This is a genomic window from Aquirufa regiilacus, from assembly GCF_032470275.1.
Taxonomy (GTDB): Bacteria; Bacteroidota; Bacteroidia; order Cytophagales; family Spirosomataceae; genus Aquirufa; species Aquirufa regiilacus.
The window spans coordinates 1-57,671 of record NZ_JAVNWW010000002.1 but is presented as its reverse complement, the minus strand read 5'-3'; the positions used below and the strand labels follow the sequence as shown (position 1 = coordinate 57,671).

Here is a 57,671-nt window from a genome sequence, read left to right as displayed (position 1 = left end):
CTGCTATTCGAATTACGGATGGTCATTTGTCGGCCGAAGGAACCCAACAAATCTTGGAAATCGGGAAAGAATTACTCGATAGACCGATTGAAATTCTACCACATGTCGAGGCGGTCTTAGAAGCACTTTCCACAAAATACCGCCTGGTAGTAGCTACCAAGGGAGATTTGCTCGATCAAGAGCGAAAGTTAAAGAAATCAGGTTTAGCTAAATATTTCCATCACATTGAAATCATGTCGGACAAAAAGCCCGAAGATTATCAAAAATTAATCCGTCATTTAGACATTGCTCCCGCGCAATTTATGATGATCGGCAACTCGTTAAAATCAGACATTTTGCCGGTGTTAGAGCTTGGCGGACATGGGGTACATATTCCATTTCATACGACCTGGGCGCACGAGATGGTGAGCCATCCGGTAGAACATGACAACTTTCGTGAGATCGAAAACTTGGACGAAGTTCTCTCGTTTTTATAATTAGAAAAATTTATGGGATTGGGGTAGGCAGTTTATCAACAACTTGATAACAATGAGAATCATTATGCCCTTTACGCCGCCAGGAGGCGGGAAATAATCAGTTTGTTAGGCAGAAAGGTTTTTCCGGGAAGTGGAAGTGAAAAGGTGACGCTGCCGGGGTCTGCGACCCCGGCAGCGTCTACGCCAAGCTCCAACGATTAAGCCAGGGCTATATTGTCCAATAAACTTATTTAAACGCCTTCTGCGACAACCTCTTTCACTGCAGGCACCATTCGTGTCATCAAGGTCTCAATCCCCGCTTTAAGCGTCATTTGAGACGAAGGGCAACCCGAACAAGATCCTTGCAACAAAACCTTCATTTGACCCGTCGATTCATCGAATGAATGAAAAGTAATCGCTCCACCATCTGATTCTACAGCAGGTTTCACATATTCCTCCAAAACTTGCTTGATTTGGGTGATAATTTCTGAATCTGAAGATTCCCCTTCTTCGGCAAATTCCGAGGCAGGTAAAGAGAAAACAGGTTGTTTCTCGGCGAAATATTTCTTTAAGTATTGCTTAATCCCGAACAATTCATCCTCCCAAGCAGCATTTTCCGTTTTGGTCAATGTGATGAAGTTGTTGGTAATGAAGACCCGACGAACAAATTCAAAGCCAAATAATGCGACTGCTAATGGAGAATTTTTTTCTTTGGTCAAGCCATCTGCGGGTTGGGTATAGTCGAAAGACATGCCCTCCGGCAATAATTCCACATTAAAAACGAATTTCATCGAATGCGGATTGGGCGTAGATTCTGTATAAATGGTAACTGTCGAGGTAAGCATAAAGTGGAGTTATAGTCGCTAAACAGCCGAACAGCCATTAAGGTTTCGAAAAATAAAAAAAACCTGACACTTTCGTATCAGGTCTTCTCAAAATTCTACAGATGATTACTCAGCTGCAGCTTCTTTTTTCTTTGCTGGAGCTTTTTTCGCTTTAGGAGCTGCTTCTACCGCAACCTCTGCTACTGGAGCCGCTTCCACTGCTGGAGCTGCTTTTTTCGCCGGAGCTTTCTTCGCTACAGGAGCCGCTGGTGCTGCTGCTGCCACTGCTGGCAATACGTGCACAAATGAACGACCTTTAAATCCTTTTTTGAATGCTACGACACCATCCGCTAAAGCAAATAATGTATGATCTTTTCCTAGACCAACATTTTCACCTGGGTTGTGCGCTGTTCCACGTTGACGAACAATGATGTTCCCCGCGATAACTGCTTGGCCTCCAAATAACTTAACGCCTAAGCGTTTACTATGTGACTCGCGCCCGTTTTTCGACGATCCGGCGCCTTTCTTATGTGCCATGTTTTTTTATTTTATGCGTATAAAACGCTAATGTTCAATTATTTAACTGAGATACCTTCGATTAACACTTGCGTCAAATCTTGACGGTGTCCATTCATTTTTTGGTAAGACTTTCTACGTTTCTTTTTGAATACTAAAACCTTTTCGCCACGAACGTGTGCTACGATTTTAGCTTGAACAGTCGCACCAGCTACTGTGGGTGCTCCTACGGAAATCTTTCCGTCATTGTCAACAAGTAATACCTTGTCGATAACCAGTGCAGCGCCTACCGAACCCGCCAAACGGTGAGTGTATACGGTACGGTCTTTTTCTACTTTAAATTGCTGCCCGGCAATTTCTACGATTGCGTACATTTTATATGTATTTAAGTGAAACAATCCCACGAGGCCAGGTCGTTACCTTTACAAAGCCTTTTAAATGGGGTCGCAAATATAAAAAGTATTTACTATAAAGCAAAGCCTTATTCGTAAATAAATTCTCCATAAGTACTTTTTATGGTCAATTTCTTCGCAGGAGCGGCCTCCACACGTCCCACAATCTGTGCCGGAATACCAAATGATTGCGAAATTTGGATAATCTCCTCGGCAAACTCAGGTGCCACATAAAGCTCCATCCGGTGACCCATGTTGAACACTTTATACATCTCCTGGAAACTTGTTCCACTCTCCTTTTGAATCAAATCAAACAGCGGAGGAATCGGAAATAAATTGTCCTTAATCACATGAACCCCCTCCACAAAATGCATCACTTTCGTCTGAGCTCCACCAGAACAATGAACCATCCCATGTATCTGTGCGCGCATGGCACCCAAAATCGCCTTAATCACGGGCGCATAGGTACGCGTTGGCGATAAAATTAATTGGCCCACATTCAACGGTGTGCCCGGAACCGCTTCCGTCAAGGCGCGTGATCCCGAATAAACCAAATCCGAAGGAACGGATGGATCAAAACTCTCTGGATATTTTCCAGCTAGGTAATTGCCCAACACATCATGGCGTGCGGAAGTCAATCCATTGCTACCCATCCCACCATTATACGTTCTTTCATAGGTCGCTTGGCCATCTGAAGCTAGGCCAACAATCACATCACCCGCCTGAATATTGCCATTCGAAATAACATCGCAACGCTTCATTCGACCTATTACCGTGCTATCCACAATAATCGTCCGCACCAAATCACCCACATCTGCCGTCTCTCCTCCTGTGCTGTAAATTCCCAAACCATTCTCCCGCAACATCTCCAACACCTCTTCGGTACCATTAATAATCTCCGCGATCACTTCGCCCGGAATCAAGTTCTTGTTCCGACCAATCGTACTCGAAAGCAACATTTGATCCGTCGCACCGACACAAATCAAATCATCGGTGTTCATCACAACCGCATCTTGCGCAATACCTCTCCAAACCGAAATATCCCCCGTTTCCTTCCAATACAAATAAGCCAAAGACGACTTCGTCCCTGCCCCATCGGCATGCATGATGTTGCAATAATCCGCATCTCCACCCAAAATATCCGGGGAAATCTTGCAAAATGCCTGTGGAAACAAACCTTTATCTAAGTTGGCAATGGCCTTGTGAACATCTTCTTTAGAAGCCGAAACTCCCCGTTGCATGTAGCGATCGGTTGACATATTACGCTTGATTTAATTGAGCAAATTCTTTGGCAAAATACGTCAGAATCACCTGCGCACCCGCCCGTTTAATCGATAATAAACTTTCCAACATCGCCTTCTCGCCGTCCAACCAGCCATTTTGAGCGGCCGCCTTAATCATGGCATATTCGCCAGACACGTTGTAAGCTGCGATAGGTAAATGACTATTTTCACGCAACAAAGCAATGATATCCAAATAGGCCAAAGCGGGTTTGACCATCAAGAAATCAGCTCCTTCCGCCTCATCTAATTCCAATTCAATCAAGGCTTCCCGACGATTCGCAGGATTCATTTGATATGTTTTCTTATCGCCAAATTTAGGTGCCGACTCCAGCGCATCGCGGAACGGACCATAAAATGCAGAGGCATATTTAGCCGTGTACGCCATGATGCCCACATTTGAGAATCCCGCGCCATCCAATGCCTCACGCAAATACCCGACACGACCATCCATCATGTCCGACGGACCGATCAAACGAGAGCCAGCTTGCGCTTGTGCAATCGCCATTTTGGCAAGCACCGGCAAGGTTTCATCATTTAAAATTTGACCGTCTTTCACAATCCCGTCGTGACCATCGGAACTGTAAGGGTCCATGGCAACGTCGGTCAACAATGAAATCTCTGGAAAACGGCTCGAAACCGCATGAATAGCATCTAAATACAAAGAGCCTTTTCGGTGACTTTCAGATGCAATTGAGTCCTTGAAAGACTCCTCCACCTGAGGAAATAAAGCAAACGAACGAATGCCTAAATTGGCACATGCATCAATTTCCTTCAACAACAAATCAACAGAATAGCGATTAATTCCCGGCATGGATGCAATTGCCGTTTGCTTACCCGTTCCCGACTGAACAAACAAGGGAAATAACATGTCCTTCACCGACAGGCGAGTCTCCTCCACCATATCACGAATGACTGCACTCTGACGATTTCTACGCGGCCTTTGTAACATATCGAATGATTTAAGGCACAAAGGTAGGAATTATTGCGGCAGTTGGGAAAGGATCTTGCTTAATTGTCGCTCCAATAAATGTAATTTATCAACATGCTGGATAAATTCCCCGCGTGTCACAAAACCATAGCCCGCGTAGACCGACTCCGCAACTTCCATTTCGGGCTCCTCATCAAAAAATTGAGACAAATTGAATTGCAAAATTTCAGACATCTGTACCAAACGCGTTAAGGTCATTTCCGTCCTGCCTTGCTCTAATTTGGAATACGCCGAATTTGACATACCCAATTTCAATGCCACATACTCCTGGCTATACTCGTGAGAAATTCGAATCTTCCGGAGTCTTGCTGCATATTTTTTCATAAGGCAAGATAATGAATCGTATATACTCTCACGTTATGACCAAAACAACAAAAAGTGTCACAAATCGAAATAAACTTTCTTATTGTGACCTTCCAAAACCTTCAAGCCGACTAAAATCTACAATTGTTAAAATGCCTTCAGACTCAAACCTTAATCCCACCCCTTCCAATAATTCCGCAATGGCTGATTGTAAAGGCTCGGCTGATTCCACCCAAATAGACCAGAAATCGGCCAGCGATCCTTCATATACTTCCTCGACCAACGAATAAAAATCCTGTCGGGAATAGCCCTGTTTCAATCGGCCATAGCGTTTTTGCATCAACAACATGACGTCGCGAAGCGATTTGGCATGCTGAAACTTCCGACGAATCAAAAGATCCAAACCCAAAGCAACCAAAGCCCCCTTAAAATAAATCGAAACGCGCTTTCCGGGCAAAGCAGCGCCATAGCCGTCCAACCATAAATCGATTGAACTTTCAATCAAAGTCTGCTTGGAAGCACCATCCCGCTCAAAATGTAATTTCAAATTGCCGGCCAACAAATTCACATACTCCTCCGCATTCACAACGCCCGATGCCCACAAAAACCAATCCCCCAAATAGGTCGTAATACCCTCAATAATCCAGCCCGTATCGAAAACAACCGCCTTCGTATAATCATAAGGCAACAAAGCTTTCGGCCGGATGGTCGCCACATTCCACACATGGTACAATTCATGCGAACCCAACCCGATCAAATCTTCATACGAATCGCGATCCTCTGGACCTAACACCATCATCGTGGATTTCGTATGCTCTACCCCGTGATAAAAGGGCTTCGGACAAATCCACAACATAAAACGATAATCACGAACAGGGAATTCGCCCATGTAATCAAGCTGATATCCAACAAATTTTTGGTAAGCCTTCAACAATCGATCTGAGAAATGTGTCTTCGGGCCGACACCCTGTAAATAGAATTTCACCCCTTTGGCTTTCCAAGTATGTGTATGGAGTTGAGGCGCAGCCAAAAAGGGAGAATCGACCAGTTCGCGATACGTTTTCGCCCGAAATTTATTTCCGTAAGTCCTTAAGGAACAGGAAGTTTCGCACCCCCCTGCCGGCGTGATTTTCGCCGAAGAATCCCCCTCGAAAGGCACGAGCATGTCCGGCGAAAAACCCGCCGGCGGCAACACAACCTCCACCTCACATGCGCGGTTCTCCCCCCGATGTGGAAACAATAAACAATTCACAAAATTGATGTAAACCATCGATTCATCCACCCAAGATCCTCCCGCATCCGGCTGTTCCGCATGATATCGATACTTCAACGTAATCGGCCGTAAATCCGTCACCTCAATCGTCCACGAGGACAAATCCGACTTCACTACCGGTCCATGTGTACTCGTAACGGTCGCGATGTTTTTCGCAAAATGCTGCACCTGATATCGCCCCGGTCGCCAAATAGGCAAATGCAAGCGCAAAGGCCCCAGCCGCGAAGGCATCCATGTTAACTCAATATCCAACGCATGAAACGCTGGAGTAATTCGATAGGTTAATGTCCTCATGACAATACTTCTTGTAAAACCTGCAAAGACCTCAACTCCCCAAACGACTCCATATGCAAACCATAATAATAAATCAAGGCCCGTAAAATCGCCGCACGCTGCACCCGATTAACTCCAACGCCATCTCCATAATCTGCATTAAACAGGGCCTGAACCGTTTTGGCATCTAAATCGCCCATGCCTGGAACGCCGGCCTCACGCAACTGTTCCAAAAACTCACCCACCTGACCCGCATGAAATCCCAAAAACTCACTCAAACGCCACAAAAACTGCAAATGAAAATTCTCCAAATGCCCCTGACCCTGATCCAAAATCTGAAACGATTCCTCTAAAAACGAAAACAACACCGGATTCGCCTCCTCTTCCCGCAACACCTTACTCAATACTTCCGTTAAAAATAGAGCGATGCTCGACGAAGCAATATCAAACGGAATCTTCCGATACGGATAATAACATTTGGCCTCCGAGATCCGATGCAAGCCTTTTCCGGGCTTGTGATACACTTCTAAATCCAACAACGTTAGCGGTTGGAACAGCGCTATTTTATGTTTCGCCTTCGCAGAACGAACCCCATTTTCTACATAGGAACTGATACCAAATTCGGCGGTGTAAATGGTCACCAACAGGGACGATTCCCTGTATTTCATGTATTGAATGACAATACCTTTCGTTTTATTCAGCATGATCCAGGCCGATTTCGTGCTGCAAACGAGTCAAAATCTCTTCTGTTGTCGCATCCGCCGCAAAGCGAATCGGCTCCCGAAACTCGACCGTTAAAGTCGTATTTCGCTTACGCCACAATAATCCTTTCTTATCAAATGCCCTTCGGAATCCATTAATTCGCACCGGCACCACAATCGGATTTTCTCCTTTGATCAAATGCGCCGTTCCTTTTCGCAATGGGGCAAAAGCACGGGTCGTTCCTTGTGGAAAACTAATCACCCAGCCAAATTTCAAGCCTTTTCCTATCTTCTCCACAGCCCCTAAATCGACCTCGCGTTTCACATCTACTCCCTCCGCACGCCAAGAACGATTCACTAATATCGCACCGGCTTGCGCAAAAACACGCGGCAATAATCCATCATTTTTCATGGTTTCAGACGCAGCAACATAAAAGAGGTTAGAGCGCGGGGCCAATAAATAAAAAGGGTAATTCAGCGTATTGCGAAACCCCCATTTGACCGAAAAAAAGATGTGATATAAACAAACCACATCCATGAAATAAGTCTGGTGATTGGGTAAAAAAAGCACGCCTTCATTGGGTAAATTTTCCAGATGTTCCGTCCCAGTAATCTTTGTTTTATTGTAGACAGTCAGCCGATTATACGATATAAATCCCAAAACCATCATCACAATCCGCTTGAATAAAATCGGATTGCCAAAGGGGTCCCGCTCACCCAATCCGAGCGTATCCATGAAATGAAATACTTTGGCCAACTTTGACTGACTCATATTAAAATCCTCCTTTTTTCGATTTCGTTGCGGGCGCCGTTGATTTAACCGGCGCTGCCACTTTTTTCACTTTTTTCGTAGGCGTAGTGCCCCGATAATAGGCTAAGAAGCGCTTCAGAAATGCATCTTTTTCATCTCCTGCCGCTTCTACGACCGCCAATTTACCCTTTTTATCTGATTTAACCGCTTCTCGAATACTCGCAAGGAAGGCCGGATCCGATGAATAAACACCCAGTTCGCCATTGAAATAGGCGAAATAATACCACAAATCTTCCGACAATTCCCAATACCCATAAAACTCTTCTTTGCTCGGTTTTTTGATCACCTCCATGTATCCTTTCACCGTTGCATTGATATCCACCGGCCCCACATTCACCCATGGAATTCCCCCCGTAGAATAGAAAGCAGAGGTATTCGGAGACCAAACCCACGCAACATTCGAAAAGTTAATCGAATTCGCAAATTCTGGGGCCACCTTATCCAAAGCCATATGCACCTGATCCATTTTTGTCAGCATCGCTTCTTGAATCGGCTTACCTAGTACTTGAACGGCTCGTTTTAAATACGCATCTCGACGTTCTGGATCATCCGCCGGCTCACTTTGGATGCCTTCGTCCAACAAATATTTAACGATACGATCGCCCATGACCTTCAGCAATTTGACAGGATACGGAAATTGTAAATTCACCCAGGTGTCTAGTCGCGGCAATAAACTATCCGTTGACATGGTCAAATGACCAAAAGCCCGAATGGCCTGATTCCCTGTAAACAATTGAATGGGGCCTTCCGCCTCCACGCGGTGTTTATCGATAAACAATTGCATCTGCGTCTGCTTTCCTTTGACCTCATAGCGATCATTCGCCTCAATCACATCCCCTTCCGCCTGAAATAACACAGGATCTAAATCATCCGATTGAGGACTTAAAAAAGTTGGATACAGTCGATTTTGCGCATTGATAAAAATCCCCGCGGTAATCGGCCGACCGGCCTCATCGTGTACATCTTTGTTCAGCAATAAATGAGGCTCCTCGCCCTTACTATTCTCAAACGGAATCCAAGCCGCACGGAAATTTGGCAAACCAATCACCGGCCGAATAAATCCCTTAAAATTCAAATTGGGCAGGCGTGTATCCAAGAATACCTCCCCTTTAAATTGCTGATGCTTGCTGAAACGAAGGGGCACTTTCTCAGACAAAAGACCATCCGCCGTGATGTAATTCTTGCCCTCAAAATGAAAATTTCGAAGTGCTACAGAAACGGTGTCCCCATCACTTCGCGGAAATTGATAGTTGGCCTCCCCTTTCCAGCCGGCGGAATTTCCCTCTGTTATTTTTAAATCTTTCAACAGGTGCTTCCCACTCAGCACCGCTTTGGCGCCAGAAAAAGGCTTAAACGCGCCATCTTTTTGGATACCCAAAACGCCTTTTTCGGGATACAAAAGCGCGGAGCCCACTTCAACTTCCTTCACGCCACTCAACGCCAAATATTGTGCTTTTAAGTCATACGCTGCGGTTGTCGCCTTAATCGTAGAACCCGCAATGCCTGTGCTATCCAAACTTTTTAGCTCAAAGCCTTGTTGGCCGCCCAACAAAAACCGTTGATTCGTCAAATCCCAGGTCGCCTCAGAAAGACTACTTTGGTAGGCCACATAAGGAAAGGTAATCGCCGAACCCATGTCGCCTTTCATCGGCCGAATAACAATTTTATGCGTCGACATATTTGCTTCCAGCGCCACGCGATCCATGAAAACAGCCGGCGGGAAAAGCGCCATTTGCTTGCCAATCTTCAGGTTCGCTTCTGAAGCAGTCCAGGTTACTGCATCAAAACGGAAATTAGACGACTCCATGACCCCGTCTTGTAACGTTAAATTTCCCCGACCGAAAACTTGTTTTTGGTGCATACCCAGCGAGCCGATCAACTGCACTTCTTTGTTGTAAAGGGATATAGCCTGTTTAAATGGACGCATCCAAAGGCTATCCTGCTGCTGCATCCAAGAGAAACGGTGCTCGCCCATTTGCATATTCGGAAATCCTTTGCCTTGCATGGAAGCTTCCAAGCCTGTTGCAATCAAGGAATCAGGATAAAAATGGGACTCTTTTTGGGTGGCCTGCAATGCCAAATAATTTAAGGTCCCCGAAGCGCTTAACCCTCCCTTGTTCATCAATAATGGGGATTTTAATAGATAGCTTCCCTTTGATTTATAGATAGCAAGCGCCTGTTTTTGATTAAACGAGAAGCCAAAGCTTTGATCGGGCATTAATACCAAAGAAGACTTGAATGTGGGAAACAAACCATCCGAATAAAAACTTCCCTCAAAGGTGATTTCCTTTTGAGTCAAACTGTCTAGCTCAATGCGTGGAACTTGAAAATAATGCTTCTTACCATATACGCCCGAGGCACGCCAAGGTTCATCAAAATAGGAAACAACGCCTTTCGGAATAATCAATTTAGGAAAGGCGGCCAGTCCCAGTCGGCCGGATTTATTATTCGGTGGAGCTAATAAAATGTGCCCCGCTTCATAACGAAACTGCCCACCCAGTTCTCGATTTGTCCCTTTTCGCACGAAGGTAATTGAATCAATTTGGGGCAGATTAATCGAATACTCCGTGAAATTAAAGCGGAATCCCTGGCCACGGAAGCGGTAATTCCCAATCTTAATTTCTCCCATGAAATCAAAATCGCGCCCTTGACCAAACACAATCTGATTATCCGAAGGAATAAAATTCGCCTTCAAAGAATCCGACACCATCACTTCCTTTATGCCTCGAATGACGAGTTTTTGTTGGCCTAAATCCAAGGAAATATTCGCCGTATCCTTGGCCAACATTCCCCCAAAGGAAGGCACATAAAAACGATCAAAATCCTTTTGCGCATATTTCACCTGCGCATAATGGCGCCCCAAACGCGTAAAGGAAACCTCGCCAGTCGACTCGTCAAAATTCAAATAACCCGCATGCTTGAATTGCTGAAATCCTCCCTTTAATAGTTGGGGATCCTTCTTATTCGCCGCCGCGATATCAAACAAATTCGCTTGGCTTCGTTTGATGATTGCTAAATGATTATACAAAATCCGAATCGGGTCATAGGTTAATATGCCCTGCTGGCTATCCAATCTGCCCGCATCAAAAAAGTCAAAAGACTCCACCCAGGCGGGGTTTTGGCTTTTCCCCGACAAGCGGAAAAAATCCATCTTTTGAGTATCACCGTGTAAAACACCTAGATCCGCCGAAATCGAAACTTGGTGAAAGCTATCCTCGAAACGTATTTCTTCCTGGGTAGGTTTGAAATGCCAAGCGGCTTCGGAAGGAATCCAATTGGCAGTAACAAAGCCATGGTACAAAGAATCCTTTTTGCCTACATAACCAACGAAAGCCCCTTCCTTAATCTGAATAGATTCGTTGGGCTGCATCAAGGCTTGCGTCGTCCATATTTCCCCCAACTTCCTTAGAGGCCCCCAAATCTCTACCCGTGCGGGTTTATCCTTTGATCCAATCAGCCCTCGCTGATCCCCTCGTACGAGCAGTCGACCAAATCCTTTGAAGTAATTTCCTTGGATAGCTTGAGAAACAATTTGCTTGGATCGAAATTCGATGTCAAACGCAGGAGAACCCGCCTTCTTTTTCAATTGCATCCGTAGCGCCCCCAAAATGGCTTGCTTACCTTCTTGCCAAGTCATTTCCTCGCTTAGCAAATAGCCTTTACGCGGATTAATTTGGAATTGATTTAAGTTCAAATTTCCCTGATCAAGCCTTGCATGATCGCCAAAAAACAAGCGGTCTTTAACCGAAAAAAGAATTTGTTTCGCGGATAGTCGTAAACTATCCTTGTTTAGGATCGATTCAAAAAATGCCTCATCCCACACCAAAACCGGCCCAGGGCTTTTCGCTTGATATTGAATCCACGTTTCCGCGGGACTATCCGATGATGGCGTATCCCAGTTGTCGGCGGGAACAGCCGTGCTATCGACATCCTGCCAACGAACCGACAGGTTTCCTTGCACACGGATGGCGTAATTTCCTGTTTGTAATAGTTGTTGGTTATACTGCCAACTATCCACTTGTTCGTAAAAATCAATCGCGAGTTTGCCTACTTTCCGGTTGGCAAGCTCTTTCGCGACACCTAGTAATTCCTTCTGTAAATTTGGCTTTGCCTGCAAAAAAGTACGAGCAAACAAATACGAAAACTGAGGTGTTTTATACCCCACCGTGCGCATGTGTTGGGCCCGCTCAAAGAATCCCGACTGGCTGTCTTGCGCCAAGAGGCTTTGCAATTGTTTCACGACAAGGGGTGCATCAGAATACTTGCTTTGGCTGATGCTTGAGCATAATTCAGACACGAGCGTCGCTTGAGTATTTTGTTGGGCATGCGCCAATACTGGCCCAAAAGCCAGTAAGCCAACCCAGAAAAATAAACGCAAACGCCTCATAGGGGGTAAAAATACAAAAAAGCCACCACGAATCGCATCAAGTCTTTCCGCAGATTTATGTAAATTACCATTCTAATCCATTGATATGTCCAACGTACTCACACAATTTGCCCAAATTAAAGCCTTTGTATTCGATATAGACGGCGTCATGACAGATGGCAGCGTCCATGTATTAGAAACGGGGGAACATTACCGAACCTTTCACATTCGAGACGGATATGCCATCGAAAAGGCGCGTGAGGCGGAATACAATTTGTGCGTGATTACGGGCGGAGGCCATAAAGGGGTCAAAAAAAGACTCGAAAATCTCAAGTTTCAGGATATTTATTTTGGCTTGGGCGGAAAAGATAAACTAGAAACTTACCTGGGCTGGTTGGATAAAATGGGCCTGGACGAATCGGAAATTTTATACATGGGCGATGACGTTCCCGACTTAAAAATTCTTTCCCGGCCGGCATTATTAAGCACATGTCCGGCAGATGCTATTCCGGAAATTCAGCAAGCCTGCAAATATGTTTCTCCGTTTGGTGGAGGCAAAGGTGCGGTGCGGGATGTGATTGAAAAAGTAATGAAATTACAAGGCAACTGGCCTGCTTAACGATACTAAAATGGCATTAATTGTTCCGATAAAGGGTGTTTCCCCGCAATTTGGTGAAGAGAATTGGCAGGCTGCAAATGCGACCATCGTAGGAGATGTGACTTTTGGGTCGCATTGTACGGTTTGGTATAACGCGGTTGTTCGAGGCGATGTGAACCGCATCCGCATCGGCAATTACAGCAACATTCAAGACGGTGCGGTGATTCACTGTACCTACCAAAAGACGGAAACACACATCGGAAATTATGTGTCCATCGCGCACAATGCGATCGTTCATGGTTGCACGATTGAGGATTATGTACTCGTGGGTATGGGTGCAATCATCATGGATGGCGCCGTGATTGAAACTGGATCGATCATCGCAGCAGGTGCCGTGGTTACCCAAAATACCCGTGTTCCCGCCGGCAGCATTTATGCGGGAAATCCAGCGAAATTACTCAAGCCTGTTAGCCCAGAAGCCGCCGAAGTATTCATGCGCACGGCGATGAATTATTTGGAATATGCGGGGTGGCAAAAATAGACGTTAGACGTTGGACGTTAGACATTGGACGGAAGACTAATATTTTAACCCTAGGTTTTTACCTAGAGATTCCGAAGTCTGACTTTATAACCCTAGGCTTTAGCCTAGGGATCCCCAGACTAAAGTCTGGGGCTATGAATAAGACCTTAACATTTCCCTTCTGTATTCTCTTAAGACTATTTCCCTCCGGACTAATGACAAGCGACTGAAGACCGAGGTTTATAACCCTAGGCTTTAGCCTAGGGATCCCCAGACTAAAGTCTGGGGCTATGAATAAGACCTTAACATTTCCCTTCTGTATTCTCTTAAGACTATTTCCCTCCGGACTAATGACAAGCGACTGAAGACCGAGGTTTATAACCCTAGGCTTTAGCCTAGGGATCCCCAGACTAAAGTCTGGGGCTATGAATAAGATATTTACATTTATCTTCTCTCTTTGCTCCGGACTATTTCACTCCGGACTTCATGCTGACCACTCCTAGCTCCCTAACCCATCCGCAATCACCCGATCATTCGCCAAGCGTGGAACCTTATTTTGACCCCCTAATTTTCCTTGTGATTTCATGTAATCAATAAAGGCATTGGGTTGCAAAATCGTCAACTTTAAAGGCTGCAAAACCTTTCCGGTAATCAAATCCTTGTAATAGATGTTTTGGGCGTTCATAGAGGCCTCTAAAACGGCCTGGAACTTCGTGGGATCCTGTGGAGCTTGGGCAAATTCAACTAACCATTCATGGTAGGGTAATTCTCCTGCCGAAGGGTTTACTTGCGGCGCTAAGGTAAATTCAACAAGCGAAGCCTCCGGACAAGCCTTTAGGGCCTCGGCCATGGCGCGTTCCGCCTCTTCTGCAATCACATGCTCCCCAAATGCCGAAATAAAATGCTTAATCCGACCTGTCACCACAATCCTAAATGGATTTAATGATACAAACTTCACTGTATCGCCAATCGAATATGACCAAAGTCCTGCATTAGTCGACATGAGTAAGGCGTAATTAACGCCCAACTGCACCTCTGAAAGCATCAGACGCTTTGGCGTCGCTGTGAAATAGGTGTCTGTGGGAACAAATTCAAAAAAGATTCCGCCATCCACATTCAACAACAATCCCTCCTCTCCCGTCGAATCCTGAAAAGCAATGAAACCCTCGGATGCGGGATAGGTTTCTACGACATCAATGTCACGGCCTATCGAATCCATCAACTTCTGGCGATAAGGCTCAAAATTCACGCCTCCCGTGACGAACAATTGAAAATCGGGAAATAGATCACCAATTTTTTGGCCCGACAAAGTCTCTAGCCGATCAAAATACATCTGAACCCAGGGTGGAATTCCGGAGATCAAGCCCATGCGCTCTTGCATGGTTTCTTGCACGATAGCCTCCAATTTCTCCTCCCAATCCTCAATGCAATTCGTTTCATACGTTGGCAATTGATTGCTGCGCAAATAGCCCGGAACGTGGTGATTGACAATCCCCGACAAGCGTCCCGTAGGAATTCCGTGTTTCGTCTCAAGCGCAGGAGAGCCCGACAAAAAAATCAATTTTTGGTCTAAAAATGCAGAATTACCAGAATAGTTCACATAATGCAACAAGGCATCACGCGCACCCGAAATATGGAAAGGCATCGATTCCTTCGAAATAGGAATGTATTTGGCACCGGAGGTTGTACCCGACGTTTTGGCAAAATACGCGGGCTTTCCAGGCCATAAAATATTGGGAGAACCCAATACCATTTCATCGATGTAAGTCTTTAAATCTTCGTATTCAGCGATGGGAACACGGATTTTGTATTCTAAATAATTACGAATTTTGTCGAATTCATAGGCCTGACCAAAGATGGTTTGCTCCGCCTTTTTAAGGTTATTCTTGAGCCAATTTTCCTGAATTTGAATCGCCTGCGCGTGACTCTTTTGGTGTTTTTTTACCACCTTACGCGCAAATGGTTTCGCAAAAAAGGATTTAATTCCCATGATTACCTACTTAAACACGCCTTGCGGATCAGGCAATTTTTCCGCCAAACTATGTCCTAAATTCAAATCCAGTTGGGTGATGTCCAACTTGCGGCACTCGTGCAAATAGGCCCAAGCGTTTTCGTATTTTTCTTGTAAAAACGCCACTTGCGCACGCTTCATCCAAGCCGTCGCATAATTCGGTGTTTGAACCAAGGCTTGCTGCAAAAGCGCATCTGTTTCATCCAAAGTCCCACAATCCATCGTTTTCAAGTAACAACTCAATTTCACAATCGCCAAATCCACACGAAGTATACTTTGTGTACTATCTAAGGCCAAACCTTTGGATAGAAACTCGATTGCTTTTGGAAAATCTTGTCGCTGAAAGGTGATGACACCCAAGCCCCAATAAGAATCAACGGCCTCATTATCAAGTGCTTGCACGAGATTAAATCGATACGTTGCGGTATCCAAATAACCCGAAGAGACAAACTCCCATGCCCGCTCAGAAAAGAATTCGACCGCCTCTTTGCGTGAACCAAAACTAGCATCACACGACTCCACAAACTCCGATAATTCTTTTTGGTCTTTAGCTGATAATGCCTTTTGTCCATAAAGTGGCAAATATTTGGCCTCTTTTGGCGCTGCAGCTTGTTGGGCCATCGCGAGGCTGCCAACAAACATGAACAAACTGATTAGTAGTACTTTCATCGCTGCAAATCTACCTTTTCTTTTTAGATGATGGTGCTCCTGGACGAAATTTTGCGTTTTTTCCGGGTCGATTATTCCGTTGAGGGGGTTTTGGCGTTGAAACGGCACCGCCTTTGGGGCCTGTTTTTGTGACCGCTTTACGCGTAGGTACTTTTTTGCCACTTGCTCGCGCTTTGATCACCCATTTTTTCTCGTGGAACGCACCTTGAAAATCGGGATCCTCGCGTTTGCGTTGATCATCCACGGCACGTAACATATCTTGTTGTTCAACAAATGGCGTCTCTTCACGGTTAATTTCTGCCGGAAGGTCCTGAATTTCAATTGTTTGCTGAATTATTTCTTCAATTTTGGTCCAGTGATATTGTTCTGCCAAGGTAATAAATGTAATCGACTCACCTACCTGATCCGCGCGACCCGTCCGACCGATCCGGTGGACATAATCCTCGTAAATCAAGGGCACATCAAAGTTGATTACATGGGAAACCTTGGGAATATCGATTCCGCGTGCAGCCACATCGGTCGTCACGAGGATACGAACCAAGCCTTCGCGAAATTGTTGCATGGCATTAATACGCGTATTTTGGCCCTTATTCGAATGAATTGCACGTACTTGGTCTTCGGGTAATACCTTACGAATTAAATATTTTTCGACCTGATTGGCAACGTCCTTGCTCCGACAAAAAACCATGACGCGTTCAAATCGATCTTGTTTCAGAAAATAGGCCAAGGCGTTAATTTTTGTACTCAAATTCGGTGCTTCGTAAACAAATTGAGTCACCTGACTGGCCGGAGTGGCTTGTCGGGTAATTTCAACCTTTTGAGGAAACTCCAAAAACTCATGCGATAAGTTTTCTACTTTTTCTGGAAAAGTCGCCGAAAACAACCCATTTTGGCGCTTTTTATAAGGGATTTTTTCGAGTATTTCACGAATCTGCGGCATGAAACCCATGTCCATCATTTTATCCGCCTCATCTAAAATCAAAATCTTCAATTCCTTTACAACGATTACGTCCTTGCGATACAATTCCAAGAAACGACCCGGCGTAGACACCAAAATATCGATACCCGCTTCCAATGCTTGAATTTGGGTTTTAGGCCCAAGACCTCCATATAAAGCCAATATTCGCAAATCGGTCTCCACCGCCAAACCCACCATCACTTCATGAATCTGCATGACCAATTCCCGCGTAGGTGCCAAAATCAAGGTACGTGGATTTTTCCCTTGCGCATATTTACAACGCATTAAAATCGGCAAAGCATAAGCAGCCGTTTTACCCGTTCCGGTTTGTGCAATACCAAGAACATCGTGGCCTTGCAACATGAGGGGAATCGCTTTCTCTTGAATCGGACTCGGTTTAACATATCCCAACGCGTCGCATGCACGACATAATTGAGGATTTAATCCAAGTGAAGAAAAATCAGTCATATGATAAATATTGATGAAGGGACAATTTCCTCCGTGGAATTCCGTTCACGAGCGCTGCCGGCGCCCGATTGCAATTCCTCGACAAAGGTAGGCAAAATAAAATTCCCTACCTTTGAAACAAAAATTCTTCTGAATATGCGAATTTGGGGCATTCGAATCCTCTTATGGGCCATCATCTCCTTCGCCAGCGGCAGTGTTGCGTCACTTTTCCTCTGGGGCTTGCAACTCATCGCAGAAAATCGACAAACTTATTTTTTACTAGGACTTCCTTTGGTTGGTCTATTACTCGTATGGATTCGCAAATGGTCGTTCACCATATTGGGAACAAACGACCTCATCAAGCAACTTCATGGGGAAGCATCATTAACCTCGATTTTCCAGACACCCTTTACATTAGCCAGCACCTGGTTAAGTCATCTGGTCGGAGCATCTGTAGGTAGGGAAGGGGCAGCAGTATTCATGGGCGGCTCAATCGCAAACGCGAGCACCGAGCAATTCAATATATCGAAGGAGGAAAAATCCATATGGCTGCGCGCCGGAATGAGCGCTGGCTTTGCGGCAATTTTCGGAACACCTTGGGCCGGCTGTTTTTTCGGACTCGAAATGAAAGAAGTGGGCAAAATTCATTTTCGCTCTTTTTTCGCATGCCTCTCCTCCGCTTTTGCAGCAAATCTAGTAAGTCTCCACGTGTACGGCACAAAACACGTTTTGTATCCACATATTTTACTACCCGAAATAACACCCGTATTTTGGGCCAAATTAGCGCTTATTGGCCTATTTTTAGCCCTCATTGCTCGCATCTATTCGCGCTTAGAATCGATTATTTCTTTTGCGTCTGATAAATTACCTATACAAGCTTACCAAAAAGCGATTCTCGCGGGTTTGATTTTACTAGCACTCTTTCAATTTCCTGAATTTCAAGAAAGCATCGGATTGGGTTCCGAATATTTACGTAGACCCTTTGAAGAAAATTTTAATGCCAGATATTTTGCCGTCGAAAAGCTGATCGCAACTTGCTTAAGTGTTGGACTCGGATTTAAAGGGGGAGAGGCGACACCCTTATTTTTGATTGGCGCTTATGCAACAGCAGGACTAACGCAAATACTTGAATTACCGGGTCCCTTCTTAGCTGCCATCGGTTTTACCTGTTTATACATGGGCCTAACCAAAACACCTATCGCTGCCATGTGCATGGGTGTCGAACTCTTTGGGTATGATGCCTGGTTTTGCTACCTAATCGTAACAATCATGGTTATCTACTTAGCAGGTCACAAAGGTATTTTCAATTCACAAACATGGGCAAACTATCTGCCCAAACTCCCTTTTTAATATGTTCCATTTCTTCTTCGACAACTACCTCACTTACAAAGAAGCGCGAATTCAAAAGCGCCGTTTTGATGAAAATACTTGGCAAGAACTTGTACAAGCGTGGTCAAATTCGCCCTTATTACACGTAGAACAAATTGGAGAAACCTTTGAAAAAAGAGCGATTCATGAAATAACATTTGGCCAAGGACCCATTCAAGTAATTGCTTGGTCACAAATGCATGGAGATGAAGCAACCGCAACCATGGCTTTGTGTGATATCTTCAACTTTATCAACTCAAATAACCCATCTTTTTCTGAAATAAGGGAAATATTGCATCAAAATCTGACCATACACTTCATTCCTTATTTAAACGGTGATGGAGCCGCACGATGGACACGCGAAACAGCTTTGGGCATCGACATGAACCGGGATGCACAAAACCGATATAGCCCAGAGGCCCAACTACTTTCTGATTGGGCAGACCGAATCAAACCCACTTTTGCCTTTAATTTACACGATCAAAATCGATTGTATTCTGTTGGAAATTCTGCTCATCAAACACATATCGCCTTCCTCGCAACAGCTGCAGATGAAGCAGGAACTTGGACCGAATCTCGACTACGCGCGGGTAAATTAGCCAATCGATTAACGCGCTTCACGCAGGAAATCATTCCAAATAAAGTGGCTAAATGGACAGATGAATTTAACGCGAGGGCGTTTGGAGACACCTTCCAACAAAGAGGATATGGTTTGCTATTACTCGAATCAGGCGGGGCTGGATGGGACCTGGAAAAACAATCCTTGCGCCAACTAAACGCAGCCATATTACTCGATGCATTTTACAGCGTAGCAACCGGAAATTATCAGCAAGAAAATACCGACATCTATGAGGCATTGGAAACGAACGAACGACAGATATTTGATATAAAACTAACAAAAGCACCCTTGGAACCAACAGGTAAAATCCGTGCAGATATAGGAATAAACCTAAAAGAAACCGCATCCGACAAAACCAATATTCAGTATTCTTGGAGCATAGAAGAAATAGGTAACTTAGCCTATATGCATGCGCTGCATACCATAGATGCAAGCCAATTTGATTACAACCAAACCATAAACTTAGGCGAAGAAATAAGTGATTTGATCTTCAAAAAAGGAGGGGAAACAACTTTTGATTTACGTACTTTTACAGCCAAAATAAAATAAACATATGACATCATTACCCGTAATCATCATTGGAGTAAATCCATTTGCACTAGAAGTGGCGCATATATTCCAACAAAACAATGTAGTAATCTATGGTTTTTTAGATGACGATGTTAAGAAAAAAGACACCATGATTGGTGAGATTCCCGTATTAGGAACAACAGAAGATGAGAGCTATTGGGGCTTAATCGGTAAGTCTTGTGCTGTATTCGTGGCGCTTGAAAACCCAACCGAGCGCAAGAAAATGATCGAATTAATCGAAGAAGATCGAAAGACAAAACCAGTTCACGCCATTCATCCAAGTGCACAAATTGCCAATGTGAAAAGCTTAGCCTATGGCATATTCATTGGGGCCAATGTAGTCGTTGGTGCAGAAACAAAAATCGCAGATCACGTCATCGTGGGTCCTGGATCAATCATTGAAACGGGCGCAAGCGTTGAAGAATTTAGCCAAATTGGCGCCGGATCTGTCATCGGAAAAGAAGCCCAAATCGACAAAAATGCATTCATTGGAATTCATTCTACCATTGTGGGTAGCATCAAAATAGGGAAGGGTGCAACTATTGGCGCAGGCTCTGTTGTAATAGAAAATATCCCTGCAAGCAAGCGTGCTTTCGGAAATCCAGCCAAAATACTATAGTTTTTGTATGTTGTGTGGCTCAACGAGGTTCATAAAGTGAAACCGTAAATAAAGTTGGGCCACCACAATAACATCCTCCATGCAATAGGCTTCAATGCGGCCTAAATTACCCTCCTTGTAATACACATCGTGTACCTGATCCCCAGAAAGATCTGATTTAGCTCCATCGATTCCCATCATTTCAGCAAGTAACTCCAGCGAAGTATAGTTTTTTCGGTCGCCAAAACGCCACATTTCCATCGTATCCTGGTGAATGATTTCCCATGGTTTTTTACCCTGAACTTGAAGCGCCTTGGGAATTTCGAGATTATTTGCCAACATTCTTCTACACAAATACGGAAAATCAAACTCCTTTCCATTGTGTGCGACCAATGTCAATTCTTTCGACTTATATGTCTTATTGATAAACGCAGAAAACTCCTTGAGAAGCTCTTTTTCGTCATGATGCGCAATTGTTTTGACCTTTAAGCTAAGCTGCTGGTCTTTGTTGACATACAAAAAACCCATACCTATCACGATCACCCGACCAAATTCTGCAAACAATGCAGCACGGTCGGCATATAGATCCTCCAAACTCAGCGCATCAACATTATATAAATTCTTCGCTTTTTTTAGCCAGAATTCTTGCATCCGCTCCGAAATTCGGGAAAAATCGGATTCTCCTGAAACGGTTTCAATATCAAGAAATAGCGTGTTTTTAAAGTTCATTTATTTCGGGCTTAGGCAATGTTTCACGTGAAACATCTTCGGGATTGAATTGGAAAAGTTCTTGAAGGTTGGCTAGTACGCGTTGCTTAACTTCAGCTAAATCAACCTCGCGACCAAGTTCCTGTTGCAAGGAGGTTACGCCCTTTGTGGCAATTCCACAAGGTACAATGTGGCCAAAGTAGGAGAGGTCTGTATTCACATTTAAAGCGAAACCGTGCATGCTAATCCAACGAGACGCTTTCACGCCAAAAGCGCAAATCTTCCGCGGATTATCCGATTCGGGATCTATCCAAACTCCTGTTAGGCCTTCGATGCGCCCCGCCACTAAACCATAATGTGCACAGGTGCGCATAATCGCTTCCTCCAACATGCGGAGATACAAATGGATATCAGTAAAGAAGTTTTCTAAATCAAAAATGGGGTAGCCAACCAGTTGGCCCGGTCCATGATACGTAATATCGCCGCCCCGATTAATCTTGAAAAAACTTGCGCCAATCGTATGTAAAAACGATTCTTGCATCAACAAATGAGATTCGTCGCCACTCTTTCCCAAGGTGTAAACATGTGGGTGTTCGCAGAACAAAAGAAAGTTGGGGGTAGTGCTCACATTCGCCTCGGCGAGATTTCGATTCCCTAATTTAATCGCCGCCGTGTGTGCCATCAAGGACTCTTGTAGATCCCAGGTCTCCTTGTATGGCACAAGCCCTAAATCAAGAAACTGGACATTTTTATTTGGCATGCAGATTATCAAGTTACTGTTATGTGAGTACCCAAGAAACGCGTTCTTTTGGGAAAGCAAATATACAAGAATGGCGAAACATTTAAGACTTGGAAAAAAGGCGGAATATCTGGCAACTGATTATTTGCGCAAAAAAGGCTATTACATACGTGATAAAAACTACCGCAGCGGGCAGGCGGAAGTAGATATTGTGGCGCAGAAAAGCCACCGATTATATTTCATTGAAATCAAATCAAAACAATCGATGCGCTACGGAGAGCCCGAAGAACAAATCGGAAAGGGCAAGATACGGCGCTATCACCGGGCCGCGGAAAGCTTTCAGTTGGAAGAAAAATGGCACGGAGAAATACAGTTTGACTCAATTTCCATTACTTTTTTTCCACAAGCTGTCAAAATCGAGCATTTCGAGGATGCTTTTTCGTAAATTCGCGGTTTAATAAACGAATATGATCAGTTTCCACACAGAAGATGTTTCTTTCAAGCTGCAAGACAAAATCAAGCACAAGCAATGGCTACAAGCGGTTGCGAAAGAAGAGCAAAAAAAGATTGGCGAGTTGAATTATGTTTTTTGTTCCGACAGCTATCTATTGGAGATCAACCAGAGTTATTTACAACACGACACCTATACGGACATCGTGACATTTGACAATTCGGATGATGCCAAAATCATCGAAGGGGATATCTTTATTTCTTATGATCGAATCCTAGAAAACGCAGCAAAATTCGGAACCGAGAGCAGCGAATTACAGCGCGTCATGGTGCACGGATTGTTGCACTTATGTGGATATAAGGATAAGGCGAAGGCCGACAAAGAATTGATGACGAGTAAGGAAAATTATTATTTGGCAAAAAGATAAAACGTGTTCCACGTGAAACATAAAATAAGATGATGCAGAATTCATATGATGTAATCGTAGTAGGAGCGGGGCATGCGGGCTGTGAAGCGGCACACGCGGCAGCGCAAATGGGCTCGAAGGTTTTGCTGATTACAATGAACATGCAAACGATTGCTCAGATGTCATGCAACCCGGCGATGGGAGGAGTGGCGAAGGGCCAAATCGTTCGCGAGGTTGATGCGCTAGGCGGGATGTCTGGAATTATTTCAGACAAAACGATGATTCAATTTCGCATGTTGAATCGTTCGAAGGGCCCGGCCATGTGGTCTCCAAGATGTCAGTCGGACAGAGCCCGCTTTGCCGAAGAGTGGCGCTGGGCGCTGGAACAAAATGCCAATGTCGATTTTTGGCAAGACTCCGTGGAAGGATTGATTGTTGAAAACGACGAAGTAAAGGGTGTGAATACCCGCTTAGGTATGCAGTATTTTGCACCGACCGTCGTGTTAACGAATGGCACGTTTTTAAATGGATTGATTCACATTGGAGAAAAGCAATTTGGAGGTGGGCGCATGGCCGAACCCATGGCAGGAGGTATCACGGAACAGCTGATCCAATTGGGATTTGAGGCGGGTCGGATGAAGACCGGAACACCACCACGTGTGGACGGTCGGAGTCTGGATTATTCCAAAATGGAAGAACAAAAAGGCGATGAAAATCCAAGTTCATTTTCATACTTATCGAAGTCTCCCATTCAAGAGCAGCGCTCTTGTTGGATTACACATACAAACGAAAAAGTACACGAGGTCTTACGCAAAGGCTTTGATCGCAGCCCCATGTTCGCGGGACGCATCAAAGGATTGGGTCCGCGTTATTGCCCATCGGTAGAAGATAAAATCAATCGTTTTGCCGACAAAGATTCGCACCAAATTTTCGTTGAACCCGAAGGTTGGAATACCGTTGAAATTTATGTGAATGGATTCTCGACTTCCCTGCCAGAAGACATACAGTTTGAGGCGATCCGGTTGATCCCGGGTTTTGAAAATGCGAAAATGTTCCGACCAGGCTATGCCATTGAATACGATTATTTCCCGCCGACGCAATTGAACGCGACCTTGGAAACCAAACGTGTTTCGGGTTTATATTTTGCGGGACAAATTAACGGAACGACAGGCTATGAGGAGGCGGCTTGCCAAGGTTTAATGGCAGGTATCAATGCACACCAAAAAGCACATAAGAAAGAGCCATTTACTTTGTCGAGATCGGAGGCTTACATTGGGGTTCTCATTGACGATTTAATCAACAAAGGTACGGATGAGCCTTATCGTATGTTTACGTCACGCGCAGAGTTTAGAACCTTGCTGAGACAAGACAATGCTGATGAACGCCTAACCGAAAAAGGCTTTGGCTTAGGCTTGGCAACACAAGAGCGTTTGGATGCGTATTTAAATAAAAAGGATCAGGTCGCAGCGTTAATTGAAACCATACAGACGACCAAAGTAAAACCTGCCGAAATGAATGATTGGTTGCAAAGCCAAGGGACAGCGACGCTGAAGGAAGGGGCTCCACTAATCAATTTATTGAAGCGCTCCGACTTAAGTTTTGAGCAAATTCTTCAGCACGAAATCGGCCAGAGCATTAAGGCAACTTATTCGCAAGAAGTAATTGAACAAGTGGAAATTATCGTCAAGTACGAAAGCTATATCGAGAAAGAACGCTTGATGGTAAACAAGATGAAGAGCATGGAAGATTTGGCGATTCCTGCCAACTTCGATTATGACAAAATTAAAACCTTGTCGACAGAATCGCGGATCAAGTTGAAGTCCATTCGTCCCCAGACAATCGGACAGGCAAGTCGCATCTCGGGAGTTTCTGCCGCCGACGTTTCTATTTTACTTTTATTCATGGGTCGCTAAATATGGAAACACTGAAAAACTGTCCAGCGTGTGGAGGACAAAAAATGACACGTGTTTTACAGGCGAAAGATTACACGGTATCCCAAAATACATTTGACGTTGTTCGATGCGCAACTTGTGATTTGTTGTTTACAAATCCAAGACCCGAAGCAGAACAAGCGGGCTATTTTTATAAATCGGAGAACTACATTTCGCATAGCAACACGCAAAAAGGATTCATCAACAAACTTTACCATGCGGTTCGTAATATCACGTTAAAACAAAAAACGAATCTAATCCAAGGCGACCAACAAGGAACAAAAAACCTATTGGATATAGGTTGCGGAAACGGACACTTTTTACATGCATGTCAGCAACGTGGGTGGAATACTTTTGGGATGGAATTAGATCCTGATACGGCGGCACGTGCTGCTTCATTAACAGGACAAAACATCTATCCAAATTTAACGGCAATTCCAGATCAACCGCAATTTGAGCTCATCAGTTTGTGGCATGTTCTGGAACACGTATATGAAATTGATGCCTATTTCGAATTCTTCAAAAAGCGCATCACACCGAACGGGAAGTTATTGCTCGCATTGCCAAACTCGAATTCCTTTGATGCGGGTTATTTCAAGGAGTTTTGGGCGGCTTACGATGTTCCGCGTCACATCTATCACTTCAATCCAGAGACAATCCAATCCCTAGCATTAAAACATGGCTTTAAATTAGCTAAACAGCGGGGCCAGCTATTCGATAGTTTTTACATTGCGCTCTTGAGTCATGAATACAAGACCGGGAGCAAAAAGTTGGTGGCCTCGTTTTTCATAGGCCTTTGGTCGAACATGCTTGCCTATTTTAAAACAGGGAATTATTCAAGTAATATCTATATTTTTGAACATGCCTAAATTCTTGCACAAACTCGCATTCGCTACCTTTATCCTGTTCCTCAGTTTGAGCATGTTCCAGCGCTGTGCACAAACGGCAAGTCCTCCAGGCGGGAAGAAAGATACCTTGGCCCCTAAAATTGTTAGCAGCATTCCGCTTAACAAAAGCAAAAACTACACGGGCAAAAAAGTTGAGCTGAATTTCAATGAATATGTGAATATTCGAAATTTGAATCAAGAATTGTTGATAACTCCTAATGTGGGAACTTATGAAACGAGGATTCGCCCGACGGGTGTAACCTTGGTATTAGATTCTACGCTTCATCAAAACACGACTTACACATTCAATTTTAGAAATGCGATTGAAGATATGTCGGAACGTAATATTGGTAAAAATATTAAACTTGTATTTAGTTCGGGTTCCGACATAGATTCCTTGCAAATCAGTGGCCAAGTGAAGCATTTGGAGACAAATAAAAAACTTGAATCGATTTTGGTTGGCCTATATCCCTACACCGATACACTGCGCATCGATCAAGCCAAGCCTTATTACTTCACTAAAACAGATACCTCTGGGAATTACCAAATTGAGAATATTGCAGCTGGCAAATATTACATGGCGGCATTTCATGATATCAACAATAATTTGGTCTACAATTCAAATAAAGAACCTGTTGATTTCATCACCGAAAACTACATTGATTTAAGCAAAAGTCAAACGCAGGATTTTAAAATCGCCCTACAGAATCAAGATGCCCTGAAAATCAGCAAAACGACCAGCACGGCCAAAACCGTCTTGTATGAATTATCGAGAGGTGTAAAGCGAATTAATATCGAACCAAAAACGTTGGCCTATCAAATCGAGTCGAATCGCAATTTGCGTTTCTATGTAGGCAACGTGGAACATCAAGATACTGTACGTATAATGGCAACCGTAACGGATTCCCTAAATCGGATTGCAACCTTATCCTTAAAATTAAAATTCCGTGAGCCGAACAAAAAAGAAAAAGTCGTTAATGCCCCCTTGCGTATCGAAGTTTTGCCAGCCAGCAATCACTTATTAAGTCCTGAGGATTCAATCGTTATCAAATTCCCTAAACCGATAGCTTTAATCAACACGAAAGCCATATCATTTGTAACGGGCCCAGATGAAGAAATGCAACTGCCAGATGAGGCCTATCGTTGGAATAACTTTGTCAACGAATTGAGCATTCAAAAATCTTATCTACCCTTGCGTACGAAATTTGATTTGAAATTTTCCAAACACGCGTTTGTGAGCGTAGAAAAAGATTCCTCGCAATCTTTTACACAGTCGTTTGAATTTCAAGATTTAGAAAATTATGGAAGTATTTCAGGACAAATCAAATCACCTGAAGGCAAACATATTTTTCAATTAATCAAATCGGATACGAAGGTCTTAGCTTATCAACAAGCTGGATTAAATTCCTTCCTATTTCCACACGTGGAACCAGGTTTATATGAGTTACGTGCCATTGAGGACCGCAACGGAAACGGCGTTTGGGATTTAGGCAACTTTAAAACGAAAGAAAAACCGGAAGCGATTTATTTCTTCCCAGGCAAGATAAAACTGAAGGCTAATTTCCAGATTACAGATGTGTTGATAAGTGCCCAATAAACCCCCATTTTATCCACAATTTATGTGGACGAATGTGGATAAAATAGCGTACCCTGTGGAGAATGTGTATAAGTCCATACTTATCCACGCGATCAGGAAATCTTATCCACATAAGAATAAATGAATTTGAAATAGCATCGTTCTGATTAATAGCGTATTACAAATCAATTTTAGACTTATCAACATATCCACATAGAACAACAAAGGGAAACAAAGAAAAGATTTTAAAAAGTTTTTCTTTTTTTAATTTATATGTGTGGATAAAAGAAGAAAAAGGTATTTACGCTGGCGGGGTGTGCTATTTTTAATGCTTTTTTGATATTTTATTTATAATAAAAATAATTTTTAGATAAAATAGCACACTAACACCTCATACATTGTGGATAACTTGTGGACAAAGAACTCTTTGGTACAAAAAAATCGTACAAAAGTGCAAATCAAGAGGCTCTTTTGTTAACTTTGATATTCATTACCAACAAACTTAAATCATGCTTGAATTTTCCAATTTCACCCGCGTATTTGATTTATTGCCTATTTACGATCAGCTTCAGAAATCAGATCTTTTCTGTTTGAAGCGAAACGGTGAATGGCGGAAATATAGTTCTGAAGAAACCTTGGAGACAATTCAGGATGTGGCTTTAGGACTCTTGGCCTTGAAGATTAAGCCAGGTGATAAAATTGCCATTATTTCAGGCAACAGACCCGAATGGAATTTCATCGATTTTGCTATTCAATTGATTGGTGCGGTTTCCGTGCCTATGTATCCTACTATTACGGTCGAAGATTATGCATTCATTTTTGAGAATGCGGAGGTGAAGTATGTGTTTGTTGAGGGAGAAGAATTGTACTTGAAAGCCAAAGAAGCTTCTAAGGGAAATCGTAAAATTAAAAAGGTTTACACGTTTGATCCGGTCGAAGGTGCCAACATGTGGACAGATGTAAAGGATGCTGGTTTTGGTCAAGATCGGTCTCCTTTGAAACCTTTGCAAGATGCCGTAAAACCAAGTGATTTATTAACCTTGATTTATACGTCGGGTACAACGGGCCGGCCGAAAGGAGTTATGTTGACGCATCACAATATTGTCTCGAACGTAAAAGCCTTAATTCGCGGTAAGTTTTTTGATTTATATGAGACGGATCGCGCATTGAGTTTTTTACCGCTTTGTCATATTTACGAGCGCACCGATATTTACATGTACATGTCTTATGGCGTTTCTGTGTATTACGCGGAGAGCATGGAGACCATTGCTGATAACATTAAAGAGGTCAAGCCATCGATGTTTGCTTCTGTTCCACGGTTATTAGAGAAAGTCTATGACAAAATTTTAGCCAAGGGAAATGAGTTGACAGGTATCAAACGCAAGCTCTTTTTCGGGGCAATTGAATTTGGTTTGCAATATGACCCGATGGTTAAATTGGGATTTGTAGACTCCATAAAATTAGCCGTTTATCGGAAATTGATTTTCAGCAAATGGCGTGAAGCTTTAGGTGGAAATGTACGATTAATTGCTTCGGGATCTGCGGCGCTCCAACCACGATTATCGCGTGTTTTTTGGGCTGCTGGTGTTCCAGTAAGTGAAGGTTATGGCTTAACGGAAACCTCGCCTGTTATTTCTGTTTCACAAGTAAACCCGCCGGATTTCCGAATCGGTTGTGTGGGAACTTTGGTCGATAGCATGGAATTGAAAATAGCGGAGGACGGAGAAATTTGTGTGCGAGGGGATTCTGTGATGGTAGGTTATTACAAGAATCCGGAAGCAACCGCAGAGGCAATAGATCAAGATGGTTGGTTTCATACGGGTGATATTGGCGAGATGGTGGAAGGAAAGTATTTGAAGATTACGGATCGTAAAAAAGAAATTTTCAAAACGTCGGGTGGTAAATACGTCGCACCTCAGTTGGTGGAAAATAAATTAAAAGAATCCGCGTTTATCGAACAATGCATGGTCGTAGGCGAAGGACAAAAATTCCCTTCGGCATTGATTATTCCCGAATTTGCGGCTTTAGGCGTTTGGTGTAAACAACACGGAATTCCGGTAGGTACGCCAGAAGAGTTGATTAACAATAAAGATGTTTTCCGGAAGTTGGAGGAAGAGGTTATGTCCACGATGGGTTCTGTTGCGAAATACGAACAGGTGAAGAAATTTGTTTTATTACCTCGTTTATTCACGGTGCAGGACGGTGAAATTACACCTACGCTGAAGTTGAAGCGCAAGGCGATTTATGCCAAACATGAAAAGGCTATTTTGGCATTGTATGAATAAAACAATGTGTTTTCACAAATTAGCTTTAGTGCTCTGCTAAATTTTCGTAATTTTGGGGTTTGAAAAATTTCCGCGAGGAGTCATTAAATTGAATGTATGTCACAGCATAAAAAAGTTGCCTTAATTACGGGTATTACGGGTCAGGATGGAGCCTATTTGGCAGAATTGTTGTTGAGCAAGAATTATGTTGTTCATGGGATTAAGCGCAGAAGCTCCTTAATCAATACGCAACGGATTGATCATTTATACGAAGACCCGCATGTTGATGCATCAAATTTCCACTTGCATTATGGCGATTTAAGTGATTCTACGAACATTATTCGCATTATTCAAGACGTTCAACCGGATGAAATTTACAATTTGGGTGCGATGTCGCATGTCAAAGTATCTTTCGACGAACCGGAATATACAGCTCAGGTAGACGGAATCGGCACTTTGCGAATTTTGGAAGCGGTCCGCTTGTTGGGCTTAACGAAAAAAACGAAGATTTACCAAGCTTCTACATCTGAATTATATGGTTTGGTACAAGAAGTACCACAATCTGAAAAAACACCGTTTTATCCGCGGTCACCTTATGCGGTTGCCAAATTGTATGGCTACTGGATTACGGTGAATTACCGCGAGGCATACGGCATGTTTGCTGTGAATGGAATCTTATTTAATCACGAGTCGCCTTTGCGCGGAGAAACGTTTGTTACAAGAAAAATAACTCGTGGGGTCGCGCAGATTGCGATGGGCCAACAAGATAAATTATACTTAGGAAACTTAGACGCGAAACGCGACTGGGGTCATGCCAAAGATTACGTCGAGGCGATGTGGTTAATCTTGCAACAAGATAAACCGGAGGATTTTGTCATTGCGACGGGTATTACAACAACGGTTCGTGATTTTATTCGGATGGCATTTAGTGAGGTAGGCATTGAAATTAAATTTACGGGCGAAGGGGTAAATGAAATTGCGACAATCGCGGCTTGTAACAATCCTTTGTATCAAGTTGAAATAGGCAAAGAGGTCGTTGCGGTGGATCCTCGCTATTTCCGTCCCACAGAAGTGGAGTTATTGATTGGCGACCCAACGAAGGCGAAAGAACAATTGGGTTGGAAATTGCAATATGATTTGCCGGCTTTGGTGAAAGACATGATGGCTTCGGATGTACAATTATTTACCAAATAAGATGAATCCATCGATTGCGATTATAGGTTTGGGCTATGTGGGTTTCCCGCTGGCAGTGGAGTTTGGAAAGATTTATCCAACCTTGGGTTTTGATATCGACGCTTCGCGTATTGATGAATTAAAGTCGGGCGTGGATCGCACCCAAGAAGTGAGTGCTGCTCAATTAGCGGAATCAAAAAATTTGCGTTTTTCTTCTCAGGTGGCAGATTTGTCAACCTGTAATACATTTATTGTTACTGTTCCCACCCCCATTGACCACTTTAAAAAGCCCGATTTGAGTCCTTTGTTGAAGGCCTCAGAGATGATCGGAAAGGTGTTGAAAAAGGGAGATGTCGTGATTTACGAATCTACGGTATATCCAGGTTGTACAGAGGAGGATTGTGTGCCGGTGCTTGAAAAGCATTCGGGATTGGTTTTTAACCAAGATTTCTTCTGCGGCTATTCGCCTGAGCGGATTAATCCAGGCGATAAGGTAAATACCTTGACGAAAATCAAAAAGGTAACTTCGGGTTCTACACCGGAAATTGCCGAGTGGGTAGATCAATTATACAAATCGATTATTGTGGCCGGGACGCACAAGGCGTCATCTTTGAAGGTTGCCGAGGCGAGCAAGGCGATTGAAAATGCCCAACGCGATGTTAATATTTCCTTTGTTAATGAGCTTTCGCTGATCTTTGATCGGATGGGAATCGACACGACAGAAGTCTTAGAGGCGGCGGGCACCAAATGGAATTTCTTGAATTTTAAGCCCGGTTTAGTGGGCGGTCACTGTATTGGGGTCGACCCGTACTATTTATTGCATAAGTCGGAGAGTTTGGGCTATTATCCGCAGGTTATTTTGTCCGGCCGACGAGTGAACGACAACATGGGGATTTTTGTGGCCAACAAGTTGGTTAAATTGCTCATTCAAAAGGGCAAGAAAATTGGGGGTGCCAAAACCTTAATGTTGGGCATTACATTCAAAGAAAATTGTCCAGATATTCGTAATTCGCGTGTCGTTGATATCTACAAGGAATTGATCGATTTCGGTATGGAGGTGGATGTATATGATCCTTGGGCCAATGCGAAAGAGGTCAGCCATGAGCATGGGATCAAGTTGGTTTCTGAATTGGGCAAGGCTTATGATGCCATTGTGTTAACGGTGGCGCACCGCGAATTTTTGGATCTCGCCTATGGCGAATTAAAAGCCAAAGACGGGGTGCTTTTCGATATCAAATCCGTTTTAGATAAATCCATCGTAGACGCCCGCTTGTAATATGGCTTGGTATGCAGTTTACACGAAATCTCGTACGGAGAAAAAAGTAGCCCTGCGCTTAAAAGAAGCAGGAATCGAAGCTTATTGTCCTGTGAATAAGCGCGAAAAACAGTGGTCGGACCGACGTAAAGTTACCGAGGAACCCCTTTTTCGTTCCTATGTTTTTGTCAACATTGATTTAGACAAGCAAAGTGCTACGGTTCGTCGGACCCTGGGTGTTGTTAATTTTGTGTATTGGTTACAAAAGCCGGCCGTCATTCAAGACGATGAGATTCTGGCGATCCAACAATTTTTATCGGAGCATGCGGCTGTGGAAGTCTTTGGAAATACGCTGCAAGTGGGCGATTTCATTACCATCGATGCGGGTGCTTTAAAGGGCCAAAAGGCGGAAGTGATGGGGATTAAAAATCGGCACGAAGTACGATTGCGGATTGATTCTTTGGGATTTGAGTTGGTGGCGAGGGTGGAGTAAGGTAGTCATCAGTCGCTAGTCTGTATGTTAAGGAGTACGAAGTTCAGGCGAGATACATTGCGAGTTCTTTGGGTATTACAAATTGGATTCCATTGTCAAGCGTCTAATGTCTTTGCAAAAGCGAATTCTTGTTTCAAAACAAATAATGCCCCCTTAAGCTTAAAATATGAACAGCATTTGATTTTATCTCGTAGATAATTCGATGTTGAGCGTTTATTCTCCGTGACCAAAGGCCAACTAACTGGTATTTTAGTTTTTCGGGCTTGCCGATGCCTTTAAACGCATCTTACTGAATTGACAACAATTGGACCTCGATTCGTTTTAGAACCAATCGTTGGCCGCTAGATTTCCAATATATGATATCCGATTGTGTTTGTGGAGATAGAATTATTTCCACAACATGTCTGGTATAAATTTGATAAAATTGCCCTCTTCGATATTGCGTTTGCCTTCGAGCACTTTTTCAATGATTGCCGGATTATATGTTGAATCCAATTCTTCAAATTGGATATTGTTTTCACGAAGCCATTTGGTTATGGCTAAGCGCTCTTTTTTATCCTGAGGAAAGATTTGAATTCGTTTTTTCATAATCAAATGTAGCGATTTTTTCGTTTTGAGAGCTAGCATCCATTGTCGTGGTTAAGGTTGTTTGACAAATGTATTGTGAGTCCCAATCGTAGTCAATTCGATTATCGAATGCGGTAAAAATAATCAGTAAGCGGGTTAGCTGATAGCAGAATTGTAGAGACGCGATACTTCGCGTTTAAACCCCCGGGCTTAAGCCTGGGGGTATAAGTTAAAAGTACGGTGGTAAATCTGTTCAAATTAGCGGCGCGACACCTCGCGTCTCTACAACTTTGTTAATACTTTTTTCGTATTTTGCATACTTAAACCCCTATTCATGCGGCTTCGCGCGATTTCTTTTCTACTATTGATTGCCTTCTGTGCAACAGCGCAGGAAAAAATCGGCCCTAGTCTTGAGTTGGGCACAGGTTTAACCAATGGTACTTATACGCCATTTTGGTTGCGCGCTAATCAGTATGGAGCCGTTCCAACGAAGGAAAGTTATGCCACTGCGGCGGTGTCCATGAGCGATTTCATACAAGTAAATAAACGTGCGAGCTGGGGGTATGGTGTTCGCGCTTTGGTCAATTTAACGGAGACAAAAGCGGATGTATTATTGCAAGAAGCCTATTTAACGGGCAAATTTGGCATTTTTGAATTACAAGCGGGACGGAAAAAGCAAATACAGGGCTTGGTTGATTCAACACTAAGTTCGGGATCATTTATATGGTCGGGAAATGCGCTGCCCATGCCCATGATCAACCTCGTCGTTCAAGACTATTGGGCGCCCGAATTTGTTCAAGGAGTCGTTGGCTTTAAAGGCAATTATGCGCATGGATGGTTTGATAACCAACGAGGCGACGTTTCAAATTTTTATTTACATCAAAAATCCTTTTATGGCAGACTCGGTAAACCCTCTTGGCTTTTCAAATTCTACGGCGGATTTAATCACCAAGTACAGTGGGGCGGCACGCTGAAATACGCGGATCCGGGTAATTTTTCTGCGAAAAATGGAAAAATCGCCACGGGCTTAAAAGAGTATTTTTACATGATTACTGGCCAAAGTATGAACGTTGTTGGTGGTGATACCGCGACCTACGGCGTCAACGATGGGTGGAATCGCTTAGGGAATCACTTGGGAACGATTGATGTAGGCATGGAGATTGATTGGGAAAAGGCGAAGCTCTTTTTTTATCGCCAAAGTATATACGAGGATGGATCGCTTTATCACGGAAATAATATCACCGACGGACTTCATGGAATCGCCTTTACACGCAAGGCTGAACAAGGTATTACCAAAATCGTTTTGGAATACTTTAATTCGGCATCGCAAGGGGGATCTGTGTTTAACGACTCGAATATAAACCGAGGGCTGGACAATTATTTTAATAATGCTGTTTATCGGGACGGTTGGACCTATGCCGGCAAAGGACTTGGTACGCCACTGATGACCCTCGATTCGGAGTCAGAATTAACCCCCACGAACGGGACTTTTTATGATAATAATCGGGTGGAATCATTTTATGTTGGAATTCAGGCCAAATTTGGTGAAAATGATTTCAAATTTCGCGGATCGATGAGCAATTCCATCGGTTGGTTTGGCCAAGAAAATGTTCCCGTAAAAAGGCAGTATTCAGTTGGCTTGCAATGGCAACGCCCTGTTCAGTTGATGGGCTATGATGCGCAATTGAAGGCATCGATAGGCGCCGACAAAGGTCTTTGGAAACCAGATATCATCGGAGGAAATGTTGCGTTGGTTTTGCCTTTGAATTAGCCAAAAAACAAATAGCTCACCCAAATAGCTGTCACGATACCCACGAAATCAGCAAGCAATCCTGCCCACAAGGTATAGCGAATGTTGCGCACTTGTACGGATCCGAAGTATAAAGCGACCACGTATAAAACCGTTTCGGCTGAGCCTTGGAACACACAAGATAAACGCCCAACAAACGAATCCGAACCAAAGGTCTTCATCGTATCAATCATCATGGCACGCGATCCGCTTCCACTCACCGGGTGCAAAAGTGCCGTTGGCATGGCATCCACCCAGCGGTTATCGATGCCCGACAAATCCACCAAGTATTTAATGCCGTCAACCATATTGCCTAAAACACCCGAATTCCGTAGGCAAGAGATGGCCACGAGCATCCCAACGAGGTAAGGAATAATCTTCACGGATGTTTCAAATCCCCCTTTGGCACCCTCAACAAAGGTTCCGAAAATATCGATTTTCTTGCGCATTGCGGCGGCGATGAAAGAGAAGATTAAAAGGAATAGAATTCCATTTGAAATGACTTTGGACTGCAGCTCAATCGCCTCTTTTGGCAAGGAGCTGAAATACCACAAGATGGCACCAAGAAAAGCGGTTAGTCCGGCCAACCAGGCAAAAAGTACGGGTTCTAATAAGTTGATTTTCTGTTTAATTGACACAAAAATTAGCCCAGTAATCGTCGTGGCATAAGTTGCCATGAGGCAGGGAATAAAGATATCAGAGGCATCTTGCGCGCCGTAAATGGCCCGTTGGGCCATGATACTTAAGGGAATTAACACCGGTCCTGCCGAGTGCAACACCAAGAACATGATTTGCGGATTTGATGCCGTTTCTTTATTCGGGTTCACCTCTTGTAAACTCTGCATAGCCTTTAGCCCAAAGGGCGTTGCGGCATTATCAAGGCCCAATAAATTGGCTGAAAAGTTCATGATCATTTGCCCGTGTACCGGATGGTCTTTGGGAATTTCTGGAAATAAACGGGTGAAAAAGGGTCCGATGCGTTTGGCCAAAAATTGGATCGCACCCGCCTTCTCCCCTACTTGTAATATTCCCATGAAAAAGGTCATCACGCCCGCGAGCGGCAAGGCAATTTTCATCACGGCTAATTCGGCGGAATCGAACATCCCGTCGACTAGGATTTTGAATATTTCGGCATTACCAAAGAAGATGTATTGAATAATCGCGACCACAAAAGCCACACCGAAGAATAAAAACCAAATCCAATTTAATGCCATAGGGTCGAGGAAATTTGGTTAAATTTAGGGAAAATCTTCGATTATTATGCGCACGATTGCCTTCCTCCTACTCTCCTTCGCTGCTTGGGCACAAAAAACCAACTGTTCGTATGAGTTGGCCATGGAAAAACAGGGCTTGGTGGAAGTTAGCTCAAATGCGCCCGGCGTCCTTGTGGAATTAAAATACGGGACGGCAGATAATTTCATGGGTAGAGATGTTTATGGTTGTTTGCGGCACGCCTATGTGCAAAAGCCCGTGTTAGCGATGCTTCAGAAAGCGCAGGCAACACTTGAGAAAAAATACCCGGGGTATCATTTATTGATTTATGATGCGGCGCGTCCCCTATCCATCCAATGGGTTTTGTGGAATACATTGACGCAGTATCCTCCCGCGGAACGCCAAAAATACGTGGCAGACCCGAAGCAGCATTCGATTCACAACTATGGATCTGCTTTGGATTTAACAGTAGCGGATGCAAGCGGAAAGCCTCTGGACATGGGAACGAAATATGATTTTTTTGGTGATTTGGCCTATCCATCAAAAGAAAAGCAATTCTTAGCAGCTGGGAAATTAAGCCAAAAAGCCTATCAAAATCGCTTGATCTTGCGGGAAGCGATGCAGTCGGCAGGCTTCATGCGCATTGAGTTTGAGTGGTGGCATTTTAATGCGTTTTCGCGTGCGGAGGCGAAACGCCGTTTTCCTGTTGTGCAGTAATCGCGGATTTTATCAGCGACTCTTGCCGTTTATCCAAAAATCAAGTTTGTACCAACCGCATTTGTGTATTATTGTGAACTAATTCTATCGACGCCTATGTCTATTAAAAAATACCTTTCGCTTACCTTGTTGGCTGGATTGTCCTGGGGAGCTCACGCGCAAACTGCGATTCAAGGCAATGCCTCGTTGGTTCATTTGAGTTTAAGCCAAGCGGTTGACATCGCGTTGCAGCATAATTTGACGGTGAAGTCGTATGAGGTGAACTTGAAGAATGCGGAGTTGACGTACCAACAAGCGAAATACAATCAATTGCCATCTTTGGGGGGAAACATTAATCAGGCGGCGAGTTTTGGTCGGTCGATTAACCCGTATACCAACGGATATGATTCCCGAAACATTAATTACAATAACGTCGGATTGAACGCGAATTTGACCCTATTTAATGGAGGCCAATTGCGGAATACTATTTTACAAAATGAGTTTGCCTTGAAGGCGACGCAGCAGGATTTGCAATCGATGCGCGAGAATATTGCCCTACAGGTTGTTTTGTCTTATTTGTCCATTTTGAATGCGGAGGACCAATTATCCATTGCTCAAGCGCAGACTGAAATCACGAAATTACAGATTGATCGTACGCAGAAATTGGTGACGGCGGGGACATTGCCCGTATCGAATGTGTTGGATTTGAAGGCGCAGTTGGCCAATGAAGAATCCAATGTCGTGTCCTTCCAAAGTTCGTTGGACATTAACAAATTGACCTTGCAACAACTATTAAATGATTCAAGTATTCGGATGTTTGATTTGCAGCGTATCCAGGTACCGGTTCCATCTTCAAAAGCCTATGATTTATCGGTTGACGCGATTTATGCCAAAGCGCTTGAGATTCAACCTTTGGTGCGTGCGGCTGATTTTCGTGTACAAGGCGCGTCGAAAGGTGTTGCTGTGGCGAAGGCTTTTCGTCTTCCTACCCTATCGATGAGTGGAAGCTGGTCGGCAAATCAATCCAATGCTTTGCGAACGATTGAATTATTAGGAACACAGACGATGAATTTGGGTTCGGTGGCCATTGGTGGAACGTCCTATCCGGTATCGACAGTACAGCCTAAATATGGAGAAGGGTCTACGGTGGGCTATTTTGACCAATTGAATAATACGCAGAACAAGGTCATTTCGTTGAATTTAAACATTCCGATATTTGCCAAATATGCGAATCGCACGCGGGTCGTACAGGCGGGATTGCAGAAAGAAAATGCAGAGATTGAGGCAGAACGCGCACGCTTAACTTTGCGTCAAAACATTGAGCAGGCTTATGTGAATATGGTGAATGCGGCGAATAAATATGAGGCATCTTCCACACAAGTTTCGGCTTTGGAGGAAAGTTTCCGGGCGTCAGAAAGTCGCTTTAATGCGGGAACGATTGATTTTGTGAGTTATAATTTACAGAAGACGAATTTGGATAAGGCGCGTTTGGCGTTGATCCAGGTGAAATACGATTTTGTGTTTCGGACGAAGATTTTGGATTATTACCAAGGGAAGAGTTTGACTTTTTAGTTAAGAGTTAAGAGTGAAGCGTGTAGAGGTGTGGAATAAGAATTATTTATAACCCTAGGTTTTAACCTAGGAACCCTCAGAAGAAACGTTGAGTATATTTTAAAAGAGAAAATTAAACAACCTGACTGACGACTAGTGACTTTTGACTAGCGACTGACAAACAATTAAGATTATGAATAACAAAAAAACATGGATAATCATCGCTGGTGTGGTGATATTGATTTTTGGAGGCTTGGCTTTGGCGAAGAAGATGGAGTGGATAGGCAAGGCGGAGCCTACGGAGGTAGAATATGCCAAAGTGGTGAAGGCGACGATCGTGGAGAAGGTATCTGCTTCGGGTAAGATTCAGCCGGAGGTTGAGGTGAAGGTTTCTCCCGATGTTTCGGGTGAGATTGTTTCCTTGAAGGTTGCGGAGGGAGATTCAGTGGTTGCCGGTCAAGAGTTGTTGAAGATTCGTCCGGACAATTATGTGTCATTATTAGCACGTGCGGAGGCGCAGGTGAACGCGCAGAAGGCGGGTTCGGAGCAGAGCAAGGCAGTTTTGGCGCAAAGTGAAGCTCGTTTAAGCAAGGCGAAGATTGACTTTGATCGTAACAATCGTTTGCACAAGGATAAGGTGATCTCGGATTCAGATTTCGATCAGTTCCAGTCGGCCTATTTAGTTGCCAAACAAGATTTGGAAGCGGCAAAGGCGAATGTGAAGGCGGCCAACTTCAACGTAAAGTCAGCGGAGGCGGCATTTAAAGAGGCGAAGACAAACTTAACGAAGACAACGATTTATGCGCCACAGAGTGGAATTATTTCGAAGTTGAATGTGGAGTTGGGTGAGCGTGTGGTAGGAACGTCGCAGATGGCGGGAACGGAGATGTTGCGTATTGCGAATTTGAATAACATGGAAGTTCGTGTGAATGTGAATGAGAATGACATTACGCGGGTGAGTTTGGGAGATACGGTATTGATTGATGTGGATGCATTCTCTTCGTCTGAGCGCAAGTTTAAGGGCGTGGTGTATGAAGTGGCTAGTTCGGCAAATTCATCGGGCACAGCGCAATCCGTTACGACGGATGCTGTCACGGAATTTGAGGTGAAGATTCGCGTGTTGCGTAGTTCGTATGCGGATTTGATTCAAGGTAAGTTATCGTATCCATTGAAGCCCGGGATGACTGCATCTGTGGAGATTTTAACGAACACAAAGTCGAATATCTTAACGGTACCATTATCATCCGTTACAACGCGTGAATTAGGGGCTCCGAAGGAGGCTAAGGAAGGCGAAGATAAGCCGGGAGACGCTGCGGTTGTGACGACACAAGAAGATGCTAACACGGCGAAGAAGCGCAAGGAGAGCACGAAAGAAGTGGTATTTGTGGAAGAGAAAGGCAAGGCGAAGCAAGTGGTGGTGAAGACGGGTATTTCGGACTTTGAGAACATTGAGATTATCTCGGGTTTGAAGGAAGGTCAAGAGATCATCTCGGGACCTTATGCGACAGTGGCGAAGAAATTGAAGGATGGAGAAGTCGTGAAGAAAAAGGACGCTAAAAAGGCTGAAAAGAAATAATTTCAAAAAAAATGGGGGGCAATCTTGCATTTAATGAATTGTCCCCCTATTTTTGCAGTCCCAATAGGAACAATATTCCTTCTTAGCTCAGTTGGTTAGAGCACATGACTGTTAATCATGGGGTCCCTGGTTCGAGCCCAGGAGAGGGAGCAAACAAGAAAGTCACTAGAAATAGTGACTTTTTTCGTTTAAAATCAACCCATATTCAACGATTTTTGTGGTTCGAGTCCCATGAGAGGGTTATGTGTTTTTTGGACATATTTCATCAAGTGTTTTACATGCGATTTTCTGTTTGTGCCAAGAATATGCCAAGAGTTGGTTTGGATATTGGAAATCCGACAAGTGTTTTTCTTTTAACTTTGTCTAAATTGGAGGTAGTATTTGACATTCATCACTTTTTCATTCATTGTAAGAAATTGCGCGCTTTATCATTAATTGTGAAATTAGTATAACAGCACTTTATTTGAAGGAAGTATTTAAATTTAGAGCTAATTCATTAAAAATTGAAACAAATTCGTACTTTTATCGTTATAAGAAATATGTTGCAAAAATTTCACATACTGCTCATAATTACATTTCTTGGCTGCCTAACCGTGCCCGTGAAATCCTATGCGTGTGGAGCAAAATCTAAGAAAGCGGAGAAATCCTGCTGTTTAAAGGACTCGTCTGAGAAATCTAATAAAGATAATTGTTGCGGAAAACACAAAATGACCGGACAAAACGAAGGGAACAGTTGTGGAGGGAATTGTGATAATTCTACGTGCAGTTGCCCATCACCTTTCTCCACATTGGTAATACCTGATTTTTTAGTAAAATTTAATATCAATACATTCACAGCTCGCAATTCAGTAAAATCGTTTTATAACCAAACTTACCATTCATCAGGTTTTGGTTACATTTGGACACCCCCCAATATAGGTTAATTTATTACCTTGACAGCCATTGGTCTGTCTTATCGGAAGCAAAGTATTGCTTTAAAAATCAATTGTTTTTTACGTAAAATTATTAAAAAATGAAATCAATAAAATTATTGATGGCAATAACATTATTGCTATCCATCTCGACATGTTTTGCAGAAATTAAAAATGCCAAGGTAGAAACTGTTCACATTTATGGAAATTGTTCTATCTGTAAAAAGACCATCGAATCGGCGGCCAATGTAAAGGATATTGTTCAGGTGGAATGGAATAAGGATACAAAAATGGCCTTCCTAACCTATGATGAAAAGAAAACAAATCAGGATGAAATTCTAAAACGAATTGGTTTGGCAGGTTATGATAGCGACAAATTTCTCGCTCCTGACAATGTTTATGCTAAACTTGAAATTTGTTGCCAATATGAACGGACAGGAAAAGTTGTTGCAAAAGTTGAAGAATTAAAAGCTGTAAGTCTTGATGTGGAAGAAAAAGTTGTCATGCCAATTTTAGTAACAAAAACACAAGGAGTGCAACTAAAAGAGGTCTTCGATTCTTATTTTGCAGTGAAAGATGCTTTGGTAAAAACGGATGGTAGCTTGGCAGCCACCAAAGCTGTTTTGCTGTTAAATTCTATAAACGCAGTTAAAATGGAAAATTTAACGAAAGAAGAACATGTAGAATGGATGAAAGTGATGAAAGATTTGATTTTTGATGCGGAACATATTTCGGAGACCAAAGATGCCAGCCATCAAAGAGACCACTTTACATCTCTATCTAAAAACATGTATTCGGTGATGAAAGTCTCAAAACAAGAGACACCAACATATTATCAATTTTGTCCAATGGCTAATAAAGGAAAAGGTGCAAATTGGTTGAGTAAGGAGAATATCGTTAAAAACCCCTATTATGGTTCTAAAATGTTGGGATGTGGTAAAACTGTTGAAACAATAAATTAATGAGCCACTTTATTAAAAATATGGCTCTTAGTCAATGTAACATGAAATTAAACTCTTTAATCGTTTTTTTTAAAACGAATACTTTAATTACAGTTTTTGTGCTTTTTTCAACAACTGTTTTCGCCCAAAAAGTTGTTCGCTATGACCTTTACGTAAAAGACACTTTAGTGCATTTTGCTGGCAAAGAAAAAAGAGCGATTGCAGTTAATGGTCAAATACCAATGCCAACCTTAACATTTACCGAAGGTGATACGGCTGAAATACACGTTCATAACCTACTTAAGGAGGAAACCTCTTTACATTGGCACGGGCTATTTTTACCCAATAAAGAAGATGGGGTTCCCAACCTTACACAAATGCCCATTCGGCCAAATACAACCCATATCTATCGTTTCCCAATCATTCAAAATGGTACCCACTGGTATCACTCACACTCAGGGTTGCAGGAACAAATAGGAATGTATGGGAATTTTGTCATGTTAAAAAGACCGAACGACGACTCTTTTAGGAAAGGAATCGATGACTTACCAACGCTTCCTATTGTACTGAGTGAGTGGACCAATCTCAAACCCGAGAATATTCACAGGATGCTTCATAATGCCAATGATTATCCCGCATTGAGAAAAAACTCCGTTCAAAGTTATGGGGAAGCAATATCAGCAGGTCATTTTAAAACTAAGTTGCTAAGTGAATGGAAGCGGATGTTAGCGATGGATGTTAGCGATGTCTATTATGAAAAAATATTCATGAATGGTAAACCAAGTTCTGAGCTTAAAAGTATCTCAGGAAATGAGTTGAAAGGTGGAGACAAGGTCAGACTAAGAATTTCAAATGGGGGTGCATCATCCTATTTTTGGCTGACTTATGCCGGGGGTAAAATTACAGTAGTAGCAAATGATGGGAACGATGTGGAACCGGTTGAAGTTGATAGATTAATTATTGCGGTTTCAGAAACCTATGATATTATTGTTACTATTCCAGCAGATAAGACTGCCTATGAATTCTTAGCAACGACTGAAGACCGGACTAATTCAGCATCCATTTATATTGGAAATGGAATTAAACAGTTGAAATCACCTTTACCCCGATTAAAGTATTTTGAAGGGATGAAGATGATGAATGACATGATGAAGATGAATGGCGAATTGAATGATATGGGTATGGCCATGAGTTTAAATCAAATGGATATGAATGTGGTGATGTATCCTGAAATAACTGGCGATGCTAAGCCAAAACAAGATGACAATGACCCCAATCGTTATAATGCCAATGCACTGGGAGACATTGTTACCCTGAATTATGCCATGCTGAAGTCCCCTAGCATAACAGCATTGCCCAAGGATGCTCCAGTAAAAGAATTGTACTTTAAACTCTCCGGTAATATGAATCGATATGTTTGGAGTTTAGACAATAGGGTCGTTTCAGAAGCCGATAAAATCCTTATCAAAAAAGGAGAAAATGTTAGAATTATTCTCTACAATGGTTCCATGATGCGCCATCCGATGCACCTACATGGGCATGATTTTAGGTTACTTAACGGTCAAGGACAAAATGCTCCTTTAAAAAACATTGTGGATGTTATGCCGATGGAGACGGATACATTAGAATTTAACGCCAATGTTGAAGGTGATTGGTTTTTCCATTGTCATATTTTGTACCATATGATGAGCGGAATGGGTAGGGTATTAAGTTATGAAAATCAGATGCCCAATCCATTGATTCCTAATCCAAAACTAGCGCAACGGAAACTGTTTGCAGACGACCGCAAGTTTCATTTTATGGCTGAGAATGATTTTGCAACCAACGGTAATGATGGAATGGCCATGTTACAAAATACGAGGTGGAGCATTGGTTCAGAATGGCGATTGGGCTATCATGATTTTCACGGATATGAGGTAGAAACACATATTGGTAGATATGTTGGGAAAATGCAGTGGTTAATGCCATTTATTGGCTTTGATTGGCGTTATAGAAAGTTTGGAATAGATGAACAGGAAACAAATCTATTTGGGCAATCAAATAGTAAGGACCTAAGAAGTCTTGTTACAGTCGGCGTAAATTACACGTTGCCATTACTCATTGTTGGACAAGCTGAAATCTATCAGGATGGAAATATTCGTTTTCAACTTATGAGAGAAGATATGCCTATTACCAAACGACTTAGAGTGAGTTTTATGCTTAACACCGATAAGGAATACATGGCAGGTTTTCGTTACATCGTAAACAAAAACATGGGCATTACATCACATTATGATAGTGATATGGGATTGGGTGCTGGAATAACTTTTTCTTACTAAAAACTTTTTAATTGTCTATTGAGATAATTTAACTTCAATAAAAAACAAAATCATGAAAAAAAACATTGTTTTAAACCTCTTGTTGACATTACCTATTGGCGTTTTTGCCCAACACCAAAACCATCAACCCAAAGTCGATACCAGTCAAACAGCAGTCAAGCCCAAAAGTCCAAAAATGACGGCAATGGCAATGGTAGGCACAAATCATGTACATATAGAATACGGTTCACCGAGTGTGAGAGGGCGGAATATTTGGAATGGTTTAGTTGCCTTCAATCAAGTATGGTCATCGGGAGCTCACAAAGCTACTTGGATAGATTTTGGTCATGATATAATGGTTGAAGGTAAAGTTATTACAAAAGGTAAATATGGATTTTTTACTATTCCTGATAGAGAAACGTGGACTTTGATTTTGAGTAAAACGTGGGATATGCACTTATCGGACGATTATAAAGAAGAAAATGACATCATCCGAATTAAGGTAAAACCCTTCAAAAGCGATAAATTAGTTGAAGCCCTTACGTATGAAGTAATGCCGACCAATGCTAACGAAGGCAAAATAAAATTGAGCTGGGAGTATTTGAGCGTTGAGTTTCCGTTTAAAAATAAGTAAATGATTTTGGGGGAAGAAATGAGCGAAATCAACTAATTTAACCCGTATTGCTATGAATAGTCTTGGTCAGAAAGCACCCAAGGGCTATGGCTGATTAACTAATCCAAAATTCATCTATTAGGAGATTTGCGGGATAAATCATTAATTTTTATCATTGGAAAGCGACATTTACTTCCTCCAATTTACAGGATGATTTCTCTCTTTAAAAAGTTGAAACCGGATTGACTAAAACCAACTCTTGGCACATTCTTGGCACAATTTGAAAACCACAGGTATAACTCTCAACTAAAATAGTCAAAAAACACTAAGCCCTCTACTGGGCTTAAACCAAGAAAATCGATGAATAAAGGAAATAGAGATAGAGTTTAAACGAAAAAAGTCACCATTTCTGATGACTTTTCTAATTGCTCCCCTTACAGACGAAAGATGCAGCTATAATGCGATGATTGAGTATGTGACTATCAGGAAATTAAAGGGCTGAATGCTATATATAAATTCTTTAGCGGTTTTGATATTTTAGTTAAAGAAAAGAGTATGTAAATATCTACCTGGTGCAAGAATGGCAAAACTTCCTGCAATGATAATACCTCCGATATATAACCTAATCATTGAATTTTTGTGTGTTTTAATATCCCCTCGTTTAATTGCAAACCAAGCCTTTGGGACAGTATATATAGTTAAAATGCTCAGAAGGTGAAGTAACCCAAAATGATTGAAAATCCGTTGACCTACTTGAGCTGGTATAAATAAAGTTAAGATGCCTGTAATAATGTTGGGCAAAGTATTTACATTCGGTAAGATTTATTGAAATGAGAATTGCATTTTCTTTGGCAGGTGCAAAATCCGTGTAAAGCCAATTACCATAATGCAGTTCGCTTTCGTCAATGATGCCTTCAATTGCTCCGTTTAAATCGTCTTTGTGTATTGGGCAATACCCATCTTGCTTTGAAGTATAAAAAGCAAATTCAGCCTCTTGCACTGGGGCTGAAAATGGGATGATATTTAATTGAAGTGTCTGCTGCATAACTTACTTGTTGTGTTGTTTATTTATAAATTATATTGATGGTTGGTTCCTCACTTTGTTTTGTTTGAATATTACAAATTTAAAACTTCATCCTTTGTATTCTCACCGCATTCAAAATTGCCAACAGAGCCACACCAACATCCGCAAAAACAGCTTCCCACATGGTGGCTAAACCGCCAGCACCCAATACCAATACAATGGCTTTTACTGCAAATGCTAAAATGATATTCTGAATAACAATGCTACGGGTGGCTTTGCCTATTTTAATGGCGGTTACAATCTTTAAAGGCTGGTCTGTTTGTATCACTACATTGGCTGTTTCTATGGCTGCATCGCTGCCCATTGCACCCATTGCAATGCCCACATCGCTTAAAGCCAATACAGGTGCATCGTTGATGCCATCGCCTACAAATGCAATGATTTTTGTCTTGTCCTGTTTTAGTTCTTCTACTTTCTGTACTTTGTTTTCTGGTAGCAAATCGCCAAAGGCGGTATCTATGCCAATTTGTTTTGCTACTTTTTGGGTAATGGAATTTTTATCGCCACTAAGCATTATGGTTTGTTTAATGCCGTTCAGGTGCATTTGCCTGATGGCTTCCTGTGCATCCTCTTTTACTTCATCGGCTATCAATACATAACCTGTATACTTGTTGCCTATGGCTACCACTACAATGCTTTCTATAATTTCGTCAATAGCTGCATCGTATGTGATATTATATTTCTTTAGCAGTTTTGTATTACCTGCCAATACTTCTTTCCCGTTCACATTTCCCTTTAAGCCATGCCCTGAAATTTCTTCTATCTCTGTCGCCTGGTAAGTTTGTGTTTCGTTCTTTTCATACTCGGCAATGGCTTTGGCAATAGGATGTGTTGATTTGCTTTCTAATGCAGCTAATGTTTTTATGAAATCTGTTTTGTCCATTCCGTTAGTTACAATTGCCTGCACTTTAAAAACACCTGCCGTTAGTGTGCCGGTTTTGTCCATCACAACGGTATTTATTTTGGTCATTAACTCTAAATAATTAGAACCTTTAAACAAAATACCATTTCTTGAAGCCGCACCTATGCCGCCAAAATAGCCCAATGGAATAGAGATAACCAATGCACAAGGGCAACTGATAACTAAGAAAATTAAAGCCCTGTACAGCCAATCATTAAACACATAATTGCTTAGAACAAAGTAGGGAACCACCACCAATGCTACTGCCAAAAAGAAAACGATAGGTGTATAGATTTTGGCAAATTTTCTTATCAGCAATTCTGTTTTTGCCTTTCTTGCAGTAGCATTTTGCACCATTTCCAAAATCCGTGCAAGGGAACTATCGGCAAATTTTTTGGTTACTTTCAGTTCAATTACTTTATCAAGGTTTAGCATACCTGCCAATACCTGTGCTCCTTTATAAATAGATTTTGGTTTGCTTTCTCCTGTAAGTGCTGCGGTATTGAAGCTGCTGCCCTCACTTAACATTTCACCATCTAACGGAATTTTTTCGCCTGCTTTAATTTGTATGGTTTCGCCTATTTCTACTTCTTCGGGTTTTATTTCTTCGTATTTATTATTCCTTAAAACGCTGGCAGAAGATGGACGGACATCTAATAAGGCTTTGATATTGTTTTTTGCTTTATTAACTGCTGCCTTCTGAAACAATTCACCAACGGCATAGAATAACATTACCGCAACACCTTCGGGATATTGACCGATGGCAAAAGCCCCCATAGTGGCCAATACCATTAATGTAAACTCGGTGAAGAACTCTTTTTTAAGACTGGCTTCCCATCCTTCTTTTATTACCGGTAAACCAACAGGTAGGTATGCAATAGCATACCATGCAAGGCGTACATAGTTTGTAAAGAATGAGGGTTTGAAATAATTATCCAACGCAATGCCAATGAGCAACATAACGAAACTGATAATGGCTGGCAGGTATTGTTTCCATACACTACTATGAGCTTGCAATTGGACTTTATCTTGTCCACTATCAATGGTTTTCTTTTTATGCAGCAGTTGTTCTGCACCTGCTTCGGTATAGATTTTTTCTTCTAATGTGCAGCAGGTCATCCTGCCTTGTTCATCGTAAGTATGCTTATGATTTGGGGCTGTATTTATCATTTTATGAAAATTGATTTAGTTATTATTCTTCTTCCTCTTTACCACCACTGGTTTTTGATAATACATAAAATGCACCTTTGGTTGCAATCCTTGCACCTTTCGGTATTTCTTCCAATGGCGTAATTTCTATGTAGCCCAATTCTGTTACACCTGTGGTTACTTCTATCTTTTTAAACTGAATATGCTTTTCAGCTTTGGCTTCTGTATTCTTTTCTGACTTTTCCCCTGCTTCCTTTTTTTCAGCCTTCTCTTTACCTTCGCTTTCCTCATCCACAACCATAAAAATATATTGCTTGCCTTCTGCACTTACCACTGCATCAACAGGAACTGCCTGCACTGTTTGATTACCTACATTAATCAATGCAGATACATACATACCCGGTAACAATTTGATGCCGCCTGTATTGTTGATTTTGGCATGTACAATTACCGATTTGTTTTCATTTTCAAAAGATTGATTGATACCGTAAATAGTACCTGTTATTTGCTTATTGTTCTGATTGGATAGAATGAACTCTACTGTCTGCCCATTCTTTACTTTAAACAAATCCTTTTCATACACCTGCAAATCACAATGAACTTGTGAGTTATCTACAATATCCATTAAGGAGGTTTGCATATCAATATAGCTGCCTGTTTTTATGGGAATATGCCCTATTACACCACTGATAGGTGCAGTGATGGGAATTTGATTTACAAAATTCCCGTTTGCTACAGATGCAGGACTGATGTTTAATTGCTGTAATTGTGTTTCTATCCCTTTCAGCCTTGCTTTATCCGTTTCATATTTGGATGCTGCCTGTTGAAACACTTTTCCTGTACCTGCACTTTTGGTATTCAGTTCCTTTTGGCGTTGGTACTCCTGTTCAGAATAAACAAATTCTTTTTTCAGCATGAGGTAGTCCTGCTGCAACTTCACAATGTCTGTGTTTTCTAATATTGCTACTGTTTGCCCCTGGCGAACATAGTTGCCTTCCAACACTAATATTTTTTTAATGATGCCGGACACCAATGAATTTACATCGGCTTTATTTTGTGGGGGCACTTCCAATTTTCCGCTTGACTTTACCACACTGTTTAGATTTTTCATTTCTATTGTACCTAACTCAATGCCTACGGCTTTCATTTGCTCCTCCGAAACTTCTATGGTTTCTGAATGGGTTTCCTCAACTTTAGTTGTTTCTTTTGTTTCCGTTTTATTGCCCGATTTGCAGGATGTAAAACCGATTGCAACTACAAAGAGTGCAAATGCTATGATTGATTTTATATTTATTGACTTCATTTTATTTATTTCCTTTTAAGTAGTTTAACAATATGATGGACTGATTGAACTGGTTTACTGCATCAGTGTATTGCAGCCGGGTATTGATAGCGGTTTGCAGGTTTTGGATGTACTCCATATACCCAATTTCGCCTTTGGTATATGCTGTGTTGGAAATCCTGATAATATCGTCTGCCTGTTTTAAACCTGTGGTTTCGTAATACTGCAAACCTTCTTTTGCTTTCAGGTATTCGTTGTATTGCACTGCATAACTACTTTGCATGTATAGCAAGGTTTGCTGCCGTTCTGTTTCAATCAACGTATTATTAATTTTGGCAGCTTTTATTTTTGCTTTTTGTGAACCAAAGAATAACGGCACTCCAATACCTACCTGAAATCCTGCTATCCTTGTACCAGGGAAATAATTACGGTTAATTTTTGCTGGGTCAAACCCTTTGATAATAGCCTGATGATAATAGCCCACATTCAAATCAGGAAGTAGCTTGCTTTTCTCCAAATTTATTTGTGATGTACTTACATTCAGCCGTTGATTATAATACTCTATCAGCGGATTTGATTTTATTGCAGCCGTGTCAAACTTGTAATCATCCGGCATCTTGGGTAATTCATTTTCTTTTGGCATTACCGGTTCGGATGTATTCAGCCATTTCTGCAATACCAATTGATAACTGCTTAATGTTGTATTGGCTTGCTTTAATTGCAATTGGTTTTCTTTGTATCTGCTTTCGGCTTGCATTTTCTCCAACTGGTTTGTTTCACCTGTATTATAGCGAAGGGTAGCCCGTTTGAGAAAGTTGCTGTAAATACTATCCTGCTGTTGCAACAGCTTTATTTTTTGTGAACTATAAACCAAATTGTAATAGGCTTCGGTTACTTCTTTTATTATTTCATTCTGTGATAGCAATTTTGATTTTTGTGCTAATAATGTTTCCTGTTTCAGTAGTTTATTTTGATTAGCATACACAGTAGGGAAAGCAATGGTTTGAGTAATGCCTATGCTGTTATCAATATTGCCGCCACTTGTTGGGTCTTGCACTAATTGCAGGTTTGTTTTATCAGGATTAAAACCTGTTTTTTGCAGTACCTGAGATTGCCGAATGTATAGGTCGGCTCCCTTTATTTGCAGGTTATTTTTTAAAGCTATATCAATACATTCCTGTAAAGTTTTTTGATTGCTTTGTGCATAAGATTTTTCTGCAAACAAACTGATGAATGTAAACAGCAACAACACAGCCGCTGTATTGCCGGGGAGTTTTGTTTTTTTCATTTTATTTAGTTTGAAATTAATTTTAGTGTTGAATAAAATGTAGAGTGCAGGAAGTACAAGCAAGGTGAAAAGCGTAGCTGTAATTAAACCGCCAATAACTACGGTGGCTAATGGCTTTTGCACTTCACCACCTGCACCTGTGGAAAGTGCCATTGGTAAAAACCCTAATGATGCAACTGCTGCCGTCATAATTACAGGACGCAGCCTTATGGCTGTACCTTTTCTTACCCTTTCATATATATCGGTAATGCCTTCGTCTTTTAACTGGTTGAAGTAACCAATCAATACAATGCCATTTAATACTGCTACACCAAACAAAGCTATAAAACCAACACCTGCCGAAATACTGAATGGCATACCTCTTAGCCACAAAGCAATGATGCCACCAATGGCGGATAATGGAACTGCGGTAAAAATCAGGAATGATTGTTTTACACTGTTGAAAGTAAAGTAGAGCAATACTAAAATGAGTAATAATGCTACCGGCACTGCAATACCTAACCTTGCCTTTGCTTCTTTCAGGTTTTGAAACTGACCACCATAGGTATAGTAATAACCTGAAGGTAGTTTTAGTTTTTCATCTAATATGGGTTGTATTTCTTCTACCGTGCTTTCAACATCTCTGCCATGAACATTGAAACCTACAAAAGTTCTACGCTGCCCATCCTCATGACTTATTTGTGCAGGGGCTGTTTTGAATGAAATATTTGCTACCTGGTTAATAGGCACTTTGTTGCCTGATGGCAATGGCACATAAAGGTTTTCAATATTGCTGAAGTCTTTCCGCAAATCTTTTTGCAACCGTACTACCATGTCAAACCGTTTATCTCCTTCAAACACAACACCTGCCACATTTCCTGCAAAAGCAGTTTTCAGCACCATGTTTACATCACTGATGTTTAATCCGTATTGTGCAATTTTATCACGGTTATACTCCACTTGTATTTGTGGCAAGCCGCTTATTTTTTCTACAAAAGGTTCACTTACTCCTTTTACATTTTTTATCAAACCTGCTATTTTATTTGCCTGAGCATTCAGTATTTCCAAATCTTCACCATAGATTTTTATTGCCACATCCTGTTTGATACCTGTAATTAATTCATTAAACCGCATCTGCATTGGTTGTGTAATTTCAAAATTTACACCGGGTAAAATGCTTAGTGCTTCTTCCATTTTTTCCATCATTTCTTCCCTGGTATGTGCAGATGTCCATTCTTCTTTAGGCTTCATGGAAAGCATCATATCGGCTCTTTCTATCGGCATCGGGTCGGTTGGAATTTCAGAACTCCCTATTCTTGTTACCGCCTGTTTTATTTCAGGAAACTTATCCTTTAAAATTTTCTCCGCCTTGCCAAATGTTTCTACTACCTGCGTTAATGATGTGCCTTGTGCCATGCTTATTTCAACGGAAAGGTCGCCTTCTTCCAATGTGGGGATAAACTCACCGCCTAAGCTGTGGAACAGGATTAAGCTGCCGGCAAATAATACTACCATAGCAGCCACAATAGTTTTTTTCCAATGCAAAGCCCAATTGAGAAATGGTGTATAAAGTTGTTGCAAGAAATCAATTATTTTATCTGATATATTGCGTTTATGTATTGCCTTTTTACTAAGGAACAATGCACTCATCATTGGCACATAAGTCAATGAAAGAATAAATGCCCCTAAAATAGCAAAGGCAACTGTTTGTGCCATTGGCCTAAACATTTTGCCCTCAATACCAACTAAGGCAAAAAGGGGCAGGTAAACAATCAAGATGATTATTTCGCCAAAGGCAGCACTATTACGGATTTTGGATGCAGCCTGAAATACTTCTTCATCCATTTGCGGCTGTGTAAGTTTTTGCAAATCGACATGATGATGTTTACTCATGTAAATGCGGTGTACAATTGCTTCTACAATAATTACCGCACCATCTACTATAAGCCCAAAATCAATAGCTCCCAAACTCATCAGGTTGCCACTTACACCAAATAAATTCATTAAAATGATGGCAAAGAGCATGGCTAAGGGAATAACAGAAGCTACTATAAGACCTGCCCTTAGATTTCCTAACAGCAACACCAATATAAACACTACAATCAGTCCTCCTTCAATCAAATTCTTTTCTACCGTACCCATTGCCCTGTTTACTAATTCTGTTCGGTCAATAAATGGTTCTATTACTACGCCTTCGGGCAATGATTTTTGTATTTGTGCCATTCGCTGTTTAACATTTGTAATTACCTGTGCAAAGTTTTCACCTTTCAGCATCAGGGTAATACCTGCCACTACTTCGCCTTCACCGTTTCTTGTAACTGCACCGTACCGTGTTGCACTGCCAAACTGTACCGTTGCCACGTCCCGGATTAATACAGGAATGCCGTTTACGTTTTTTACAACTATTTTTTCAATATCACTTAATGACTTTACCAGTCCCAAACCACGAATGAAATAAGCATTGCTGCGTTGTTCTATGTAGCTGCCCCCGGTGTTTTCATTGTTACTCTCTAATGCTTTGTAAATTTCAGGTATGGTAATATTCATTGCATTGAGCTTGTCGTTATCCAAAGCAATTTCATATTGCTTTACATAACCACCCCAACCGCTTACTTCTGCCAAACCTTCTGTACCTGCCAATTGCCTCCGCACAATCCAATCCTGCATGGTACGCAAATCAGTAGCGGTGTATTTGTTTTCAAAGCCTTTTTTGGCATGAATGATATATTGATATATTTCACCCAATCCCGTAGTAATAGGCCCCAAAGTGGGCTCACCCAATCCTTGCGGAATTTGTGCTTCGGCTTCTTTAAGTCGTTCACTTATTTGCTGCCTTGCCCAATAGACATCAGCATTGTCTTTAAAAACAATTGTGATTACGGATATACCACTACGGCTAATGCTCCGCTTTTCAATTACATTGGGAATATTTGCCATTGCCAACTCAATAGGTGTGGTAATAAACTGCTCTACCTCCTGAGCACCTAATGTTGGAGCTTGTGTAATTATCTGTACCTGGTTGTTTGTGATGTCGGGCACGGCATCAATTGGTAACCGCATAGCGGATATAACGCCCCAAATAATGAGAGCCAATGTAAAAGCCCCCACTACAAGTTTGTTTTTTATTGAGAACTGAATTATTTTTTGAAACATTGAAAATTTTATTTGTTTATGAATTTTATGTATTGGTTAATCCTTGCAGCAATAGCGAACAACATCAAGATGCATATTATCGCTATCCCTACCGCTTTGAATACCTGCAATAGAGTAAGCGGTTTACGCTTTTTCTTTTTGCTTTTAATGGACAATTTGTTTTTGATTTATATGATTAATCACGGCTATAAACCGGGAAGCATACCACAACGTAAAATGAATTACATCAAACTATAAAGCCTGATGAATAGCATTAAGGAAACGAAATGTTGTGATTTGTAGATTAACCTATCTTAGGCGGTTGCCAAACAGAATGGAAGTCGTAGGAGTTAAACACTATTTCGTAATGAAACTTCACAGATTGAAATAGCATTTTAGGCATTTTGTATAATGCCAAAGGCTGATAAAAAGCTGATGCAGGACAGTGGGAACAAGTACAGAAGGGAGTACAGGCTTCGTCACCAGTTTGGTGTTGTTGTTGCTGAGTAGTAGCAGAAATCTTTTGCTCAGCCATTACATTACGCTCCTGCCTGTCAATGCATGGAAGGCATGACAGCACCAAAAGGTAAATGCTCATTATGAAGGCAAAAAATTTCATTGCGGCAAATATAAGCAGAAATATGAAAGGTTGTACCCCCAACCTGCAAAACTTGCAAAGTCTTCAAAGTCTGCAAACTCTGCAATGTGTAGAAGGGTTTGAACTGGTGGGGCAAAAAAAAAACCCCGAAGGAACAGTTTCAAATGCGTTGGTATAAACCTGCTTTGATTTTGGTAAGGGTGTACCCGGTTGCAGATTTTAGCACATCATCAACCGTTCTGGCAGATAGCTTAAACTTAGTGCCTATTTCGGTTGCTTCCTTCCTTGTAAATTCTTGGGGCAAAGCCTCAAAGAATTTGCGTTTGCCATCGCCTGAATGAAACTGCATGGTTTCATTTTGCTTGGGTAGGTTATTGAACATTAGTAAACTATGCTCTAAGTAGGTTTGAACTATTAGTAAGACTGTATTAAAATCTTCATCGGTACAAATAATTGTAGCGGTCATTTCTCCGTTTTCAAACTTTCTTAATGCTGATAGTATCATGCAAAGCCTAAAGAAAATTAAACCCATACGATAAACTACCCCTGCTGCATCTTCACTGGTGAAAGTAACAACCTCTGAAAGCATTAAAGGAAATTCTGTATTGATTGTGAGCCATTGTGAGGGGGTTAATTCAATTGTAGTGTGTGATTGTTCCATTAAACTTATCAAGCCTAAAACCTGTTCAGAAAGTGCCTCAAAGTGGTCGTTAAAAACAATGGTGTTGCTCTGAGGTGATGGGTCTTGCCATTCAATTTTATTTTTATAGTTATAGAATAAGAAACGGCTAAACAAACCATCTTCTGCGGATGATAATAACCTGGGGGCTTGTGCAGGTGTGCCTGTTAAGGCCACCGCCAAACATGGGTCGTTTATTTCATCGTATTGGTTATCCGTTTTTCGGGTACTTGATACTGTTTCGTGGTGAAATGCAGTTCTTAGAATGGTTGAATAATCGCCCCAATCCTGTTTTTTTGCTCCACTCATTGTATCGGCTTCTGTTTCGCAAATAATGCCTTTGCCGTCATTGGCTTTTAAGTGTTCTATCATTCTTGCCTTACTGCAATCGGCTGGAATGAATACTATTTTGAAAGGTGGCTTTTCAGGTTTTTCGGGTGCTGGCTCTCCTTTGCTCTTGGTACGTTCCAACTGTTTAAAATCTGCCATTTCATTCTCATGTACTTTTTGAGCATCCCTGCTTTGCTGTAATATCTTCTGATGGTACTTGTCCGCTAATCGCTTTGCATTTTTCAATACTCCTTTGCCACTTGCTGCCGGTGCAATGATGAAAGTGTACAAGTGAGGAAAAACTCTTTCCTGAAAATACACACCAGTTACGTTTGGTAAACAACCGCTAAGAATAGAAATAGCACCAGTAAAGAATACATCTCTTTTACGTTTGTCGGTAAATGCCCTCGCACCTTCTTTAATGATATTAGGCAAAGCCTCAAATACTTCGTCAGGGATTGTAGGAGTAGTTTTTAAATAATCTTCTAAAGGGTCTTCATCTGTTTGAGGGTGCAACTGCTAAGACTATCAATGCGACTCTTTTGACTTGCGATGGAGATTTTGACCACATTCCAAATTCTATGCTGAAGGTTAAGAAGTTTGAGTACGCCAAAATAAACATAATTTGACAGTTGGATGAAGAATTATACCAATAAACATTACAGCTCAAATAGACTTAATCTTGATATTAAAAATATGTACACTAGACTTTTAGATACAAATAGTCCGGCCATAGATAAATTCTGTCAAGAGCATAAATACATTTACCGTTATTTGCCTTTTGAAAGATTTTTGGAGGTACTTCATAAAAAGCAGCTTGCATTCATATCGCCAATAAAATGGAATGACCTCTTTGAGATTTACTGGTGAGTTTTTTGGTGAATTCACTGCATGTAAAAAATCAAACTTGTTACCGGGATGATTAAATTGGAAACGTGGTCCCGGTATCTTCATTTTTAGATGAGCAACAGTTTAGACCGTCAGGATTCCTCTTTTGATTGCTGTCTTTTTAACTTTCAATATGGTGTTGGTTGATGTATTGTTTGTTAGTCCTGATACTTGGCGGATTGATAACCCTTTTTTCAGATACTTTAGTACCTGTGGGTACTTGCTGAGTAATTCCTCTTCTGTTTGAAACGAACCTACCTTTCTCCCGATAGGATTAGTCTTACGGTACTGCTCAAAACCGGAGCGTAATCGTTGAACAATATTATTTCTCTCCAGTTGGTTTAACGTGTTTATGATTTCCAACATGAACTGGGTCATAGGGTTGATATGGCCTTTATCATCCAAGGTCTCTATGTTAAAGTTCTTGATGAATATAGACACCTTCATAGCATTACATTGATTCAATATCTGTAAGACCTCAAGAGAATTTCTGCCGATACGACTAAGTTCCCAAATTAAGATTTTCTGAACGGGATTGTTTTCTATGTAGGTTAACATGGATTGAAGAACTGGTCTTTCAGATGTCTTCTTGGTGCCGGATATTTTCTCCTCAAATATCTGTAAGACCTGATAGTTCATTCTTTCAGCGTATTCCTTTAATTCTTCTGTTTGACGAAGGGTGTCTTGTATCAATGTACTTACCCTTGAAAAGATGACAACTTTGGTTTTTTGTTTCATTTTATGTTTTTAGCCAAAATTAGAGCAGTATTTTGACCGGTGCGGCATCTTTTTCAAGGTTTTTTTGAGACAGTTTTAAATTGAGACATTTTTATCTCGATTGATGAAGTCATTCAATGCTTGGTATGACATGTTTCGGTATTGGTATTCTTTCTTAGCATACTTCCTGTACTTTTTTGCTTCAGGATGGTCGCAACTAATCAATTCAAGAAATTGGTCTCTGGTTAATTGAGATAAAGATGTGATGAGACCAATTGCTGTAAAGAAGATACTTCGTAAACACGGTTATCCACCTGATATGGAGTTGAAAGCAACCGAGACGGTGATAGAACAGGCAAAGTTGTTGGCAACAGATTATTCAAGTAATTAAGACAAGTGCAATTCATTAAGGTTAATTTTCTATTTCTTTTACTATTATTGGTATCATGTGCTAAAGAAGAACCAATCACACCTGATACCGGAGATTACACCCCGACAACATCCAAAGATTATTGGATTCATTTTATCTAATTCGGGGTCATCTTCACCAGTTAGGAGTTTCGCAGTAACTGTTGATGAGATAGAGAAAAGGACAGGTATCGATTTCTTCCCAAAATTGGAAGATGGTGTGGAGAATCAGATTGAAGGAGTTGTTAATTATGGTGGGCGGAACTTATAAGTATTCTTTTTAATCAAGTTTAATCCACTGAATTTGAATATTCATGAATATTCAAAAATATCTTCAGCCAACACATCAACAATTAGCATGAGGAATAACTCCAATGGCATTCCTTTGCCCAAGATAACCCTGTTGCCAATTGGATTAGTAGTGCTCTTGATTAATCCGTAAATAGCATCTCCTTCGGTCTCAATTTCAATAGTGGCATACTCGTCAATGATATATAGCGATTTGAAAATTAACCTTTTGGGGCTTGATTTTGTACTAACCCCCTAATAGACTGGACTAAATTTTAAAAAGAGTTTAGAACCAATTAAATTAGGGAACTATGAAAAGAGAAAGAAGAATTTTCAGTCCGGAGGATCGCTTAGCTATTCTTCAAGAAG

At 41.9% G+C, this 57,671-nt stretch carries 48 protein-coding genes, 1 tRNA gene and 2 pseudogenes (1 of these 51 running past the window's edge); 26 read left to right on the top strand and 25 right to left on the bottom strand.

Annotation, left to right across the window (positions count from 1 at the left end; all coding sequences use genetic code 11):
• Positions 1-476: the 3' portion of an HAD family hydrolase gene (locus PQG45_RS06215; RefSeq protein WP_315574604.1), read on the top strand. It extends 202 nt beyond the left edge of the window; the window shows 476 of its 678 coding nt (coding positions 203-678); its start codon lies beyond the left edge, outside the window; the stop codon is at positions 474-476.
• Positions 477-706: 230 nt separating this feature from the next.
• On the opposite strand, the gene PQG45_RS06210 is transcribed toward PQG45_RS06215, so the two are convergent.
• The 10 genes and pseudogenes from PQG45_RS06210 to PQG45_RS06165 form a co-directional block, all read right to left on the bottom strand.
• Positions 707-1,300 carry a NifU family protein gene (locus PQG45_RS06210; protein ID WP_315574603.1) on the bottom strand — a complete coding sequence of 198 codons (594 nt, stop codon included), beginning with the start codon at positions 1,298-1,300 and terminating at the stop codon, positions 707-709.
• Positions 1,301-1,558: 258 nt separating this feature from the next.
• Positions 1,559-1,816, bottom strand: a pseudogene (gene rpmA / locus PQG45_RS06205) (50S ribosomal protein L27); the annotation flags it as partial.
• Positions 1,817-1,854: 38 nt separating this feature from the next.
• Positions 1,855-2,169, bottom strand: coding sequence for a 50S ribosomal protein L21 (gene rplU / locus PQG45_RS06200; RefSeq protein ID WP_315574601.1), 315 nt, complete (start codon positions 2,167-2,169; stop codon positions 1,855-1,857).
• 107 nt (positions 2,170-2,276) lie between these two features.
• Positions 2,277-3,446, bottom strand: coding sequence for an AIR synthase related protein (locus tag PQG45_RS06195; protein WP_315574599.1), 1,170 nt, complete (start codon positions 3,444-3,446; stop codon positions 2,277-2,279).
• 1 nt (position 3,447) lies between these two features.
• A complete protein-coding gene (hemB, locus tag PQG45_RS06190) occupies positions 3,448-4,419 on the bottom strand; it encodes a porphobilinogen synthase (RefSeq protein WP_315574597.1) in 972 nt (323 codons plus the stop codon).
• A 30-nt stretch (positions 4,420-4,449) separates the two neighbouring features.
• On the bottom strand, positions 4,450-4,782 hold the full coding sequence (locus PQG45_RS06185) for a helix-turn-helix domain-containing protein (RefSeq protein ID WP_316070479.1): 333 nt from the start codon (positions 4,780-4,782) through the stop codon (positions 4,450-4,452).
• A gap of 79 nt (positions 4,783-4,861) precedes the next feature.
• Complete coding sequence (locus tag PQG45_RS06180; RefSeq protein ID WP_316070478.1) at positions 4,862-6,328, bottom strand: M61 family metallopeptidase; 1,467 nt, start codon at positions 6,326-6,328, stop codon at positions 4,862-4,864.
• Positions 6,325-7,011, bottom strand: a complete 687-nt coding sequence (gene recO, locus PQG45_RS06175) for a DNA repair protein RecO (protein WP_316070477.1) — start codon at positions 7,009-7,011, stop codon at positions 6,325-6,327. Before recO ends, PQG45_RS06180 begins: the two co-directional genes overlap by 4 nt.
• Positions 7,001-7,780: a lysophospholipid acyltransferase family protein gene (locus PQG45_RS06170; protein WP_315574590.1), complete on the bottom strand. Its 780-nt coding sequence runs from the start codon at positions 7,778-7,780 to the stop codon at positions 7,001-7,003. Before PQG45_RS06170 ends, recO begins: the two co-directional genes overlap by 11 nt.
• 1 nt (position 7,781) lies before the next feature.
• On the bottom strand, positions 7,782-12,206 hold the full coding sequence (locus tag PQG45_RS06165) for a hypothetical protein (protein WP_316070476.1): 4,425 nt from the start codon (positions 12,204-12,206) through the stop codon (positions 7,782-7,784).
• An 85-nt stretch (positions 12,207-12,291) separates the two neighbouring features.
• Here PQG45_RS06165 and PQG45_RS06160 point away from each other — a divergent pair, with 85 nt between their 5' ends.
• Together PQG45_RS06160 and PQG45_RS06155 are read left to right on the top strand one after the other, a co-directional pair.
• Positions 12,292-12,804 (top strand): KdsC family phosphatase, encoded by a 513-nt coding sequence (locus tag PQG45_RS06160; protein WP_316070475.1) that lies wholly within the window; start codon positions 12,292-12,294, stop codon positions 12,802-12,804.
• Positions 12,805-12,814: 10 nt separating this feature from the next.
• Complete coding sequence (locus tag PQG45_RS06155) at positions 12,815-13,324, top strand: gamma carbonic anhydrase family protein (protein ID WP_316070474.1); 510 nt, start codon at positions 12,815-12,817, stop codon at positions 13,322-13,324.
• Between the two features lie 478 nt (positions 13,325-13,802).
• On the opposite strand, the gene PQG45_RS06150 is transcribed toward PQG45_RS06155, so the two are convergent.
• From PQG45_RS06150 to PQG45_RS06140, 3 genes are read right to left on the bottom strand one after another with little or no spacing between them, the layout of a single operon-like run.
• Complete coding sequence (locus PQG45_RS06150) at positions 13,803-15,293, bottom strand: GH3 auxin-responsive promoter family protein (protein ID WP_315574583.1); 1,491 nt, start codon at positions 15,291-15,293, stop codon at positions 13,803-13,805.
• 6 nt (positions 15,294-15,299) lie between these two features.
• Positions 15,300-15,983: a tetratricopeptide repeat protein gene (locus PQG45_RS06145; RefSeq protein ID WP_315574581.1), complete on the bottom strand. Its 684-nt coding sequence runs from the start codon at positions 15,981-15,983 to the stop codon at positions 15,300-15,302.
• Positions 15,984-15,993: 10 nt separating this feature from the next.
• Entirely contained in the window at positions 15,994-17,409 is a 1,416-nt protein-coding gene (locus tag PQG45_RS06140; RefSeq protein ID WP_316070473.1) for a DEAD/DEAH box helicase, read from the bottom strand.
• Here PQG45_RS06140 and PQG45_RS06135 point away from each other — a divergent pair, their 5' ends adjacent.
• From PQG45_RS06135 to PQG45_RS06125, 3 genes are read left to right on the top strand one after another with little or no spacing between them, the layout of a single operon-like run.
• Positions 17,410-18,738 carry a chloride channel protein gene (locus PQG45_RS06135; protein WP_316070472.1) on the top strand — a complete coding sequence of 443 codons (1,329 nt, stop codon included), beginning with the start codon at positions 17,410-17,412 and terminating at the stop codon, positions 18,736-18,738.
• Between the two features lies 1 nt (position 18,739).
• On the top strand, positions 18,740-19,924 hold the full coding sequence (locus tag PQG45_RS06130) for a M14 family zinc carboxypeptidase (protein ID WP_316070471.1): 1,185 nt from the start codon (positions 18,740-18,742) through the stop codon (positions 19,922-19,924).
• A 4-nt stretch (positions 19,925-19,928) separates the two neighbouring features.
• A complete protein-coding gene (locus PQG45_RS06125) occupies positions 19,929-20,564 on the top strand; it encodes a PglD-related sugar-binding protein (RefSeq protein ID WP_315574574.1) in 636 nt (211 codons plus the stop codon).
• Here PQG45_RS06125 and PQG45_RS06120 read toward each other — a convergent pair.
• Positions 20,559-21,272, bottom strand: a complete 714-nt coding sequence (locus PQG45_RS06120) for a 3'-5' exonuclease (protein WP_316070470.1) — start codon at positions 21,270-21,272, stop codon at positions 20,559-20,561. The genes PQG45_RS06125 and PQG45_RS06120 overlap by 6 nt on opposite strands.
• Positions 21,262-22,011 (bottom strand): lipoyl(octanoyl) transferase LipB, encoded by a 750-nt coding sequence (lipB, locus tag PQG45_RS06115; RefSeq protein ID WP_316070469.1) that lies wholly within the window; start codon positions 22,009-22,011, stop codon positions 21,262-21,264. Before lipB ends, PQG45_RS06120 begins: the two co-directional genes overlap by 11 nt.
• A gap of 70 nt (positions 22,012-22,081) precedes the next feature.
• Here lipB and PQG45_RS06110 point away from each other — a divergent pair, with 70 nt between their 5' ends.
• The 9 genes from PQG45_RS06110 to PQG45_RS06070 all read left to right on the top strand — a co-directional run bounded on the left by PQG45_RS06110 (position 22,082) and on the right by PQG45_RS06070 (position 32,426).
• A complete protein-coding gene (locus PQG45_RS06110; RefSeq protein ID WP_316070468.1) occupies positions 22,082-22,435 on the top strand; it encodes a YraN family protein in 354 nt (117 codons plus the stop codon).
• Between the two features lie 22 nt (positions 22,436-22,457).
• Positions 22,458-22,868, top strand: a complete 411-nt coding sequence (ybeY, locus tag PQG45_RS06105; RefSeq protein WP_315574567.1) for an rRNA maturation RNase YbeY — start codon at positions 22,458-22,460, stop codon at positions 22,866-22,868.
• A 32-nt stretch (positions 22,869-22,900) separates the two neighbouring features.
• Positions 22,901-24,760, top strand: coding sequence for a tRNA uridine-5-carboxymethylaminomethyl(34) synthesis enzyme MnmG (gene mnmG / locus PQG45_RS06100; protein ID WP_316070596.1), 1,860 nt, complete (start codon positions 22,901-22,903; stop codon positions 24,758-24,760).
• 2 nt (positions 24,761-24,762) lie between these two features.
• Positions 24,763-25,647, top strand: coding sequence for a class I SAM-dependent methyltransferase (locus PQG45_RS06095; protein WP_315574565.1), 885 nt, complete (start codon positions 24,763-24,765; stop codon positions 25,645-25,647).
• Positions 25,640-27,262 (top strand): Ig-like domain-containing domain, encoded by a 1,623-nt coding sequence (locus PQG45_RS06090; RefSeq protein WP_316070467.1) that lies wholly within the window; start codon positions 25,640-25,642, stop codon positions 27,260-27,262. Before PQG45_RS06095 ends, PQG45_RS06090 begins: the two co-directional genes overlap by 8 nt.
• Before the next feature lie 488 nt (positions 27,263-27,750).
• Positions 27,751-29,526, top strand: a complete 1,776-nt coding sequence (locus tag PQG45_RS06085; RefSeq protein ID WP_316070466.1) for an AMP-dependent synthetase/ligase — start codon at positions 27,751-27,753, stop codon at positions 29,524-29,526.
• Positions 29,527-29,622: 96 nt separating this feature from the next.
• On the top strand, positions 29,623-30,699 hold the full coding sequence (gene gmd, locus PQG45_RS06080) for a GDP-mannose 4,6-dehydratase (protein ID WP_316070465.1): 1,077 nt from the start codon (positions 29,623-29,625) through the stop codon (positions 30,697-30,699).
• 1 nt (position 30,700) lies between these two features.
• On the top strand, positions 30,701-31,954 hold the full coding sequence (locus tag PQG45_RS06075) for a nucleotide sugar dehydrogenase (RefSeq protein WP_316070464.1): 1,254 nt from the start codon (positions 30,701-30,703) through the stop codon (positions 31,952-31,954).
• 1 nt (position 31,955) lies between these two features.
• Complete coding sequence (locus tag PQG45_RS06070; protein WP_315574557.1) at positions 31,956-32,426, top strand: UpxY family transcription antiterminator; 471 nt, start codon at positions 31,956-31,958, stop codon at positions 32,424-32,426.
• Positions 32,427-32,559: 133 nt separating this feature from the next.
• On the opposite strand, the pseudogene PQG45_RS06065 reads toward PQG45_RS06070, so the two are convergent.
• Both PQG45_RS06065 and PQG45_RS06060 read right to left on the bottom strand, forming a co-directional pair.
• Positions 32,560-32,700 (bottom strand): annotated as a pseudogene (locus PQG45_RS06065) (Txe/YoeB family addiction module toxin); the annotation flags it as partial.
• A 113-nt stretch (positions 32,701-32,813) separates the two neighbouring features.
• Complete coding sequence (locus PQG45_RS06060) at positions 32,814-33,014, bottom strand: DUF2683 family protein (RefSeq protein ID WP_316070463.1); 201 nt, start codon at positions 33,012-33,014, stop codon at positions 32,814-32,816.
• A 313-nt stretch (positions 33,015-33,327) separates the two neighbouring features.
• Here PQG45_RS06060 and PQG45_RS06055 point away from each other — a divergent pair, with 313 nt between their 5' ends.
• Positions 33,328-34,764 carry a capsule assembly Wzi family protein gene (locus PQG45_RS06055; RefSeq protein WP_315574553.1) on the top strand — a complete coding sequence of 479 codons (1,437 nt, stop codon included), beginning with the start codon at positions 33,328-33,330 and terminating at the stop codon, positions 34,762-34,764.
• Here PQG45_RS06055 and PQG45_RS06050 read toward each other — a convergent pair.
• A complete protein-coding gene (locus PQG45_RS06050; RefSeq protein ID WP_315574551.1) occupies positions 34,761-35,996 on the bottom strand; it encodes a nucleoside recognition domain-containing protein in 1,236 nt (411 codons plus the stop codon). The genes PQG45_RS06055 and PQG45_RS06050 overlap by 4 nt on opposite strands.
• 46 nt (positions 35,997-36,042) lie before the next feature.
• On the opposite strand from PQG45_RS06050, the gene PQG45_RS06045 reads away from it, so the two are divergent.
• From PQG45_RS06045 to PQG45_RS06015, 7 genes are all read left to right on the top strand, one after another.
• On the top strand, positions 36,043-36,711 hold the full coding sequence (locus PQG45_RS06045) for a M15 family metallopeptidase (RefSeq protein ID WP_316070462.1): 669 nt from the start codon (positions 36,043-36,045) through the stop codon (positions 36,709-36,711).
• A gap of 96 nt (positions 36,712-36,807) precedes the next feature.
• A complete protein-coding gene (locus tag PQG45_RS06040; RefSeq protein WP_316070461.1) occupies positions 36,808-38,262 on the top strand; it encodes a TolC family protein in 1,455 nt (484 codons plus the stop codon).
• A gap of 172 nt (positions 38,263-38,434) precedes the next feature.
• Positions 38,435-39,817 carry an efflux RND transporter periplasmic adaptor subunit gene (locus PQG45_RS06035; protein ID WP_316070460.1) on the top strand — a complete coding sequence of 461 codons (1,383 nt, stop codon included), beginning with the start codon at positions 38,435-38,437 and terminating at the stop codon, positions 39,815-39,817.
• Positions 39,818-39,893: 76 nt separating this feature from the next.
• Positions 39,894-39,967 (top strand) — tRNA-Asn (locus tag PQG45_RS06030).
• An 862-nt stretch (positions 39,968-40,829) separates the two neighbouring features.
• Positions 40,830-41,690: a DUF3347 domain-containing protein gene (locus tag PQG45_RS06025; RefSeq protein ID WP_269006890.1), complete on the top strand. Its 861-nt coding sequence runs from the start codon at positions 40,830-40,832 to the stop codon at positions 41,688-41,690.
• 41 nt (positions 41,691-41,731) lie between these two features.
• Complete coding sequence (locus PQG45_RS06020; protein ID WP_316070459.1) at positions 41,732-43,987, top strand: multicopper oxidase family protein; 2,256 nt, start codon at positions 41,732-41,734, stop codon at positions 43,985-43,987.
• A gap of 52 nt (positions 43,988-44,039) precedes the next feature.
• Complete coding sequence (locus tag PQG45_RS06015) at positions 44,040-44,600, top strand: DUF2911 domain-containing protein (RefSeq protein ID WP_130895635.1); 561 nt, start codon at positions 44,040-44,042, stop codon at positions 44,598-44,600.
• 640 nt (positions 44,601-45,240) lie between these two features.
• Here PQG45_RS06015 and PQG45_RS06005 read toward each other — a convergent pair.
• From PQG45_RS06005 to PQG45_RS11820, 5 genes are all read right to left on the bottom strand, one after another.
• Positions 45,241-45,624 carry a hypothetical protein gene (locus PQG45_RS06005; protein ID WP_161566399.1) on the bottom strand — a complete coding sequence of 128 codons (384 nt, stop codon included), beginning with the start codon at positions 45,622-45,624 and terminating at the stop codon, positions 45,241-45,243.
• Positions 45,625-45,703: 79 nt separating this feature from the next.
• Positions 45,704-47,734, bottom strand: coding sequence for a heavy metal translocating P-type ATPase (locus PQG45_RS06000; protein ID WP_130895637.1), 2,031 nt, complete (start codon positions 47,732-47,734; stop codon positions 45,704-45,706).
• Positions 47,735-47,756: 22 nt separating this feature from the next.
• The gene (locus tag PQG45_RS05995) at positions 47,757-49,016 is read right to left on the bottom strand and encodes an efflux RND transporter periplasmic adaptor subunit (protein ID WP_130922416.1); all 1,260 of its coding nucleotides are present in this window, start codon (positions 49,014-49,016) and stop codon (positions 47,757-47,759) included.
• A gap of 1 nt (position 49,017) precedes the next feature.
• A complete protein-coding gene (locus PQG45_RS05990) occupies positions 49,018-53,415 on the bottom strand; it encodes a CusA/CzcA family heavy metal efflux RND transporter (protein ID WP_315574535.1) in 4,398 nt (1,465 codons plus the stop codon).
• Between the two features lie 283 nt (positions 53,416-53,698).
• Positions 53,699-53,992, bottom strand: coding sequence for a DUF6660 family protein (locus PQG45_RS11820; protein ID WP_391486428.1), 294 nt, complete (start codon positions 53,990-53,992; stop codon positions 53,699-53,701).
• A 1-nt stretch (position 53,993) separates the two neighbouring features.
• On the opposite strand from PQG45_RS11820, the gene PQG45_RS05985 reads away from it, so the two are divergent.
• A complete protein-coding gene (locus PQG45_RS05985) occupies positions 53,994-54,170 on the top strand; it encodes a hypothetical protein (protein ID WP_316070458.1) in 177 nt (58 codons plus the stop codon).
• On the opposite strand, the gene PQG45_RS05980 is transcribed toward PQG45_RS05985, so the two are convergent.
• Positions 54,153-55,517, bottom strand: coding sequence for a DUF3987 domain-containing protein (locus tag PQG45_RS05980; protein WP_315574533.1), 1,365 nt, complete (start codon positions 55,515-55,517; stop codon positions 54,153-54,155). The two genes, PQG45_RS05985 and PQG45_RS05980, sit on opposite strands and share 18 nt — an antisense overlap.
• Positions 55,518-55,973: 456 nt before the next feature.
• The gene (locus tag PQG45_RS05975) at positions 55,974-56,627 is read right to left on the bottom strand and encodes a recombinase family protein (protein ID WP_130895642.1); all 654 of its coding nucleotides are present in this window, start codon (positions 56,625-56,627) and stop codon (positions 55,974-55,976) included.
• 244 nt (positions 56,628-56,871) lie between these two features.
• On the opposite strand from PQG45_RS05975, the gene PQG45_RS05970 reads away from it, so the two are divergent.
• Together PQG45_RS05970 and PQG45_RS11815 are read left to right on the top strand one after the other, a co-directional pair.
• Positions 56,872-56,997, top strand: a complete 126-nt coding sequence (locus tag PQG45_RS05970; protein WP_223130146.1) for a type I restriction enzyme endonuclease domain-containing protein — start codon at positions 56,872-56,874, stop codon at positions 56,995-56,997.
• A gap of 24 nt (positions 56,998-57,021) precedes the next feature.
• Positions 57,022-57,285, top strand: coding sequence for a DNA/RNA non-specific endonuclease (locus PQG45_RS11815; protein WP_391486427.1), 264 nt, complete (start codon positions 57,022-57,024; stop codon positions 57,283-57,285).
• Positions 57,286-57,671: the final 386 nt, after the last annotated feature.

Excerpts from the sequence above, each read along its gene's own strand:
- PQG45_RS06210 (WP_315574603.1), bottom strand. The coding sequence starts at position 1,300 with ATGCTTACCTCGACAGTTACCATTTATACAGAATCTACGCCCAATCCG.
- rplU (WP_315574601.1), bottom strand. The coding sequence starts at position 2,169 with ATGTACGCAATCGTAGAAATTGCCGGGCAGCAATTTAAAGTAGAAAAA.
- PQG45_RS06195 (WP_315574599.1), bottom strand. The coding sequence starts at position 3,446 with ATGTCAACCGATCGCTACATGCAACGGGGAGTTTCGGCTTCTAAAGAA.
- hemB (WP_315574597.1), bottom strand. The coding sequence starts at position 4,419 with ATGTTACAAAGGCCGCGTAGAAATCGTCAGAGTGCAGTCATTCGTGAT.
- PQG45_RS06185 (WP_316070479.1), bottom strand. The coding sequence starts at position 4,782 with ATGAAAAAATATGCAGCAAGACTCCGGAAGATTCGAATTTCTCACGAG.
- PQG45_RS06180 (WP_316070478.1), bottom strand. The coding sequence starts at position 6,328 with ATGAGGACATTAACCTATCGAATTACTCCAGCGTTTCATGCGTTGGAT.
- recO (WP_316070477.1), bottom strand. The coding sequence starts at position 7,011 with ATGCTGAATAAAACGAAAGGTATTGTCATTCAATACATGAAATACAGG.
- PQG45_RS06170 (WP_315574590.1), bottom strand. The coding sequence starts at position 7,780 with ATGAGTCAGTCAAAGTTGGCCAAAGTATTTCATTTCATGGATACGCTC.
- PQG45_RS06165 (WP_316070476.1), bottom strand. The coding sequence starts at position 12,206 with ATGAGGCGTTTGCGTTTATTTTTCTGGGTTGGCTTACTGGCTTTTGGG.
- PQG45_RS06160 (WP_316070475.1), top strand. The coding sequence starts at position 12,292 with ATGTCCAACGTACTCACACAATTTGCCCAAATTAAAGCCTTTGTATTC.
- PQG45_RS06155 (WP_316070474.1), top strand. The coding sequence starts at position 12,815 with ATGGCATTAATTGTTCCGATAAAGGGTGTTTCCCCGCAATTTGGTGAA.
- PQG45_RS06150 (WP_315574583.1), bottom strand. The coding sequence starts at position 15,293 with ATGGGAATTAAATCCTTTTTTGCGAAACCATTTGCGCGTAAGGTGGTA.
- PQG45_RS06145 (WP_315574581.1), bottom strand. The coding sequence starts at position 15,983 with ATGAAAGTACTACTAATCAGTTTGTTCATGTTTGTTGGCAGCCTCGCG.
- PQG45_RS06140 (WP_316070473.1), bottom strand. The coding sequence starts at position 17,409 with ATGACTGATTTTTCTTCACTTGGATTAAATCCTCAATTATGTCGTGCA.
- PQG45_RS06135 (WP_316070472.1), top strand. The coding sequence starts at position 17,410 with ATGATAAATATTGATGAAGGGACAATTTCCTCCGTGGAATTCCGTTCA.
- PQG45_RS06130 (WP_316070471.1), top strand. The coding sequence starts at position 18,740 with ATGTTCCATTTCTTCTTCGACAACTACCTCACTTACAAAGAAGCGCGA.
- PQG45_RS06125 (WP_315574574.1), top strand. The coding sequence starts at position 19,929 with ATGACATCATTACCCGTAATCATCATTGGAGTAAATCCATTTGCACTA.
- PQG45_RS06120 (WP_316070470.1), bottom strand. The coding sequence starts at position 21,272 with ATGAACTTTAAAAACACGCTATTTCTTGATATTGAAACCGTTTCAGGA.
- lipB (WP_316070469.1), bottom strand. The coding sequence starts at position 22,011 with ATGCCAAATAAAAATGTCCAGTTTCTTGATTTAGGGCTTGTGCCATAC.
- PQG45_RS06110 (WP_316070468.1), top strand. The coding sequence starts at position 22,082 with ATGGCGAAACATTTAAGACTTGGAAAAAAGGCGGAATATCTGGCAACT.
- ybeY (WP_315574567.1), top strand. The coding sequence starts at position 22,458 with ATGATCAGTTTCCACACAGAAGATGTTTCTTTCAAGCTGCAAGACAAA.
- mnmG (WP_316070596.1), top strand. The coding sequence starts at position 22,901 with ATGCAGAATTCATATGATGTAATCGTAGTAGGAGCGGGGCATGCGGGC.
- PQG45_RS06095 (WP_315574565.1), top strand. The coding sequence starts at position 24,763 with ATGGAAACACTGAAAAACTGTCCAGCGTGTGGAGGACAAAAAATGACA.
- PQG45_RS06090 (WP_316070467.1), top strand. The coding sequence starts at position 25,640 with ATGCCTAAATTCTTGCACAAACTCGCATTCGCTACCTTTATCCTGTTC.
- PQG45_RS06085 (WP_316070466.1), top strand. The coding sequence starts at position 27,751 with ATGCTTGAATTTTCCAATTTCACCCGCGTATTTGATTTATTGCCTATT.
- gmd (WP_316070465.1), top strand. The coding sequence starts at position 29,623 with ATGTCACAGCATAAAAAAGTTGCCTTAATTACGGGTATTACGGGTCAG.
- PQG45_RS06075 (WP_316070464.1), top strand. The coding sequence starts at position 30,701 with ATGAATCCATCGATTGCGATTATAGGTTTGGGCTATGTGGGTTTCCCG.
- PQG45_RS06070 (WP_315574557.1), top strand. The coding sequence starts at position 31,956 with ATGGCTTGGTATGCAGTTTACACGAAATCTCGTACGGAGAAAAAAGTA.
- PQG45_RS06060 (WP_316070463.1), bottom strand. The coding sequence starts at position 33,014 with ATGAAAAAACGAATTCAAATCTTTCCTCAGGATAAAAAAGAGCGCTTA.
- PQG45_RS06055 (WP_315574553.1), top strand. The coding sequence starts at position 33,328 with ATGCGGCTTCGCGCGATTTCTTTTCTACTATTGATTGCCTTCTGTGCA.
- PQG45_RS06050 (WP_315574551.1), bottom strand. The coding sequence starts at position 35,996 with ATGGCATTAAATTGGATTTGGTTTTTATTCTTCGGTGTGGCTTTTGTG.
- PQG45_RS06045 (WP_316070462.1), top strand. The coding sequence starts at position 36,043 with ATGCGCACGATTGCCTTCCTCCTACTCTCCTTCGCTGCTTGGGCACAA.
- PQG45_RS06040 (WP_316070461.1), top strand. The coding sequence starts at position 36,808 with ATGTCTATTAAAAAATACCTTTCGCTTACCTTGTTGGCTGGATTGTCC.
- PQG45_RS06035 (WP_316070460.1), top strand. The coding sequence starts at position 38,435 with ATGAATAACAAAAAAACATGGATAATCATCGCTGGTGTGGTGATATTG.
- PQG45_RS06025 (WP_269006890.1), top strand. The coding sequence starts at position 40,830 with ATGAAATCAATAAAATTATTGATGGCAATAACATTATTGCTATCCATC.
- PQG45_RS06020 (WP_316070459.1), top strand. The coding sequence starts at position 41,732 with ATGAAATTAAACTCTTTAATCGTTTTTTTTAAAACGAATACTTTAATT.
- PQG45_RS06015 (WP_130895635.1), top strand. The coding sequence starts at position 44,040 with ATGAAAAAAAACATTGTTTTAAACCTCTTGTTGACATTACCTATTGGC.
- PQG45_RS06005 (WP_161566399.1), bottom strand. The coding sequence starts at position 45,624 with ATGCAGCAGACACTTCAATTAAATATCATCCCATTTTCAGCCCCAGTG.
- PQG45_RS06000 (WP_130895637.1), bottom strand. The coding sequence starts at position 47,734 with ATGATAAATACAGCCCCAAATCATAAGCATACTTACGATGAACAAGGC.
- PQG45_RS05995 (WP_130922416.1), bottom strand. The coding sequence starts at position 49,016 with ATGAAGTCAATAAATATAAAATCAATCATAGCATTTGCACTCTTTGTA.
- PQG45_RS05990 (WP_315574535.1), bottom strand. The coding sequence starts at position 53,415 with ATGTTTCAAAAAATAATTCAGTTCTCAATAAAAAACAAACTTGTAGTG.
- PQG45_RS11820 (WP_391486428.1), bottom strand. The coding sequence starts at position 53,992 with ATGAGCATTTACCTTTTGGTGCTGTCATGCCTTCCATGCATTGACAGG.
- PQG45_RS05985 (WP_316070458.1), top strand. The coding sequence starts at position 53,994 with ATGAAGGCAAAAAATTTCATTGCGGCAAATATAAGCAGAAATATGAAA.
- PQG45_RS05975 (WP_130895642.1), bottom strand. The coding sequence starts at position 56,627 with ATGAAACAAAAAACCAAAGTTGTCATCTTTTCAAGGGTAAGTACATTG.
- PQG45_RS05970 (WP_223130146.1), top strand. The coding sequence starts at position 56,872 with ATGAGACCAATTGCTGTAAAGAAGATACTTCGTAAACACGGTTATCCA.